This window comes from Bacteroides caecimuris (genome assembly GCF_001688725.2).
Lineage (GTDB): Bacteria > Bacteroidota > Bacteroidia > Bacteroidales > Bacteroidaceae > Bacteroides > Bacteroides caecimuris.
Genome location: NZ_CP015401.2, coordinates 1,557,128 through 1,614,798 on the forward strand (window position 1 = coordinate 1,557,128; position 57,671 = coordinate 1,614,798).

The following is a 57,671-nucleotide window of genomic DNA, read 5'->3' on the forward strand; positions in this document are numbered from 1 at the left end:
AATATGTAAATAGTGTTCACTCGCTCCCTTTTTCTTTTTTCCCGTATTGTGTTCTGTCTTCCGCTGCCATCTGCATCCTCTCCTCGGTAGGTTGTGAGCGGAAAGCTACCGTCTTTGGAACAGGGGCGGGTGGAGCAAGCCGTTTTTTTAACTGTGTGTTGCGCCGGAGCACCTTCATGTTTTGTATGGCGTATGCAAGCGCTTTGGCTTGCCCCACAAGTACACATATCTTCTTGGCTCTGGTGATGCCTGTATATATGAGGTTGCGCTGAAGCATCACATAATGTGTCATCAATACCGGCATGACCACGATGGGGTATTCCGAGCCCTGCGACTTATGGATGGTAGTGGCGTATGCAAGTGTCAGCTCATCCAGTTCCGATGCTTCGTATTCTGTTATCTGTCCGTCGAAGTCGACAGTCAATGTGCGCTCTTCTGTGTCCACAGCAAGCACATACCCCAAGTCACCGTTATATACATCTTTGTCGTAGTTGTTGCGCAGTTGCATCACCCGGTCGCCTTGTTTGTAGGTATATCCGCCCCGGTTCAGGAAGGCGGTGTTGTTGTTTAAAGTCTGTTGCAAGACCATATTCAGGTTGGCAGCACCTACAACACCGCGTTGCATGGGAGTGAGCACCTGTATGTTGGCGGTGTCTTGATGGTAAGCCTTGGGCAGTCGGTCGCGCACTAACGAGACGATGGTCTGCGCCACCAGCTCGGGGTCCTCTTGTTTGATGAAGAAGAAGTCAGTTTGCTGTCCGTTGCTTAGGTCCGGAAAACGTCCTTGGTTGATGGCATGTGCGCTCATAACGATACGGCTCGATTGTGCCTGACGGAAGATGCGTGTCAATCTCACTACCGGGATGGCCCCCGAATCAATGATGTCGCGTAACACATTGCCTGCCCCGACACTGGGCAACTGGTCGATGTCTCCCACCAGTACCAGGCGCATGGTGGTGGGCAGTGCCTTTGTGAGGTTATTCATCAGTATGATGTCAATCATCGAACACTCGTCCACTATCAGTGCATCGCCTTCCAAAGGATTCTCATCGTTGCGCTTGTAGCCGTCCTGCGGGTTGTACTCCAACAGTCGGTGGATGGTCTTCGCTTGCATTCCCGTGGCTTCGCTCATTCGCTTGGCGGCACGCCCTGTGGGAGCGGCAAGGAGGATGCGCATACCCGCCGATTGCAGGGCGGCTATGATGGCTTTGGTCGTAGTGGTTTTACCTGTACCGGGACCGCCTGTGAGCACCATCACCTTCGAAGCGATTGCCTGGCGGATGGCTTCCACTTGTACTTCGTCATATTCGATGCCGGTTTCCTTTTGGAGCTTGTCAAGATTGAAACGTGCGCTGAAAAGAGTATTGCCTTCCTCGGCATGGACCAATGCATTCAGACGATTGGCTGTTCCGCACTCGGCATAGTAGAAGGGTGGCAGATAGATAGCCGTGTCGTCAAGCATCAAATCTTCAGTTTCTATGGCTTCGTTCATAGCCGTGCGTATACATTCCTCGTCTGCCTCAAGCATTTGTTTGGCAGTGCCGATGAGTTGTTGCTCTTCCGCATAACAGTGCCCCTCGTCGGCAAGTTGGTTGAGTGCGTAGATGAGTCCGCTGCGCAGCCGCCGTTTGTCATTTATCTCATAACCCATCTTCCGGGCAATGCTGTCGGCAGTTTTGAAGCCGATGCCCCAAATGTCGTCAGCCAGCCGATAAGGATTGTCTTTCACCTTGTTGATACTTTCCTTACCATACTGTCGGTAGATTTTTGCCGCGTATGCCGTACTCACTCCAAAGCCTTGCAGAAAGAGCATCACATTCTTGATGTCCTTTTGCTTCTCCCAACTCTCACGTATTTTCTCCACTCTTTTCTTGCCGATGCCGGGCACCTCGAAGAGTCGTTCGATGTCGGTCTCAATCACTTCAATGGTGTCTGTGCCAAACTGGTTTACGATGAGCTTGGCAAACTTCGGACCGATGCCTTTCACCAGTCCGCTCCCTAAGTATTTCTCTATGCCATAGGCGGTGGCGGGCATCACCTCCTTCCAAGTCTTGCATTGAAACTGTTGTCCGTAGCGTTTGTCCACCTTCCATTCACCCTCGCACAGCAACACCGAGCCTGCCGGTACTTCCAGCAGGTTGCCAACCAAAGTGACAAGGTCGTTATATCCTTTTACCTTGACTTTCATTACCGAATATCCGTTTTCGGCATTCTGATATGTGATGCGTTCTACCACGCAACGAAGTTTGGTCACTGACCCGTCGTTGATGCCTTGCTTGGTCATACTTTTGTACAGTTTTGGGAAATCAGCTGCAAAGGTATTCTATTTTCCTGAGAAATACTTATGCTTGAGTGAGAAAACAAATGAACCATGTGTCTGAGTATCGGCTTTCAAAAGAATGCGTATTGGGGATTCGGATAAAGAAAAGTTCACTGCCTTCTTTCATAATTCGGAAAAAAGTGCGAAATTTGCAACGCTTTTCAAGTTTGACAAGAAACTTACTAACACCTTTAAATAAAAAATTAAAGAAAATGACTAAAAGTGCATTGCAAATCGCAAGGGCTGCTTACCAGCCCAAACTTCCGAAAGCATTGGCATCAGGAGCTGTTAAGGTTGTAGCAGGTGCTGCTACTCAGTCTGTAGCCGATCAGGAAGCTATCAAAGCATTATTCCCGAACACGTATGGAATGCCGTTGATTACATTCGAAGCTGGTGAAGCTGTTGCTCTTCCTGCTATGAACGTTGGTGTAATTCTTTCCGGTGGTCAGGCTCCGGGCGGACACAACGTAATTTCCGGTTTGTTCGACGGTATCAAGAAATTGAACCCGGAAAACAAATTATATGGTTTTATCCTGGGTCCTGGTGGTCTGGTAGATCACGACTATATGGAACTGACTGCTGATATTATCGACGAATACCGTAACACGGGTGGTTTCGATATCATCGGTTCCGGACGTACGAAACTGGAAGCAGAAAGCCAATTCGAAAAGGGATATGAAATCATCAAAGAACTTGGCATCAAAGCATTGGTTATCATTGGTGGTGACGACTCTAACACAAACGCTTGTGTATTGGCTGAATACTATGCAGCTAAGAACTACGGTGTACAGGTAATCGGTTGTCCGAAAACAATTGATGGTGACTTGAAGAACGATATGATTGAAACTTCTTTCGGTTTCGATACAGCATGTAAAACTTATGCAGAAGTAATCGGTAACATCCAACGTGACTGTAACTCTGCACGTAAATACTGGCACTTCATCAAATTGATGGGTCGTTCGGCTTCTCACATCGCACTGGAATGTGCTTTGCAGGTACAGCCTAACGTATGTATCGTGTCTGAAGAAGTAGAAGCTAAAGATATGTCTTTGGACGATGTAGTGACTTACATCGCTAAAGTGGTAGCTGATCGTGCTGCACAAGGCAACAACTTCGGTACTGTATTGATTCCGGAAGGATTGGTAGAATTTATTCCTGCCATGAAACGTCTGATTGCTGAATTGAACGACTTTTTGGCGGCTAATGCTGAAGAATTCGGTCAGATTAAGAAATCTCACCAACGTGATTATATCATCCGCAAACTTTCTCCGGAAAACTCTGCTATCTATGCAAGTCTGCCGGAAGGCGTTGCCCGCCAGCTGACATTGGACCGCGACCCGCACGGAAACGTACAGGTATCACTGATTGAAACTGAAAAGCTGTTGTCTGAAATGGTAGCTACTAAGTTGGCTGCATGGAAGGAAGAAGGCAAGTATGTAGGTAAGTTTGCTGCTCAACACCACTTCTTCGGTTACGAAGGACGTTGTGCTGCTCCGTCAAACTTCGACGCTGACTACTGCTACTCTTTGGGTTACACAGCTTCTATGTTGATTGCTAACGGCAAGACTGGTTATATGTCTTCTGTACGCAACACAACTGCTCCTGCTGCCGAATGGATTGCGGGTGGTGTGCCTATCACTATGATGATGAACATGGAACGTCGTCACGGTGAAATGAAACCGGTTATCCAGAAAGCATTGGTGAAACTGGACGGTGCTCCTTTCAAGGCATTTGCTGCACAACGTGACCGCTGGGCTATCGAAACGGATTATGTATATCCGGGTCCGATCCAGTACTTCGGTCCTACAGAGGTGTGCGATCAGGCAACTAAGACTTTGCAACTGGAACAAGCTAAATAAAACATACTTCAAGGAGTTGTGTACAAAGCCGGCTCTCATGAAGGATTTTTTAGACGCGGATGACGCAGATAAACGCGGATTTATTTTATCAAAGAATCCGCGTCATCCGCGTAAATCCGCGTCTAAAGTATACTGCATGGCTACTCATATTATTTATTCAATCATTTGCTCTGCTGATCAATGACGTCACGTAATACTAATCCGATGGCTGCTGTCCAAAAGAAAAGGGCTGTTTCCACTGCTACTAGAAAAAGGGGAACATCTTCTTCCAAATCTCCCCGTGCTCCGAAAAAGAAACAGGAGCAACCCGGACGAGCTATGCCTATTTGGGTTCGTAACATTTTGGCAGTGACGATTGTCGGTTGTTTTTCCATTGCTTTCTATTATTTCTGTATCCGTCCTTATGCTTATCGATGGAAGCCTTGTCATGGCTTAAAGGAATACGGAGTCTGTATCCCTAACGGGTATGATATTCATGGTATTGATATCTCTCACTACCAGGGAAAGATTGATTGGAATAGACTGTTGCAGAATAAAGAGACAGCTAGTCCCTTGCATTTCATTTTTATGAAAGCAACCGAAGGGGGAGATCATAACGACACCACCTTTGAGGCGAACTTCGCCAATGCCCGTAATCATGGATTTATTCGTGGTGCTTATCATTTTTATATTCCCAGTACGGATGCTTTGAAACAGGCGGATTTCTTTATTCGTACGGTGAAACTGACTTCTGGTGATTTACCGCCTGTACTTGATGTGGAAGTGACCGGCCGGAAGGAAAAAAAGGAATTGCAGCAAGGTATTAAACGTTGGCTGGACCGGGTAGAATCTCACTATGGAGTGAAACCTATTCTTTATACTTCTTATAAATTTAAAACCCGTTATCTGGACGATTCCATCTTCAATACATACCCTTACTGGATCGCCCATTATTATGTTGACTCTGTAAAGTATCAGGGGAAATGGGACTTTTGGCAACATACTGATGTAGGGAGTGTTCCAGGCATCAAAGAAGACGTCGACCTGAACGTGTTCAATGGCTCGTTAGAGGAACTTAAAAAGCTGACTATTAGGTAACAGGTATTTCTTTTCCCAACAACTTATTTCTTCTCTCATTTGTTATAATCGTATTATTATTAAAGAAGATATGATTATGAACTTTGATATAGCTATTATTGGTGGTGGTCCTGCTGGGTACGCAGCTGCCAAACGGGTAGGATAGTGACGCTATCCGATGCAAATAGTGACGGTATATGCTATGGATAGCGTCACTATCCCACGCGTATACCGTCACTATTAAAGATAATTTTTGGCTATTATCCTTTATAAATAAACTTCACCTCTGCCCAGCGATTCTTCTCTTTATAATGAACGAAAGTCAGTCCGTTCTTCTCCGCTTCTTCGCGGATGGCGGCGATGTCGTCTACATAAAAGCCACTCATATAGAGTTCGGAATTCGTGTGCATACAGGCAACATATTTCTTCATGTCATTTAGTAATATGTTCCGGTTGATGTTGGCGATGATAACGTCGAAAGGTCCTTTTCCTGTAAGCGACGAAGCATCTCCTTCTGATACGGCAATATCGTCTACGTGGTTCAATTCGATATTTTCGATGGAGTTTCGTACGCACCATTCGTCAATGTCGATGGCTGTACAGGGGCGTGCGCCTCGCATACGTGCGAGGATGGCAAGAATCGAAGTTCCGCAGCCCATATCGAGCAGGGATTTGTCTTTCAGTTCACTATCCAACAATTCTTCAATGATGAGGCTGGTAGTCTCGTGATGTCCTGTTCCGAAAGCCATTTGAGGATTGATGATGATGTCATATTCCGCTTTGGGGACATCTTGGTGGAAAGTGCTGTGGATCACACATCGGTTTCCGATAATGATGGGTTGGAAGAAATTCTTTTCCCATTCCTCGTTCCAGTCCTTGTCTTCCGCTTCGGTATATGTATAAGTAATATCCGTATCGGGTAGGGGAAACTCGGCGATGGCAATCTTGATGGCGTTTTCATCACATAATGTCTGTTGGATGTATGCGGTCAGCCCGCTTTCACACTCAACAAAACTTTCAAATCCGACTTCACCCAGTATGGCAGCCAGTACGTCATTGACGGTTTCGGTACAAGGTTGGGTGCGGAATGTGAACTCAAAATACTTCATAGTTGTTTTTAATTCTGGTGAATAATGGGCAAAGATAGTTAGAAATAGGGATTTCCCTATTATCCTTTGGGGAAAATCTTCCCCGGGCGAAAAATCTCTTTCTTATCTTTGTAACGTGAATAAGTTTAAGTAATTACATAAACCGAGATGATATGAAAAAGATTGTTTATTTCTTGCTATTTGCCTTGTGCCTTCCGATAGGTATTTTTGCGCAAAGCGTTGATGACGACCTTTACTTCGTGCCTTCCAAAAACAAACAGGAGAAGAAAGAAACTCCGGTTAAGAAGGAACCGAAGAAACAGGTGACGACTAACATCTATACTTCACCGGGTACTACAGTAGTGGTTCAGGACCGTAAGGGAAGAACACGGGATGTGGATGAATATAACCGCCGTTACGATGCACGTGAAAATGAATTCGTAATGGATAATGATACCTTATATATAAAAGAAAAATCTAATCCGGATCTGGACGGAGAATGGGTGACGGGCGAATTCAATGGTACAAAAGACGACTATGAATACGCTGAACGTATCATCCGTTTCCGCAATCCGCGTTTCGCTATCAGTATCAGCAGTCCGTTGTACTGGGATGTAGTTTACGGTCCGAACTCGTGGGATTGGAACGTATATACCGATGGTATGTATGCTTATGCATTCCCGACGTTCAGTAACCCGCTTTGGTGGGATTGGCGTTATGGCTCTTACGGCTGGGGATGGAACTATGGCTGGGGATGGAATCGTCCTTACTATGCTTGGGGATATTACCCCGGTTATTGGGGCGGCGGCTACTGGGGTGGCTGGTATGGCGGTGGATATTGGGGACATCATCACCATTGGCATGGTGGTCCTAGCTGGGGCTGGGGCGGAGGTGGAAACCATTGGGCTCGTAACACTTATTACAATGATCGTCGTTCTAATTTTGGAAATAGCGGAGGAAGCGCTCGACGTTCTTCTTATATATCAAGCGGAGATCGTAGAATAGGTACAACTGTTGGCACGCGTCGTACTAACACAGGAAGTGTTGGTCAGTCAGCTCGTCGGGGTGGTACAACAACCTATAACTCTTCTAGAAGAACTGTAGGTACCCGTACTACAGATACGAGAGTAGGAGCTGGTAACAATTCAAGTTCTTCTCGCCAGAATACTACATATACTCGTCCGAGTAGTACACGTAGCAGTTCATCATATGATAGCAATCGTTCCAGTTCTTCTTCCCGTCGGACTTATGGAACAACGGAAAACAGCAGCAGACGTTCTTCTTCTACTTATAATCGTGGAAGTTCAACTACACGTAGCTATTCACCGTCGAGCAGCAGTCGCTCTTCTTCTAATTCCAATTATTCTCCAAGTCGTTCTTCCTCTGGTTCCAGCTATTCACCGAGTCAGTCTTCATCCTCTCGTTCGAGTGGTTACTCAAGTGGTGGTGGAAGTTCCCGTTCCAGTTCCGGTTCGTCAGGTGGAGGTGGTAGTCGAAGAAGATAAAATGATTGGTTTTATTAAAAAGACATATTTATGAAAAATATAAGATTTGCAATAGTGATATTGTGTACTTTAGTTGGTACTACTGCCGTAAGTGCACAAAACTTATACGATGCTGCCCGGTTAATGGGAAATGACTTGAATGGAACCGCCCGGTTTGTCGGCATGGGAGGAGCCATGGGAGCATTGGGAGGTGATATCTCGACGATGGGCACCAATCCGGCAGGTATGGGTATTTATAGAAGCAATGATGTGATGACCACATTTGGCTTTAGTAATATTGGGTTAAAGTCTAATACGAATGGTAGTAAGAATGAACTAGATAAGTTTAGAGGTTCATTTGATAATGTGGGATTTGTTATATCAAGTCGTATTGGACATGAAACAGCTCTACGGTTTGTGAACTTTGGTTTTAATTACCGCAAGGTGAAGGCTTTTGATAAAAATATGGCAATGAATGGTTTGATGGAAGATATGGAAGGACCACTGTCACAAAGTGATTTATTTGCTTCTTTGTCATACGGGCTTTCTGAGGACTATTTGAGTTCTAATGCTGCTTTTACTGACGGAGGGATAGATGCTGCACCATGGTTGGGAGCTATGGCTTTACGAACCAGAGTGATTGAATTGAATGATAGTGAGAATAATCAGTATGCTAGTAATGTAGTCGATTCTGAAGGCAATATTATTCATTTGCCTGTAATGGGAGAATATACTTCTAGAGAAAAAGGCGGATTGCACTCTTATGACTTCAATGTTGCGTTCAATATTTGTGACAGAGTTTATTTCGGTGCTACCATTGGAGCTTATAGCGTCGATTATTCTAGAAATTCTATTTATAGAGAAAGTTACCAGGGAGATGTTTCTAACTATTCTTTAGAGAATTGGTTTGATACAAGTGGTACTGGATTTGATTTTAAGCTGGGAGTAATTGTACGTCCATTTGAGTCATCATCTTTTCGTATTGGGGCTGCGATACATACGCCTACTTGGTTTAATTTGGAAGACCGTACATCTGCTCTCTTAATTTCCGATATTGATATGAATAGTGATGGGACGATTGGTAAGGATGAACTGTATGAATATGACACAATGGAATTCCCTGGTGAATCGAAAACAAAGTATCAGTTGGTGACTCCTTGGAAATACAATTTGAGTTTAGGATATACGATTGGTCGTTCTGTTGCATTAGGGGCAGAATATGAGTATAGTGATTATTCTTCGGCTAAGTTGAAATATGACGATGGTATGCGGATGGAGGATGAAACATCGCAGATAAAAACAGGATTGAAAGGGGTACATACACTTCGTGTTGGAGCAGAGTTTAAACTGGCACCGGAGTTTGCTTTTCGTGTAGGTTATAATTATAGGACAGCTGCCATGTATGATGATACATTTAAGAGAATAGCACTTAATAGTATTAGTACAAGTACTGAGTTTTCTAATCTGAAAGCAACTAATAATTATACTTTGGGATTTGGTTATAAAGGATCTGCTTTTTATGCAGATTTAGCCTATCAATTGAATACTTATAAAGAAGATTTCTATCCATTCTATAATGAAGTAGGAGAACACTTTGAAACAATATTTGTGCCAAATGCTACCAAAGTAACTAATACCCGTCATCAGGTACTGCTAACTTTAGGTATGCGCTTCTAATCTAATAAAGAGACAGTTTTCAATTTCAATAATAACTTTTGTGTGTAAAAAATCCCTGGAATGCTGAGTGTCTACAGCAATTCCGGGGATTTTAATAGTATCACTTTTTATTCTTTAGTCTTTTCTGAATAGTGGAGTTCGTTCGTCAATGATCCCGCGACCGGTGTACATGTTTACCGTCGGTCAATATTCTACTCTGTCTTCTTTGGCCACCCAGGCTTTGAAGGCGGTAAGGGCTTCATTATGTAGTAAGATTTCGGAAGGCAGTTTTCTGTCTTCAGGTTTCAGTTCCAGTTCATCATAGATAAAAGAGTCGTCAAAACCGATATTTTTGGCATCGGTCTTGTTGTTTCCATAATACATCTTATCCAGTCGTGCCCAATAGATAGCACCCAGGCACATCGGGCAAGGTTCGCAGGAAGTATAGATCTCGTATCCGCTAAGATTAAACGTTCCGAGTTTGGCAGCTGCGGCACGTATGGCGCTTACCTCGGCGTGAGCCGTAGGATCGCATGATGCAGTGACACGGTTAACTCCTGTTGCAACAATTTCTCCGTCTTTCGTGGCAATCACAGCACCGAAAGGACCTCCACCATTTTCAACATTCTCTTTTGAAAGCTCGATCGCTTTTCTCATTAAAGCTTCTTTAGTCATGGTATAAAAAATATATTGTTAGTTTTATTTTCTCTTTGCTTTTTTAGGGTTATAGCTTGCCTAAGATCTTATCCATTACCCAGTTAGTCAACGTTGCGCTTTCGCCATCGCAAGAGCAAACTGACTTACCCAATAAGTGGTCTACTACTGCTTGGATAAGAGGTTGTTGCACGTGTTCCGGGTTGCCGATACAGATTTCTTCCCGTCCTTTCTCGGTATGCAGTCCGATAGGTTCGTATGTAAAGACAGAGAAGCAAATCATTCCTTTGTCACCGATAATCTCTATGCGGTCTTCGCGGGCAGAATCATGGGCTACGAAGCACCAGGAACCACTACCCACCAATCCGTTGTCAAATTGGAAACAGGCGCTTAATGTATCTTCGGCAGGATAAAGCCCGCCGCGATTACTCTTGTAGCCGCTTGCTTCGAGGATGCAACCGAACATATCTTGCAACAAATCAATTTGATGCGGAGCAAGGTCGTAGAAGTAACCGCCTCCGGCAATATCAGCCTGCACACGCCAGGGAAGATTTTCGCGATTGTAATCCAGATCGCGTGGCGGCTGGGCAAAACGAATCTGTACATTGATAACGTTGCCGATCGTCCCGTTCTCTACTAATTCCTTTACTTTCTGGAAATAGGGAAGATAACGTCGGTAGTATGCTACGAAACAGGGAACCCCCGTTTCATTGGATATGCGGTTGATTCGGGTACATTCTTCATACGTCACCGCCATTGGCTTCTCAATATAGGCCGGTTTGCCCGCTTTCATGGACATAATGGCATACGTAGCGTGTGAAGAAGGAGGAGTGGCGATATAGACAGCGTTTACTTCCGGATCATCTATCAGTTCCTGTGCATCGTCATACCATTTCTTGATTCCTCTCTCTTTGGCATACGCTTTCGCTTTCGCACCGTCACGACTCATCACGGCTACGACTTCCGAATGTTCTACTTTCTGGAAAGCGGGACCGCTTTTCGTCTTGGTTACTTCTCCGCAACCAATGAAGCCCCATTTGATCATCTTTTCACTCATAATATAATATACCTATTGTGTCTGTTCTAACTACCCCCCAAAGATAAAGCTATTTTTTGTCAAGAGCAACTTTATTGATTATTAACTTAGCGGGGACAGTCGGAAAACAAACATGGTGTTTAGTTTCAATAGAAGCTCTGTTTTATCGGAATAGAGGCTCTGTTTCAGGCAAACCGAATGTCTGTTTGAGGCGGATGTGTGCTTTATTTCGGAAGAAGCAAGGTGAACACTGCTGATCCTCCGGCTGAAGGACCATAACCACTGGGCAAAGCGCAAGGAAAAGCCAGGGCGGGGAGAGGTTTTTTCCAGCTGGATAAAAAGAAAGGAGAGAATCGCGATTCCCTCCTTTGCGTGTAGTTTAATTGAAACTACTTTTTTGGAAATAGACATGAATATATCTATCTTACATGCTGTTTTTTGATTGTTTTCTTCTGATCTGTAAAATGGGCTATTTTTTATCATAGTATTTTTTATAAATCCTCCGGTATTCTTTTCCCTTTTGGAATTTATCCAGCCATGTATTCAAACTATCGAGTAAAGCAGGTGATTGTTTGCTGACTGCCCATGAGTAGAATTGTGTAAAGCTGATCGCTGTATTTATATCTATTTGCGGGATGGAATCAGCGGCCGTGCGTGCGATACTTTCATCACAAACGGCATAATCGATGTCTCCATGTGCTACCATCGAAATCAATTGTTCGGGACCGTATTTAGCTATTTCTTTGATATAAATGGTATCTCCGATTTCATTGCCTAGATTCTGGATACGCAGAATAGAAGGAGAGCCTTTTACGACGTGAAGTGTCCGCCCGGCCAAGTCCAACTGGTTACGGATATAGAGAGAGTCGTTTTCCCCGTTTTCTCCGCTTTCTTTCCGTTGCACAAGCACTTGCTTGTTGAGCGTGATAGGAGAGGTGAGGAGCAGAGAGTCTTTCAACTCGCTGGTAGCTAATAAGCCGCAGGCAATTACCTCGTAACGTCCTTCGCTTAATCCTTCCAGCCGTTCTTCAAAACTCATCAGGGGAGTTATTTCGGTTTTCAATCCCTTATCGCGGACAAAAGCCTGTATCAGCTCGTAATGGAAACCGGAAACGGTATCACCGTCCACGTAGAAACTGATCGAGTTATATTCAGTCGCTACACGCAATATACCTTCTTGGGCAATAGCTGCATAGTCGCGCGGGTGTCCTGAAGGCTTTTCCTGATTACCGCATTGGCGGATGGAAAAGATGATTGCCAATACAATGATTACGGGCACTAAATATCTGGCCAGTCTCAAATTGGGGCGTGTTACCATAAGCCGTATAGATTTTGTTAATCATAGAAATTCCATGAAAGACCGAATTTCAGTACACGCGGATTGATGGGATAGTGAGGAGCCAGGAAGTAATTCGGGCTGCTCATACCTTGATTCACGTGATACATCATTACATAGAAACGTGTACGCTTTAGGTGTAAGTTTGCATATACATTCACAATCGGATAACCTCCTATTTCTACCTGGTCATTCTCCGGTTGTAAATAGAAGTTCTGGATAGCCGGCATATAAGCGGGTGCATTGTATTTGCTGAAATAACGCACATCAGCACCCAATTGTACACTAAGCACTTTCTTTGCCAACTTGAATTGCATATAGAAATTGTGATACAGCGAGAGATCGGGCAAAGGCAATACGGTCTGTTCGCTGGACTTTTGCCAGGTTACTTCGTTATCTAAATGGAAGATTCCTAACTTGAAATCCTGATTAAGACTTGCTGACAACACCTGTACGCTTCCGCTTTTCTGTTCCGGCACTGCTTGTTGATTGAAGTAAGTGTAGTTCTTTATGTTTTCAACTCCTGCCTTCAAACGTGTTCTCCAACGTGCAATGCTTAATTCTCCTTCAATACGGGTACGAAATTCTTTGTCCATATCATTGTCCCACATGAAGTGTTTGGAATGATAATGACGCATATAGAAAGGTGCAAGCTTATTGCTGACTTCACCACGGGCTATAAGGCTCACAGTGTCTTTCCATAACGGAAAGTTAAGGTCGATATCTCCTTTCACATTGAATTGTCCGATTGCTTTTCCGGCAAGTCCCACTTCACCAATGGCATGGTAATGGAGTACATTTCCTTCACGTTTGGATAATTCGCCTCCAACAAATATTTCATTTTCATTGTATTTGTCGGGCAACGGATTCCCCACCATATTCATAAGTGTGTACTTGCTGATTTTATAGGAAGCAAATGCTGTCAGTCCGGCTTTGGCATATTTATTGAATCCTTCGAGTAGAGCAATGCCTATGGTATTCTTGACACCCATGTAGGTGGTACTGTCTCTGGTAATCGGATTATCCGGTTCCAGGTAGGTGTTTTGATAATAGTTCTTTTTACGCATGTCATCATCAGAGTTGAAACTATGACGTGCACGCTCTACCTGAATGGTATGTATAAAACTAGTGACCGGCACAAATTCTTGTTTGGCGGGAGTAGTGTCATTTTCGACCTGCGGTATGTCGCGGCTGAATCCTAGGTTGTAACGTTGGGTCAGGAATACGTAAAAGTCATGATTACGATTGGTCGTTGCACTTAATACAGTGGGAATATTAGTTGATTCATATTCTCTTTGCCCTTGTGCCATCTCTTCGGGCGCAGTGATGTATCGATCGTCCTCAATACCTCCGTTTTCGTTTGTCTTGAGGTAGTTATTGCTGTATATGGCTTGCATCTGATAGCGGTCGCCAATATAACTACCGAAAATTGCCGCATTGAAATAAGCCGTATTCTGGTTATTATAGTATCCACGTCCGTACAAGTAATCTATGTTAAAACCGAAAGCCAACTTCTTGTTTACGTTGACAGAGAAATAAGACTTAAAGCGTTCTTCTCCGTTTATTTTATTACCGGCTTTATGATACGTCAGATTGGTATAAGGTACGTTACTATTGGTGAATTTGAATTCCGTAGGACGAATAAAGAAACTGGAGAAAGGCTCCATAAAGATAGTCGGTTCCGGATCACGACGTTCAAAGAAGATGCGTGACATACGGGGAGAACCCATATTGGCCAGATAATTATAATGTCCGGTAAGTCCTTCGGTAAGATTTGAATTCTGGAAGTGGTGATAAGCAGTATCCGCCGGGATGATAGTCCGGTCGCCCAACTGATTATTAATACGCCACATATATAATTTCGGAGGTAACCCCTGTACTTCTACATTTGCACTATCCAGTCTGTCCGGAATCATGGCAGGGTCCACCTGGTTACCATATTGGTCGTATCCGTTTTCGTCCACTCTCTGGCGACCATTATCGAACTGTGCATGGACAGTTGTCAAACCTATAACGGAAAAGATTATATATAATAGTAAGATTCGTCTCATAATTGGAGGCAAAGATACTTACTTTAATTGATTTAATGATAATGGATAATTGAAAATTATGTTGCATACGTACTATACGTAGCTAATAATTATCAATTATCCATTGTACATTATCTGTTAATTAAACCTCACGGATTAACTCCATACCTTTCTTGATAGCTTCCTCGTTCATAGGAATCAAGTGATGGTGGCGTTCCGGCAGGGTTTTCTTAAGTCCTTTGATAACATTCTCCAATGTTACGATGGGGCGAAGCTTCAATAATCCGCCAAGTACGATCATGTTGAATGCTTTGGCATTGTTCATCTCATTGGCTGCATCCATTGCGTCGATACGATATACCTTGATATCCTTGCGGGTAGGAGGGTTGATAATTCCGTAACCGTCATAAATCAGGATACCGCCGGGTTTCACTTTGCTTTCAAACTTTTCGAGTGAAGGCTGATTCAGAATGATGGCAGCATCGTATTTACTAAGAATCGGTGAGGATATTTTGTCATCGCTTACAATAACTGTAACGTTGGCTGTTCCACCTCGTTGTTCGGGACCATAAGCGGGCATCCAGGTCACTTCTTTGCCTTCCATCAAACCGGAATATGCCAGAATCTTACCCATAGACAATACGCCTTGTCCACCGAATCCTGCTATAATTATTTCTTCTTTCATTGTTCTGTTGACTTTTAGCGTTATTCTTTATCTTTTAAATCACCTAGCGGATAGAATGGGAACATGTGTTCTTCCATCCATTTGTTCGCCTTCTCCGGAGTCATCTTCCAGCCTGAACTACAAGTGGAAACAATTTCTACCAAGTTGGAACCTTTTCCGTTCATGGAGTTTTCAAAAGCCTTGCGGATTGCCTTCTTTGCCTTACGGATAGCCGGTACGGATTGTACGGACTGACGGGTTACGTAAGCAGTTCCTTCCAGTTGGGCAGCGATTTCAGTAATCTTCAATGGGTAACCGTGAAGTTCGACATCACGTCCGTAAGGGCAAGTCGAGCTCTTCATGCCTACCAGTGTGGTCGGTGCCATCTGACCACCGGTCATACCGTAGATGGCATTGTTGATAAAGATAATCGTGATATTCTCGCCGCGGTTTAATGCGTGGATTGTTTCGGCTGTACCGATGCAAGCCAAGTCACCATCGCCCTGATAAGTGAAAACAAGACGGTCCGGCCACAGGCGTTTCACTGCAGTTGCCACAGCAGGAGCACGTCCGTGTGCTGCTTCTTGCCAGTCAATATCGAGATAGTTGTAGGCAAACACTGCACATCCCACCGGAGAGATTCCCACAGTTTTATCTTCCATACCCATTTCCTCAATGACTTCGGCAATGAGTTTGTGTACCACACCGTGACTGCAACCCGGACAGTAGTGCATGGCGTTATCGTTCATCAGAGTCGGTTTTTTGTAAACCAGATTCTCGGGTTTGATTATTTCTTCTTTAGTCATAACTTCATCTCTTTATCTGTTGGTGAACCGTATAAAAAACTCCATCAGCTTGACAAAGATTGCCGCGCCGCATACGTAGATAAACATTTTGAAATCATCTTTTGCTACAAAGTAGGTGATGATGGCTGCAACAGCCAATATCATAAATAGGATGTTCAGTACGTTTCTTATTTTATCGGGATTCATTGTTTCGTTATTTGATTATTTTTTCTTTCAAGGCAGCTACAATCTCATCCGGATCGGGAACGATGCCACCTAGACGTCCGAAATGTTCTACCTTTACTTTACCGTTAACAGCGAGACGGACATCTTCAATCATCTGTCCGGCATTTAGTTCCGTAACGAGCATGCCTTTTACTTTATCAGCGTATGCAGCAATCGCTTTGGTTGGGAACGGCCATAGTGTAATCGGGCGAAGGATACCTACTTTAATTCCTTTTTCACGGGCTAGTTCCATTGCTTTCTGACCAATACGTGCCATTGAACCGAAAGCGATAATCAAATACTCTGCATCTTCGCAGTTGATCTCTTCGAAGCGTACTTCGTTTTCTTCAATTTCACGATATTTAGCTTGAAAACGGAGGTTGTTGATTTCCATGGCTTCCGGTTTCAATTCAAGGGAAGTGATAATATTCGGTTTGCGGTCTTTTGCTTTTCCGGTAGCAGCCCATGGACATTGTTCAATTACTTCTGCTTCTGTGCGGCGTGGCTTTTGTGCAGGAAGAACAACCTTTTCCATCATCTGACCGATCACACCGTCGGCAAGGATAATAGCCGGATTACGGTATTTGAAGGCCAGTTCGAATCCTAATGCTACGAAATCCGCCATTTCTTGCACGGATGCCGGAGCGAGGGCAATCAGTTTGTAGTCTCCATGGCCACCACCTTTTACTGTCTGGAAGTAGTCAGCCTGGCTAGGTTGGATAGTTCCCAATCCGGGACCGCCACGCATTACATTCACAATCAGACAAGGAAGTTCGGCACCGGCCAAATAAGAGATTCCCTCTTGTTTCAAGCTCACACCCGGACTTGAAGAGGAGGTCATTACCTTCTTTCCGCTACCTGCACCTCCATATACCATATTGATAGCTGCCACTTCACTTTCCGCTTGGAGTACTACCATGCCGGTTGTTTCCCACGGTTTCAGTTCGGCAAGCGTTTCCAACACTTCCGATTGGGGAGTAATTGGATAACCGAAGTAACCGTCGGCACCGCAACGGATAGCTGCGTGGGCGATGGCTTCGTTTCCTTTCATTAATACAACTTCTTCTGCCATATTCTTTTCTTTTATTCTACTTTTACTTTATACACTGAGATACATCCGTCCGGACAAACCGTTGCACACGAGCTGCATCCGTTACAGGTATCTTCCTTCACTTGCCAGGCATAGTTATAGCCTTTCATGTTTACCTCTTTATTGAGGGCGATTACATCGAGCGGACACGCCACTACACACAGGTTGCATCCTTTGCAACGCTCCGTGTCGACTACGATTGCTCCTTTGATTTTTGCCATAATCTTTATTTTATTACGTTATCTTTGAGTACGGTTATTGATTATACATCTTTTTTATTGATTGAACATATCCTTGTTGTAGAAGTTGAGGATATCTATTGCCATCTTCCTGGCCTGAGCGGCAGGACTGTCCGGATTGATCTCGATGGCATACTGGTAGTTGTCCAGTGCCTGCTTCCAATCTCCTTTCTTTCGGTAGGCATTTCCCCGTAAATAGTAAAGAGTATCTTTTTCTTCTTTGACAGAAGTGTCCCGGAGAAGCTGGTCCAATTGCTTAATCGCTGTGTCCACGTCCCCCTGATTGATTAGCTCTTTTAGGTTGTCTATTTGCTCCATTTCTTTCGTCTTTCGGGATTCTGAAACGCAAAGATAGTTTTTATTTATGTAAACAGGGCAAATGAGGACGGAAATTTGCATCGTTTTGAGTTTATTGCATATTGGGTGAATAAATAGTACTATATGTCTCATTATCACAGGGACTGGCAGGAAGAAACCTATGTGAATATATTGGGATTAGTTTGTAAAATAGTCCGGCTATGTGGATTTGCTTTGCCAAGGAATCAGGCTTTTTACCCCAATCGGCATGCCAGAAAGCATTATTTCTTATGTCAAAAGCAATTCCTTCAAAGGCCCAGTAAAGTCTTGACTTTACATTTTTCGTTGAATACCAATTGACAAAGTCATTAGACATAGGCTCACTCTTTATTTATTGGAGTTATCAGCTAAATATCTTTATGAAGATATACCCTTCACCTCTTTTTTAATATCTTTTATATCACTTTGTTCATCAGTGATAGTGGGTAAGGGATGAGTGAAGGGGCGAAATAATTCTTGATGTTGGCTTGTATTTACTGAAAGATACTGTACTTTTGTGCAGATATTAAAATGTATAGACTATGTTGGATATTGTTTTGATTGTGATAAGTGCCCTTTGTCTGATAGCCGGATTGGCAGGTTGTATTCTTCCGTTTCTTCCGGGACCACCTATTGCTTATTTGGGATTGGTTTTTCTGCATTTGACGGATAAAGTACAATATAGTACGACGCAATTTATCGTATGGTTATTGATTGTAGCTGTATTGCAGGTATTGGATTATTTCACTCCGATGTTGGGAAGTAAATATAGCGGCGGCAGTAAATGGGGAAATTGGGGATGTATCATCGGAACGTTGGTCGGGCTTCTTTTCTTGCCTTGGGGAATTATTGTCGGTCCCTTTCTTGGTGCCGTGATTGGTGAATTATTGGGAAATAAGGAGTTTTCCCAGGCACTAAGATCAGGATTCGGTTCATTGCTCGGATTTATTCTCAGCACTTTGCTGAAGTTTGTTATCTGCGGTTATTTCTGTTATCAGTTTATAGTCGGGCTTGTCCGGTGAAGCAGGTATAAAAATAAAGCTGCCCTTCAAAAAGAAGAACAGCTTTATATCTGTTTGATTTATCTTCGAGCTTTATTTTGCCGGAATCTTATCAATACGGTTCTGATGACGACCGCCGTCAAATTTGGTAGAGAAGAACTCTGTCAAAATCATATTCGCTTCTTCAGTGCTGATGAAGCGTCCCGGCATAACCAGTACATTAGCGTCATTATGCTGACGAGCCAGGTGTGCGATCTCTGCATTCCAGCAGAGAGCGGCACGAACCCCTTGGTGCTTGTTCAGCGTCATATTGATTCCGTTTCCACTGCCGCAGATAGCGATACCGGGATAACATTCTCCCGATTCCACTGCAAGAGCCAGTGGGTGAGCATAATCCGGATAGTCTACGCTTGCGGTAGAGTTAGTTCCGAAATCCTTGTAAGCCCAGCCTTTTGCTTCCAACCAGCCGCGAACATATTCTTTCAGTTCAAAACCGGCATGGTCGCATGCTAATCCGATTGTTTTCATTAGAGCATTGCTTTTACTTGGTTATATACGTTTTCGGCAGTGAATCCAAGTTTCTCGTCCAACACTTTGTAAGGAGCGGAGAAACCGAAAGATTCCAATCCCCAAACTTTACCGTAGCAACCTACCAGACCTTGAAGAGTGACAGGCAGGCCGGCAGTCATACCGAAGATTTTTGCGTCTGACGGAAGAACAGCTTCCTGATATTCTTTCGGTTGGTTACGGAACAGACCTTCAGACGGAACAGATACAATGCGTACCTTCACGCCATCTTTACGAAGTAACTCTGTGCCAGCTACCAATGTAGATACTTCAGAACCTGAAGCTACCAGGATAACATCCGGATTTTCATCGGAACCTGCCACGATATAAGCACCCTTAGCTGCTTGTTCGTAATCTGTTCCTGCCGGTAAATTGGCAATATTCTGACGAGAGAAGATCAGGCCTGTCGGAGTAGACATATTTTCCATAGCAAGTTTCCATGCAATAGTTGTCTCTTCTGCATCAGCCGGGCGAAGTACCAGCATAGAGTTGTGTCCCTTATGGTTTTTCAGTTTCTCCATCAAGCGGATTTGTGCTTCCTGTTCTACCGGTTCGTGAGTAGGACCGTCTTCACCTACGCGGAATGCGTCGTGTGTCCAGATGAATTTCACCGGTTGTTCCATCAAGGCAGCCATACGTACGGCTGGTTTCATATAGTCGGAGAATACGAAGAATGTACCGCAAGCAGCGATAACACCACCGTGGAGAGACATACCGATACAGATACAAGCCATTGACAACTCGGATACACCAGCCTGGAAGAATGCTCCGCTGAAATCACCTTTCTTGAAAGAATGAGTCTTTTTCAGGAAACCGTCAGTCTTGTCAGAGTTAGAAAGGTCGGCTGAAGCAACGATCATGTTTTCTACCTGTGTGGCAAGTGCGCTCAGTACAGTTGCAGATGCAGCACGAGTAGCGCTACCTGCTTTCTGTTCGATAGCAGCCCAGTCTACTTTCGGAGCTTTGCCTGAGAAGAAGAGTTCCAGTTTTGCAGCCAGTTCCGGATTTGCTTTCGCCCATGCAGCTTTCTTTGCATATTTTTCAGCAACGATCTTTTTCAGTTCTTCTGTTCTTTTTGCATACAGTTCGGCTACTTCCGGGAATATAACGAACGGGTTAGTAGGATCACCACCCAGATTTTTGATTGTATTTACGTAAGCGTCGCCACCGAGCGGAGCACCGTGAGTAGCACAGTTGGCTTCATAGCTGCTGCCGTCTGCCTTGCGAGCGCCTTTACCCATTACAGTCTTACCGATAATTAGTGTCGGGCGTTCCTTTTCCGCCTGTGCTTCCTTGATTGCCGCACGGATTTCGTCAGGATCGTTACCGTTTATGCTGATTACTTTCCATCCCCATGCTTCATATTTCATGGCTGTGTCTTCAACGGTCACATCTTTTGTTTCAGTAGAAAGCTGAATGTCGTTGGAGTCATAGAACATAATCAGGTTGTCCAGTCCCAAAGCACCGGCAATACGTCCGGAACCTTGAGAAATTTCTTCCTGGATACCACCGTCGGAGATGTAAGCATAGATTGTCTGGTTCATCACCTCGTCGAAACGGGCTTTCAAGAATTTGGCAGCAATAGCAGCACCTACAGCGAAAGTATGTCCCTGTCCCAGCGGACCGGAAGTATTTTCGATGCCACGCATGATGTCCACTTCAGGGTGTCCCGGAGTAGGGCTTCCCCATTGACGGAATTCTTTCAGCTCGTCCAGCGTGAATTTTCCTGTCAATGCCAACGTAGAATAAAGCATTGGAGACATGTGCCCCGGGTCGAGGAAAAAGCGGTCACGTCCTTCCCAACGGGGATTCTCGGGGTCGTATACTAGAAACTCAGAAAAGAGTACATTTACAAAGTCAGCACCACCCATGGCGCCCCCCGGGTGACCGGAATTGGCTTTTTCAACCATTGAAGCAGCAAGAATACGGATATTATCCGCTGCACGATTCATAAGTTTGTTATCGTTCATATCATTAAAATTTAATTGATTTCTGTCAGATTGCTGGCAAAGATAACTCTTTATGTGGATTTAACAATCCAAAAGTGCCATCTTTTTTATTACCATTTTAACACTCTTCTTGTTTGTAATACAATAAGTAACAGCCCTTGAATTACTGTAACTCTAAAGTAACAATAGACTTAGCGGGAAGTTTTACCTTCATTGTACCTTTATTGATTTTTACCTCTTTGAAAGGTGCCGGTTTTACAATATCAGGATTCTCAAAAGAATTGTAATCGGTCAGTTTGGCTGAGGTCAGGATTTCTCCGACAGCTTTTTTCGATTTTGTATCCCCGAGGTTGACGGTTATTTCCTGTGCTTCGTCAGCGTTCACATTCGAGAGGGAAATATGGATAACTCCGTTTTTGTCTTTTGATGCGGTTGCGCTCACCATAGGCACAGTGCGGTTGTCGCGTACGTTCATCTTTTCACAGTTCAGCTCGATTGGGAGATAAGTGGCATCTTGGTGTACTTTGTACATTTTGAAGACGTAATAAGTAGGAGTGAGCACCATCTCTTTGTCTTTTGTCAGAATCATGGATTGGAGTACGTTGACTATCTGTGCGATGTTTGCCATCTTCAGGCGGTCAGTGTATTTGTGGAATACGTCAAGGCTCAGAGAGGCAACGAAAGCGTCACGTAGTGTGTTTTGCTGATAAAGGTGTCCGCGGATAGTTCCCGGTTCTTCATCCCACCAAGTTCCCCATTCGTCAAGCAAGAGGGCGATTTTCTTGTCCTTATCATATTTGTCCATGATGGCGCAATGTTTCTTTAGCACGTCTTCCACCTCAAGGCATTTGCCCATTGTCCAGTAATAATCGTCCTTATTGAACTGGGTTGCGGATGTTTTACTGCCGCTCCATCCCGTTACTGTATAGTAGTGCAGGGAAAGACCTTCCATACGATGTCCTATGCGGTTCATCAATACATCTGTCCAGTTGTAATCATAGTCACTGGCGCCACTGGCGATTTTGAACAGACGGTTGCCGTCATAGTTACGGCAATAGGTGGAATAACGACGGTATAAATCTGCGTAATATTCCGGACGCATGCTGCCACCGCATCCCCAGCTTTCATTACCTACACCGAGGTATTTTACTTTCCATGCTTTGTCGCGACCATTCTTACGGCGAAGGTTGGCCATAGGAGAGTCTCCGTCAGAAGTCATATATTCCACCCATTTGGCAAGCTCTTCCACTGTGCCGCTACCTACATTTCCACTCACGTATGGTTCGCATCCCAGCATTTCGCAAAGATTCAAAAACTCGTGCGTTCCGAAACTGTTGTCTTCAATGGTACCGCCCCAGTTGTTGTTCACCATCTTCGGACGGTTCTCTTTCGGACCAATGCCGTCCATCCAGTGGTATTCATCGGCAAAGCATCCGCCCGGCCAGCGAAGAACGGGAACGGACAAGTCTTTCAGTGCATTGAATACATCTGTGCGATATCCTTTGATATTAGGAATATCCGAGTTTTCGCCTACCCAAAGACCACCATAGATGCATGAACCTAGGTGTTCGGCAAACTGGCCGTAGATTTCTTTCGGGATGATTTCTTTGCCTTGATCGGCGTGTACGGTGATGGTAGCACTCTTCTGTGCGGAAAGAGATACCGATGCTGCCAGAAAGACCGTGCTGGCTAATAGTTTTGCTTTCATAAATGGTATTTGTTTAAATGATTATATAGATGTTTGATTTACAGTGATGATAAACGTTGATTATTTGAGCAGGCGTACCTCATAAATGGCAGGCGTCCACTCTGTTCCGTCAGGGGTGAAGCGTATCGGGCAACTTCCGGATTTCAGTTTTTGTGGCAGAAGCCAGGAGAGGGTAATAAATCCGTCTTTATCCGCTTCGCTTATGGTAGGATTGACTGCCAGTTTATTATTATTCAATAGAATGGCTACTTTGTTACGGTCATTCTTCTGTATGGTAATTCTAATCCGGCCTGCTTCTTCTTTTACTTTCAGGTTATAGCTGAACCAACCTTTGGCACGGCGGAAATGGCGGTCTTTATTTGTACCGGTTTCTGCCTGTTCGTATTGGATTCCGTGGTCGGATTCCGGTTGCTGTTCACCGGGAAAAATCAGGTCGACGGTTTGGTTTGCTAATTCTGTTGCTTTTCTTTCGGCTGTTGCCATTTCTTTCTGGATGATTTTGAATTGTTCTTCGTTTGCCTGACGGAAGTAAATAGCGTATCGGGCATTGTGCAAACGGAAGAACGGGATAAGTTCCAATGTTTTGTTTTGTGCAGGATATACGTTCCCGTCGAAGGTGAATATTAATTGGTTACCGTCCTTTTTGTGAAGGGAATTACGGATTGATTCGGGATTTCCAATCAACATCGGCACTTCCTGCAAAGGAATTTGTTTACCATGGGCGATATGTCCGCCACGGCTGTCGTCTGCGTACAAACCGTCGAGATGTCCGGTGCCCGTAGAAGCCGCAAGGACGATAGGACCGTATAAGAAAGCGCAATAGTCTTTCTTGTCAGGTATCTGCTCAAGGCTGACTTTCATTGGAAGATTAAAGGTAATTACATCTCCTTTTTTCCATTTACGGTGGAGAGTCAGATAATTGCTGTTTTCTTCGACGATAGACGCTTCGCTTTTACCATTGATTTTCACATTGTATTCTTTACTGTGTTCAGCCCATTGAGGTTGGCGTATTTTCAAAGTGACCCCTTTCTTCGGTGCTTTATCAATGCGTAATGTCACTTTTCCGTCATCGGGGAAATGGGTTTCTTGTGTCAAAGTAACTCCCTTTTCTTTCCAGGTCAGTTGTGACGGGATGAATAGGTTGACGTATAGCGTATCTTTTTGATGCGCATAAATAAATTCACCGTACTTGGTGTGATTTTCCAGTCCTGAACCGACGCAGCACCACATGGATGTCTCCGGTTGTGAGTAAACCCGGTAATGTCCGGGACGCATGGGAGTGAAATAGACAAAACCACCTTTCTCCGGTTCTTGTGACGCTAAAATATGATTATAGAGTGCACGCTCGTAATAGTCGGCGAAATTCGTTTCGGGAGAATCCTGATAAAGCATTTTGGTAAGCCGGAGCATATTATAGGTATTGCAAGTCTCCGGTCCTTGAACATCGTTCAGCATGGACGTGAAGTTATCCGACGGATGGAAGTGCTCGCGTACACTATTTCCACCGATACAGACAGAACGGTGATTGACTACCGTGTTCCAGAAAAAACGGGCGGCATGATCCCACTCTGCAGCATGATTCCAGTTCTTGTCGTCTTGTGAAAGTTCGGCTATCCGTTTGTACCCGATGACTTTCGGTATTTGTGTATTGGCGTGCATGCCTGTCAGTTTGTCTTCCTCTTTGATAAGCGGATCTAAGATAAACTTGTGAGAGAAACGGCGTGCTAGTTCCAGATACTTCTTGTCGCCTGTGATTTCGGCCACATCGGCGAAAGTCTCGTTTAATCCGCCATGTTCGCTACGAAGCATATCTTGTATTTGTTCATCGCTCAAGTCGGAAGTAATGTCAATCATCCAGTCGGTAAAATCAACCAGCATTTGTCGAGCGAGATCGCTTCCTGCATAAAGATAAGCGTCCCGCAGTCCGGCATAAGTCTTGTGTATGTTGTAGAGAGGTACCCATTTGCCGTTAAGGTCGAAACCACCGGCACGGATATTTCCTGCTTTAATATCTTTCCATAGTTGGAGACTGCCTGGAGTGCCGCCGATAAATCCTGTGCCGACAGCTTGCTGTGCGCGGTGAAGTTCGTTCAACATATAGTTGAGACGGTTGTAGACAGCAGTGTCTCCGGTCGCGGCATACATCATGGAGAGGGCGGATAAATAATGTCCGCCAATGTGCCCATCCAGTCCAGTGTTTTCCCAATTGGTGTAGCTCGGAACTTTGGAGGTCAATCCTGCTTCACGGAGGAAAGGGGCGAGCAGGCGGTCGGGATTCATTGACAATATATAATGTAAATCAGTCTGTTGGGCTTGCAGAAAAGGACTGTTCAGCAGTTTCACATCTTGTAGGGGAAAGTACGAAACTTGTTGCCGGTTTTGTGCTTTTCCCAATGAAACGGATAGAAGAAGGGCAAGTATGAACGAGGTGGTTTTCATGATGGTAGATTTCCCCTTATCCCTCTCCAAACGGAGAGGGGATAGGGATAGTTTATGTTAATACTTAAAATGATGATTGAGAAAGAAGCGAATAAGCCTCGTGATGTGGCTTATTTGAATTTAGCTGCCGCTTCCTCAATAGGCAATCCAGCCTTGTAGTTTTCAATGTATGCATTAAAACCGGCTACATCTTCGGGTACGGGAGATATTTCGACACCGGCGTCACCTACAAATACATTTTCGTCCAGGAAATCGGCAAGGGATTGTTTTTTTTCATTGTTCACGAGGTAAGAGCCTAACAGGGCAATCCCCCAGGCACCACCTTCACCGGCTGTTTCCATTACGGAAATAGGTGAGTTGATGGCTGCTGCAAGCACTCTCTGACCTACTCCTTTGGTCTTGAATAATCCGCCGTGTCCTGTAATTCTGTCAACTTTGACTTTCTCTTCGTTGAACAGAATGTCGTTGCCAATCTTGAGCACTCCTACAGAAGCATACAAGTGAGTCCGCATAAAGTTTGCCAGGCAGAACTTATCATTTGCCGAGCGTACGAATAGCGGTCTTCCGTCAGCAATACCCGTTACAGGTTCGCCGGAGATGTAATTGTAGGAGAGAAGACCACCGCAGTCGGCATCACCTGTGAGGGCAATATTGTAGAGCTTGCTGTAAATTTCATCCATATTTACAGGTATGCCCAGAAGCTCCTGATATTCTTTGAATAGGTTGACCCATGCGTTGAGATCAGAAGTACAGTTGTTGCAATGTACCATGGCTACCAGACTTCCGTCAGGAGTGGTCACCATGTCAATCATGTCGTATGGCTTTGACAAATCTTTCTCCAATACAATCATAGAGAATGAAGAAGTACCTGCCGACACATTTCCTGTACGTTGTTTGACTGCATTGGTTGCCACCATTCCGGTACCTGCGTCTCCTTCCGGCGGACAAACCGGTATTCCTGCCTTCAAATGACCCGATGCATCGAGCATTTTACTTCCTTCCGGAGTGAGGACACCGGCATTTTCACCTGCCGACAATACTTTAGGCAGAATATCTTCCAGCTTCCAGCTATATTCTTTCGGAGCAATCAGATTATCGAACTTAGCCACCATTTCAGCCGAATAGTTATGGGTTGTCGGATCGATAGGGAGCATACCCGATGCGTCACCGATACCCAATACCTTTTCGCCAGTTAGCTGCCAATGCACATAACCTGCAAGGGTTGTCAGGAATTTGATGTCTTTGACATGTGCTTCATTGTCCAGGATAGCCTGATACAAATGTGAAATGCTCCATCTCAGAGGAATGTTGTAGACAAATAGTTCGGACAAGGCTGCCGCTGCTCGACCTGTATTCGTGTTTCTCCAAGTACGGAATGGCACGAGTATTTCTTCTTTCTCATTGAACGGCATATAACCGTGCATCATGGCACTGACACCGATAGCTGCCAGGTTCTCGATTTCCACGTCACCGTATAAGTTCTTAATATTGGAACGAAGGTCGGCATAGCAATCTTGCAAACCTGACCAGATGGCTTCAATGCTATAAGTCCAAAGCCCGTCTACCAACTGGTTCTCCCATGTGTGGCTGCCTTGAGCGATTGGTTTGTTTTCCTGGTCAATCAAAACTGCTTTTATTCGTGTTGAACCGAGTTCTATACCCAGAATGGCTTTGCCTGTCTCGATTGTTGATTTTGCATCTAATTTCATGTTGAAATCAATATTTTAAGGTTTAGCAAAGCGCCTTATTCAGCATGTAATACACCTCGTTCATGCGCAGTTCTTTCTTGAAGCAACTGATAGTAGTATCTTTGTTGATATGTACCATTTCGATGCCTGCAATTTCCGCATAATCTTCCCAGTATTCGGCTGTCAGGTCGTAAGAGAAGCAAGAGTGGTGAGTACCACCTGCCAGAATCCATGCACCTGCACCTACTTCAAGGTTAGGCATCGGAATCCAAAGAGCGGAAGCAACCGGCAACTTAGGCAGCGGTTTCGGCTCAATACATTCTACGTCGTTTACAATCAGACGGAAACGGTTGCCCATATCTACTATCGTAGCGGTGCAGCCTGTACCTATTTTTGAGGTAAATACAAGACGTGCAGTCTGGCTCTTACGAATACCAATACCGAGGAAGTGTACTTCCAGACGAGGTTTGTTGGCAGCGATAAGCGGGCAGATTTCCAACATGTGTGATTGCAGGATAGAACTGTTGGCGCCGTCGAAGTTCAGTGTATAATCTTCAAGGAATGAGCAGCCTTTCGGAAGTCCTTGGTTCATTACCCATACAGTACGGTAAAGAGCGGCTGATTTCCAATCGCCTTCGGCACCGAATCCGTAGCCTTCCGCCATCAGGCGTTGGGAAGCTAATCCCGGAATCTGGTCAAAACCATTGTGTTCGATGTCGCCCAAATCGTCGAAGTTGGTAGTGAATCCTTTAGCGCCTTTAGCTTTCAGAATGGCACGGATGGCAAGTTCTGCTTTAGCGGCATTCCATACTTTCTGATAAGCTTCGGTCGATTTGTCTTCTAAAGAAGCATCGTGATCGTATTCCTGGAAGTAGGTAGCTACCAATGTATCTACATCTTCATTCTTGATTTCTTTGTGATATTCCATCAGTTCGCTTACCGGACAGTAGTCTACGTGATAACCCATGCGTTGTTCAGCTTCCACTTTGTCACCATCGGTTACGGCTACATTGTTCATCTGGTCACCAAAGCGGATAATCAGCATATCCTGAGAATCTGCCCAACCAGCGCAAACGCGCATCCAAACGGCAATCTTATGCTGTGTTTCTTCTTCTTTCCAGTAACCTACCACTACTTTGCGGCGGATACGCATACGGGTACAGATGTGTCCGAATTCACGGTCGCCGTGGGCAGACTGGTTAAGGTTCATGAAATCCATGTCCATTGTATCCCAGGGGATTTCCTTGTTGAACTGAGTGTGCAGGTGCAGCAACGGTTTCTTCAGTTGTTGCAAGCCATGAATCCACATTTTGGCAGGAGAGAAAGTATGCATCCAAGTGATGACACCGATACATTTATCATCGTTATTTGCAGCTTTGAAAACAGTTTCCACCTCTTTGGAAGAGTTTGCCGTTCCTTTATATACCACTTTTACAGGAAGTTTGCCGGATTCATTCAGTCCGTTTACCATTTCATTAGAGTGTGCGTCTACTGCGATTACTGCGTCACCTCCGTACAAGAGCTGTGCTCCTGTTACGAACCATACTTCATATTGGTCAAATGCGTTCATATCTTTATTCAATTTTAAGTTGTTAATCTTTCATTATTTATTGTCCGTAATAAGCGTTCGGACCATGTTTGCGGCTGAAATGTTTTTCCACCAGCAGCGGGTTCATTGTCAAGTTCGGATTGACGGCATAAGCAATGCTTGCCATCTTGGCTACCTGCTCCATCACTACAGCATTGTGCACTGCATCATGGGCGTCTTTCCCCCAGGAGAAAGGACCGTGGTTCTTCACCAGAACTCCCGGCGTATGTACGGGATTCAATCCTTCGAAACGTTTCACAATCACATTTCCGGTTTCTAGTTCGTAGGCACCTTTCACTTCCGCTTCCGTCATGTCTGCCGTGCAGGGGATGGCGTCATGGAAATAATCAGCATGGGTCGTTCCGATATTCGGAATGTCACAACCGGCCTGTGCCCAAGCTGTCGCATAAGTAGAGTGGGTGTGTACCACTCCGCCGATTTCCGGGAATGCTTTGTAGAGTACTACATGAGTGGGAGTATCTGAGGAAGGCTTCAGCCGTCCTTCGACGACTTTGCCTTCTAAATCCACTACTACCATATCTTCTGCTTTCATATCATCATAACTTACACCACTGGGCTTGATTACTACCAGCCCGCTTTCACGGTCGATGGCAGAAACATTTCCCCAGGTAAAGATGACTAATCCATGCTTTACCAATTCGAGGTTGGCATGAAACACTTTTTCTTTCAGTTCTTCCAGCATATTGATTATAATTTAAATTTCGGGTCTTTGTGGTAAACTTTGCTGTTAAACTTATACAAGGCTGCACCGCGCTTGGACCCCAGTTTATCTATTTTGTCCGTCTTTTCTACATAGTCCATTCCTGCAACACGCTTGCGGAAATTCCGCTTGTCCATTTCCTCACCGTAGATGGCTTCATATAGGCTTTGCAATTGGGACAAAGTGAAGAGCTTCGGCAATAAATTGAAACCGATTGGCTCGGAAGATGCTTTCTGTTTCATTAACTCCCGTGCTTGTGCCACCATTTCGGGATGGTCGAAAATCAGTTGGGGGAGTTCATTGATATTCACCCAGTAAGCATTGTGTTTCTTTACCAGTTTCCGGTCGTATTCATTGATGTTGATGAGCGCATAGTATGCAACGGAGATTACCCGTTCTCCCGGGTCGCGGTCAACTGCCCCGAAGGTTCCCACCTGTTCCATATACACGTTTTCCAATCCTGTAAGCTCCGCTAGTACACGTTTGGCAGCATCGTCCACGCTTTCATTGTTTTGCACGAACCCTCCCATCAATGACCATTCACCCATTGCCGGTTCAAAATTTCTTTTCAACAACAGCAGGTTTAATTCGCCTTCGTTAAAACCGAAGATAATACAGTCGATACCAAGATAGAAGGTAGGATTCGAGCTATAATAGCTATTCATTATTTTGTTAATATGAGTTTCTATTTAATTACCAGAAATACCAGTAGAATGCACCTGTGATAGCCAGGATAATAATTGTATGGATAATATCCCAGTAATTCCAGCTTGCACGTGTAGCCGCTTTTTGTTCTTTGGTAGCCGTACCGAATACCAGTCCTTGGATTTTTTCGGTCGTCGGGGCTTCTGTTGCCAAGCTGACTACAATTACTACGATGATACAGAACAGGAACATCCATCCGCAGAAGAACAACCAGTTCATATCGTAGAACAAATATTTGAATGTAGAGTCTGCTACTTCGCTGGCATTACTGTAATATACTTTAGCCCCCAAACGGGTTAAACCAATCACCATACCCGAAATCAATCCCCACATACCACCTTGGGCGGAAGTACGTTTCCAGCAGATACCCAATAAAAAAGCTGCGGCAATACCCGGAGCCAGTACAGACTGAACATCCTGCAAATATGTGTAAAGTACATCGCCAACGCTACGCATGATGGGAATCCAAAGAATACCCAAAATTACGATAACAACCGTTGCAATCTGACCGATACCTACCAGTTTCTTTTCTGGCGTTTCCGGTCTGAAACGCTTGTAGAAGTCGATTGTAAACAACATGGCAGATGAGTTAAACAAAGAAGCCAAAGAACTCATCAGAGCGGCAAGAATACCACATACTACCAAACCTTTCACACCGGCAGGAAGTAATTTAGCTACTAATGTCGGGAAAGCTGCATCGGCATTTGCATTGCCGTTCGCGAGCATCGGAAGGAAACCTTCACCACCGGCACCGATATATTTCTGATGTAAAGCAAAAGCAATCATACCCGGAATCAGGAACAGAAATACAGGCAACAGTTTCAGGTAAGCGCCGAAGATAGTACCGCGGCGTGCTTCTGTCTCATTCTTTCCGGAAAGTACACGTTGTACGATAAACTGGTCAGTACACCAGTACCAGAAACCGATAATAGCAGAACCGATCAAAGCACCCAGCCAGGGGAAGTTTGCATCATCATTACTGCGAATGAGGTTAGTCATTGTATCACCGTAATCATTTACGGTTACAGCACCACAAACTCTCATCATTTCGTTCCATCCACCGAGTTCTTTGAAACCAAGCACAAGGATGATTAATGAACCTAACAGAAGGATAGGAGTCTGTAGCACAGAAGTGTACAATACCGATTTCATACCACCGAAGATTGTATAAAGTGCAGTCAGGAGTACCAGACCGATTGCTGCAATCCAGAAGAAGTCGATTCCCCAAAGTTCTTTGATGCCGAATACCTGTTGGAATACCAGGCCACCGGCATATACGGTAACAGCCACTTTAGTCAATACGTAACTTACTAAAGAAATTACTGACAAGATGGTACGTGACTGAGGATTATAACGGCGTTCCAGGAATTCAGGCATCGTATATACCATGCTTCGTGTATAGAAAGGAACGAATACCCATCCCAAAATCAAAATCATCCATCCTTGGATTTCCCAGTGTGCCATAGCCATACCGCTGGATGCTCCGGCTCCCGCCAGTCCGATTAAATGTTCCGAACCGATGTTTGATGCAAAGATAGAGGCGCCGATTGCGATCCATGTCGCGTCGCGTCCGCCTAAGAAATAATCTGCCGAGTCATTTTGTTTTTGCTTGACTACCCAGACGATAATACCGATTAGAGCCAAAAAGAAGACTCCAATTACTACCCAATCTAATGCTTCCACAATAAATATGATTTATAAGTTAATATTATTTCTCTACTGAGAATTTAAAAATACATTCGCTGTTGTATGTTTGTCCCGGTTCCAAAACCACTGAAGGCCAGTCTGCCTTGTTGGGACTGTCAGGATAGTGCTGTGTTTCCAGACATACCGAAGCACGTTGGTTGTAGACGATACCTTTCTTGCCGGTTACGGTTCCGTCAAGGAAGTTGCCTGTATAAACCTGGATACCCGGTTCGTTGGTATAGATTTCCAGGGTAATGCCGCTTTCAGGAGAAGTCAGTCTGGCTGCTACCTGAGAAATGTCGCCTTTCGTGTTCAGTACCCAGTTATGGTCATATCCGTTTCCGTTCTTCAACTGGACGAAATCGTAGTTGTTGATTTCCTGTCCTACTGCTTTTGGAGTGGTGAAGTCCATAGGAGTGTCTTTTACCGGGGCTATTTCGCCTGTTGTCATAAAGGTACTGTCTACTGGAGTGTAGTAGTCTGCGTTTACATACATGATATTATCAGTTGAAGCTTTTGACGGATTACCTGCTAGGTTGAAGTAAGAGTGGTTGGTCATGTTGATAATCGTCTTTTTATCAGTAGTAGCGCTATATTTAATGTCGATAGCGTTGTCTTCGGTCAGTTGGTAAGTCACTTTAGCTGTAACATTGCCCGGGAAGTTTTCGTCACCATCGGGTGAAATACGGGTCAGTTCCAATGTCATAGGGTCAATAAGGTTGGCCTCATAAACCTGATATTGCCAGCCTTTCGGACCGCCGTGCAGACAGTGGCCGAAATTATTTTGCGGCAACTGGATAGTGTCACCGTCTAAGACAAAACGTCCCTGATTGATACGGTTGGCATAACGTCCGATAGAAGCGCCGAAATCGCTTGGTACATTAATATAATCAGCAATGCTGTCAAAACCTAAAACTACATCCTGCATCTTTCCGTTTTTGTCCGGCACCATGATAGACACGATGCGTCCCCCGAAGTTAGTGATGCATACTTCCATACCTGCCTTATTCTTTAATGTATAAAGATTCGTTTGGGCATTGTTCACTTCTGTTTGAAAATTTACCGGGTCAAGACCGGATAAAGTCAGCTCGGAAGCCGGCTTGTTGTTGCATGCTGACAGCATCAGCGCTACAATTCCTGCAAGTAGAAAATGTTTTTTCATGGCTTTATTTTTAATGTAAATGAGATTCTTATCTTAATTTGGGTGTAAAAGTAACACTTTAGTTTGGTGTGTCAAATACACTCTTATATGTTATGCAGCATAAAAGAGAAAAAACTGCTTCCGGTTATCAAAATTCCGGAAGCAGTTTCTTGAAGATTATCAATGAGCGTTTAGTGGATTTTCTTTCCCCAATAAGTCTTTTGTGTACCATGGGCAGCATAAACGATGGTATGTGTCCTGGGAGTTGTTTCCCAGTCTACTTCGCGTTGCAGGTAAAGTACGACTCCGGTGCTTGTGGTTATTGTTTGGGTAGCTTCATCAAATGTCCATGTGGCACTTTTCCAGCTACCGGAAGTTATTTTATGAGTACTGAGGTTATAAGTCATTGTCTCAGAAGTTTTTTGGTTGCCTGTATTGGTTGTTAATGCTAAATGTTCCCAATCTCCTGCTATTTCAGCTTCTGTGATAGGCACTTGTGGCACTGCTCCGTATCTTTCGGGCATAACGAGAGGCCAACCATTGGCATCCCAACGGATACTGCGGACATGTCCCATCATGATAGCGTTTGAGTATTCATTGCCACCTACATTCACAGGAAAACGCCCTTGAGAGGCATAATACCAGTTGTCTTCTCCATCATCGAATATACCACAGTGAGAGATACCTACCCAACCGTAGCTATTATTGAACTTGTAAGGGGCAGTCAGTATCGGATATAGTTCGCTGTTACCCATGGCAGAGTTTCCGTCTATATCTACATAAGGTCCGTCAATGTTGGCAGAACGGCAAACACGTGTGTTGTATTCTACTGATAATGTGCCATAAGCCAGGAAAAGATAATAATAACCGTTGCGATAAATAATTTCCGGTCCTTCAGATGCTTGCCAGCGGCTGCTACCACGTTTGGCTATGATTTTTCCATAGCCGGAGTTATCATCTCCCGTAATATTCCAAGGTTTGCCTAAAGCATTTAGTGGCTTGCCATCTTCCGGATTTAGTTGCAAAGCAGCGATACCACTATGCCATGAACCATAGATCAACCAATGTTCATTATTGGTAGTTATAATATAGGTAGGGTCGATTGCATTGATTTTAAAATATGCATTCCAATCGCCCGTACTGCTACGTCCGTAGTCCGTCATTCCTTTGTCACTGGCTGAACATACTACATAACCTTTATCTTCCCATATATTGCTTGCCGGATCGGAAGTTTCCATTAATCCGATAAAGGCACGTTCTGTCCATGAATTGTCGAAGTTTCCATTGTTTTCAATTTCCGGCTTACCGGTTTTGATATAGTTGGTTATAACGATAGAGTAATACATACGATACTTGTCTGTGGATACTTTTCGTGCCACCGGTGCCCAATATCCGTAAGAAGGATTGTCAATTGGCTCTAAACCCATTTCCTGTCGATATGCGTTTAGTTTTTCTTTAATCCATGCCGGGGGAGTTTCGCTCATGGTTGCTCCGAGGTATTCCCAGTTGACCAGGTCCTTGGAACGACGTGCATGGAAGTGTCCGTTTCCACTGTGTGCATTTCCATAGGAGGCGTCTGTTTGATACATATAATAATATCCGTCATCCGCTTTCATCACTGTGGGGTCATGAACGTTGGCTAGGTTCCATTGATTGCGGTTGCTCCAGGCAGCTATGTCCACGTAGTTGTCCTCATAGGCGGGTGCTACGTAGTTTTGGAGCTGTTCGTCAAGACTTTGGCTTTCTGTGGTTGCAGTGAACGCATCCGAGTAGGTATAACGGCTGTTACCGTAGACATAAGCACGGATATAGTAAGAGGTATTGCCTGTCAAGCCGGAAATCGTGGCACTGAAATTCTCGTCGGCCTCTACTATGTTATCTTTGATGGTTGGATTCTGAGCATTGACGCTGTAGCAAAAGCCTTTCTTGACTATCTGGTCGATATTGCCGGTGGCCGATGCAGTGACAGTCAGCGAGGTACCTGTGGTTGCAGTGACTTGGGCGGTGGCTATGGTTATACCGCTGTTTCTATCGTATTCGATATTGTCCAACCCGTCGGAGCAAGCTGCAAAAGCAAGGACAGTCAGCAGGGACATGAAGAATAATGTTATTTTTTTCATTTGATATGGATGATAAAATGATTTAATTGTGAACCTCTCTTATTCTTATTCATTGAAGACGAGATGACAGCCGTCAACGGTCAGTGCGAAGTGCAGGTCGTCGGGGTTGACTGTATTGATACCTAAATAATATTGAGTGGAAGTTGTACCTGTAGTACCCTCCATCACTGCCTGAACGTCGGCGGTGCCATTACCGCAGTTGGTTACGTAGACCGTGACTTTGGCTCCATTCATGCCGGCAAGCCAAGTGTTCCAGTCGCCTTGTGTTCCGTTGTGAACGCAGGCGCCATATCCCTTGCCCTCTCCCCAGTTGTCGGCACGAACATATGCGTATTCGTCAATATGATTGGCTTTACGGAGAACTACAACGAAGTTGTTCCAGTTGCTAGCCTGATTGCTGTAGTTGGTGAAGGCGATGGATTTTGTCTCACCCACAGGTATGTTGAAGTAGTCTGAGAAAGCTGCCTTGAAGCCCGTTGAGTTGTTTTCGGTTCCTACCATGTTGGCTGTGTTCCTCACTTCAGAAGTTGTAGATTTGGAGACGGTAACCTCTACCGTTGCGGTGATTCCTTCTCCAGCCGTAATGGTAACAGTCTGAGAACCGGCCTTGGCAGGAACGGCGGAGAAGCTGAGCTTTGCGTTGTCAATGGTTCTTGTACTTTGGTCGGTGTAAGTTGCCGTAACCACCATACCTGTCGGGTCGAAGGCCATCGTCCGGTTCGCCAGACTCTCAGTAGCTGCCGAACTGTGATAATAGTATTGCGTGTGCGAGGGTGGGGTAGTCACCTCGATGGATGCAATCTTTTCCACGGCTTCAAAAGTAGTACTAGCCATAATCGGCTTATCACAATTCTCACCCTTAAAGGTCTTATTGTAGATGGCCACAAGAGTTTTCACACCCGGTTGTTCCATATCGGGGATGGCAGAGAATGTGAGTTCGGCAGCCGGTACGGTTTTGGTCACTCCCTCTTCAAAGGTAATGATGGCCGAGACATCAGCCATTGCCTCTTCAAGCGGAGTACCTACGTTGACTTGATCGGGTATGTCTTGCAGTACCATCGATACAGGATTCTTGTCTTCGACAGACGTAAGGCCGCCAATAGGGACGATGTTGGTTTGCAAGAAGTCGATGTAAGAGCCTTCGGTAACCAAGAAGCAGCGGATATTGGCGTTGTTTGCATTGGTGTTAAGATTTTCTTCCTTGTATGGTTGCTTGTAAATTTTAGTCACCTCGCTGTTGGTTATCTTTACAGTGAAAGCATTTTCGCTGGTGCGATCTACGGTAAGTGTCACCTTACCGCCCAGTTTCTGTACATTGGCATCTATGTTGCTTTCGTCGGGACTGAAAATCAACGTGCTCGAGATGTATTGCCTATCGATATAATCGCCCCACTCGGAATTGAGGGCGGCTGCGAAGTCAAAGCGGATAGCTCCGTATTCAGTGTATCCTGTACCTCCACGATCTGCATCGTTGGTGATTACAAGGACAAAGTTCTTGTAATACGTGTTATCGGTCGGGTTGATGTGGAGGTTGAACACCGCATTCCACTTTTCGCCATCGGGTACTACGTAATACTTGGAGAAAGCAGCCCACCAACTGGAGGTGAAATCTGTATTTCCGATGGTGTACACATCTTCTTGCATGCCTTCAAGCACCTCCTCTTCCGGTTGTTTCTTCGAATCTTCAATTTCCTGTATCTTATCGGAAATCCAGTCGGGGGCGTTTACGTCATAAAGTTCGCCATCCGTACAGCTTGTCAATGCCAGTAACCCAAAGGTTAAGGAATAGCAAGCGTATGCTATTTTCTTTACTAATCTCATTGTCTTAATTTTTAATAGGTAATGGGTTGAACCCTCTTCTAAGTTTATTTACTTGTTTAAATTTACAACCGGACGCACTTTACACCCGCTTTCCCGGAAGTAAGTGGAGTTATCTGTACTATAGTTGGCAGAGTTGCCTTTCAGATTCGGATTGTTGTTCATCAACTGCTGCACGATAGGCAGGAATTCGTGTCCAGATATGTAGGTGTCGAAAGTGCTCTTCAGTTCAGGGTCGTTTGCTATATCGCTGTAGTTCACAGGCTCCTTTACTCCCACTGTAGAGCGGCGTACCGTGCCGTGTTCCTTGAGTTGCTGCAAACGGTCGCTGTCATAGAAGAAGCCCCAACGGATAAGGTCGAAGCCTCGGCCAAATTCGCAGCCGAACTCCTTAGGACGTTCCACATTGGCTATCTGTTCAAAGAGTTTGTCAGCCGTGTCGAAGTCTTTGAGTTTTAAGTCTGCCAGACCGACACGTCCACGCACCTCGTTGATCCAGTCGATAGCTTGCTGTGTGGGACCATTGACCTCGTTCTCGCATTCGGCAGCACGTAGCAGCACATCAGAATAGCGCATCAGGCGGAGGTTGATGCCATCGTGCAATCCTGTAATGATAGTGCTGTACAGACCGGTACGGAGATTTGTGAATTTGGCAATCGGCAGACCACCGTAAGTGTTGTTGGTCACGATATTGTCGGTGGATGTAAGTTTTTGATTATAAGCTACATTGCCAAATTCGAAATCCGCCCAATCGTTTTCGTAGGTTCCAATGGTCCAATAGAGTCTAGGATCGAGTCTGCCATTGGTAGTACGTTCACTTTTGAAGAGCTGATAGAGCCAGGGCGAAGCCGAGATGTCGGCCCAACCGCCATAGTTACCGGGACCAAAGTTGCTCTCAATGGCCGATCCTTGTGTGGCGTTGGGGCTTGTATTTACCGGAGTCCACTCGTCGTCGGTGCCTTGCGATCCATAGTCGAGATACTGCACTTCGAAAAGGCTTTCCGCATTGTTCTCGTATGCCGTACCTTCGCGGAAGTTGTCACCATAGTTGTCCATCAGCCGATAGGTGCCGTATTTCTTGTCAATGATGTCTTTCAGCACCGGAAGTGCATCGCTGTATTTTTGGCGCATCATGAGGGCACGGGCATAATAGCCCGCCGCAGCACCGCAGGTGGCGCGTCCGCCAGCCCATTCACCGCCTTCGTCACGGGAAGGAAGCAATGTCATCGCCTCACGGAAATCTTTTTCCACCTGATCGAGTACGTCGTTGTATGTACTGTTGGTGGTATAAAGTCCGTCCAATGATGAATAGGTGGCATAATCTGTGATGAGAGGTGGATTCTGATAATAACCGACCAAGTTGTAGTATGATAGGCCGCGTAGGAAAAGCACTTGTCCTTTGATGCGTTTCATTTTATCAGAAAGTAGGCTGTTATCCTCACCGCAACGCGAAATGGCGAAGTTGCATACGTTGATGGTATAGTACCATTCCCGCCAAGGCCACCATGTGATGTCTGAGGTGACTTCTGCGTTAAGGTCATCGAAAGGGAGATACCACACTTGTGAAGAGTTCCAGGCTTCATCGCCACGACACACGTCGATGGTGTAGCCTACACGGGCATAGGAGCCCTCCATACGGATGTGGTTGTAGGCAGCAATCACGCTTTCCTCCAAATCATTGGCATTGAAGCCGAAAGTACTTGAGGTTTGCTGGTTGGGATTCAACAAATCCATTCTGTCACTGCAAGAAAACAGCGTGCTAAATCCCAAAATGAGAGCAAGTGAATATTTATTTAGTTTCATAAGAAATGTTTTTAGTGTTTGGTACTAGATAGTAACGATTAGAATGTAAAGTGAACGCCACACATGAAAGTGCGTGCAGTAGGATAAGAACAGAAGTTGTATCCCGGGGTGAACGTTCCTCCCGCATAGTCTACATTATAACCGTGATAGCCGGTGAATGTGTGAAGATTCTGTGCTGATACGTATAAGCGTACATCAGATACATATTTGCCGAACCACTCGTTGGGGAGGTTGTAGCCCAATTCTACATTGGCAATCTTCCAATAGGCTGCGTTCTGAATCTTGCGTGAGCTGAAGAGGTCGTTCCAACCCAAGCTGGCACTGTTGGTGACATAGGTGCGTGGCACGTTGGAAAGGTAAGTGCTGCCGTCTTCGCTAAAGCGGTTGGCATCGAGCATACCTACCTCTTTGTTTCCCCATCCGTAGCAAGAGTTAAGCGAGTTGTAGATGTCGTCGCTGACGTGATAGTTCAGCGCACCGAAGGTAGCAATGCTCAAGTCGAAACGCTTGTATTCAAAACGGGCATTAAGACCGAAATGAATCTTAGGCATACCGCTGCCCAGCACCACTTGGTCGTTGGCGTCTATTTTGCCGTCAGGTTTACCGTCCGGTCCGCTTACGTCCTTATAGAGGCAGTCACCAATCTGGGCACCCTCTTGAGTGGCGTGGTTGTCCAAGTCTTCCTGTGTGCGGGCAATGCCCTCATAAGCCCAGCCGTAGAACTGGCCTATTTCTTGACCCACATTGGTAATGTATGCTCCGGAGATGTAAGAGTCGGTACCAAAGCCTAGTGAAGTTACGCGGTTGCGCAATGTGCTGAGGTTGGCCGAAATTTCATACTTGAAGTCACGATCACGGTTACGGTAGGTAGCCGAGAACTCAAAACCGGAGTTGTTCATCGAGGCGGCATTCATCGTAACGGTGGTATTGGATACACCAGCCTGTTCGGGAACAGGGACAGCATATAGCAGGTCTTCGCTGGTATTCTTGTACCATTCGGCTGTGAATTCCAAGCGATTGTTAAACAAGGCAAGGTCGACACCCACGTTGTAGGTCTTCTTTTTCTCCCATGCCAAGTTACTGTCCACGAAAGTGGAAACGGCAGAACCGGTCACTACGTTACCGTTGAAATTGTAAGTCATGTTGTTGCGCGACATGACAGCCTGATACATATACTCGCCGATATTCTCGTTACCGAGTTCACCATAACTGGCACGCACCTTGAACAGGTTTACAACATTTTGGTCGAAGGGGAAGAATTTTTCTTTGTCGAAACGCCAACCCACAGAGACGGAAGGGAAAGTTCCCCAACGGATATTTCTGGTCAGGCGGGAACTGCCATCCCGGCGCACTGTTGCTGAGAATAAGTATCTGTCATCGTAATTGTAATTGATACGACCGATGTAAGAAAGGATTGAATGCTTGTATTCGTAGCTGTTAGAATACGTATCGGAAGCATTCTGGAGCTGTAGGAAATAAGGCTCGGTGAAGTTGATTCCCCATCCGGTCAGCAGGTCGGTATCTTCTTCTTCGTAAGTCTGGCCTGCCAATACGTTAATGTGATGCTTGCCTATCGTGCCATCGTAAGTAATCACGTTCTCTATTAAAGCATCCGAATAGTCGCGCGACCCTTTGGTGAGTCGTTCGTTGCTCTTGGCCAAGTACACACGGTTGCTTTGCACCCATGCAGGAATCCAAGTAAAGTCCTTGCAATGGGTTTTGCTGTAAGAGAGGTTGACTTTATAGTTGAGCTTATGATTTTTGTTGTCAACGCCAATCATTTTGAGGACATCCACATCAGCAGATCCGGTTCCCACGAAACGATCCACGCGAGTGTTGCGTTTCAGCAGGTTATTTACCAGCAATGGGTTGGAAGCGGAGATGTCACCATGCACGGTATCGTAGTATACGCCGTAGCCGTAAGCGTCATAATTGAAGTTGTTGGCGATTCCCACCAAGTTGTCAAGTACCCATGTAGAAGAATCGTATGCCTTGATGGTGGGTTGCATCAGTAAAGTGCCACGCAGCACATTGGTAACATCACCATACAAGCCTTGAACGTATTCGGAAGCATTCGACAAGCCCATGTTGTCTTGGTCGGAGTGGGAGTAAACAAGGCTGGTCTGGAATTTTATGAACTTAGTCTCCATGATGTTGTTGACACGTGCCGTATAACGTTCGTAGTTAGGGCCGGCACCTTCGAGAGTCCCTTTCTGGTTGAAATAGTCTAATGCTATATTATAGGTGTTATGAGCGCCACCTCCGGAGAGGTTCACATTGTGGTTTTGACGGATACCCGTTTTGAATACTTCGTCAAACCAGTTAGTATTGGTGTCATCTTGGAAATGGTATTTTCCGGTTTCGCTGTCAAACTTGTATCCTGTTGGCAACGGAGTGTTGGAGTTTGCGGCCGCCTGACCGATGTACTGGCTGTATTGGTCAGCATTCATTACATCATAGACATCCTTAGGGATATTATCCACACCGAAGTATCCATTGTAATCCACTTTCAGCGGTTGGTCTTTTTGTCCGCGTTTGGTAGTGATGATAATCACACCATTGGCAGCGCGCGAACCGTAGATGGCAGCAGCCGAAGCATCCTTCAGTACTTGGATGGTTTCAATATCGTTTGAGGAGAAATCGCGAATGGAAGTTCCCATGGGAACACCGTCGATAACATAAAGAGGAGAGGTGTCACCGAAAGACCCGACACCACGTATGCGAACGGTAGGATCGGCACCAGGCTGTCCGTCGGAGGTGATTTGCACACCGGAAACCTTACCTTCGAGCATGGTGGAGATGTTGGAGTTTGATGTCTGTTTCAAGGCTTCCGCATCTACCACGGCAACAGAACCGGTTAAGTCGGACTTCTTTTGTGTACCGTAACCTACGACAACCACTTGTTCAAGCATCTTATTATCGGCTTGCAACTGGATGCCTTCAATAATAGCACGATTGCGAACAGCTACTTCACGTTCCTTGAAGCCCACATAGCTTATCAAAAGGGTAGAGTTTCCGGGAACCTCCAGTTGGAAGTTTCCGTTTAAGTCGGTGATGGTTCCGCCTTGTCCATTTTTAACCCTGACAGTAGCCCCTGGCATGGGTTCACCTTGTTCGTCGATAACTTGACCACGAACCTTGATAGTCGGAGACTGTGCCACGGTAGCCATTGCAGGTGTAGGATACACCGATATGCCACCAAAGGTGCACAGACTAAGCATTACGGAAAAAAATAAATGTTTCCTCATTTTTAAAAGTATTAAGGTTGTAAATTTGATGGATTAGATTGTTGTGCAATAGGGGAAAGGTTGAATTCAGCCGATGCTATGCACGATGCGACAGCCATTTTCTTGTCATTCTTCATAATATTAATATTAGATAAACTTAAAAGATGCATGGTTCTTTCCCAAAGGATTGAGCACCAATTGCATGGCAAAAATATGACATTGATTATAAATGAGGGTGGACAAACGTGTTTTAGAGGTGGATAAAAGCATTTTAAGTGTAAAAGGAGACAGCTTATTATGTGAAATTATTGTTTTAGGTAAAACTATTCTTCCTTATTAAGTAGTGAACTTGGTGTCGTATTGAAGTATTTGGTGAAGCACCTTGTAAAATATTTCGGATCATTGAACCCGACTTCATAAGATATTTCCGCAATATTCATATTCTTTGTTTCCCGATTCTTCAGAATCAGTTCGCGTGCTATATTCAACCGATAATTTCTGATAAACTGTCCGGCAGATTGTCCGATGAGGCTTTGCAGCTTTTTATTCAGCAGACTTTTGCTCACTCCGACCGCTTCGCTAAAATCACTTACCTCAAAATAAGAATTCTTATAATTCTCCTTGATGACCTCCATTACATGATTCAGAAACTTCTTATCTCCGGATTCCTCTTCTATATTTAGTACATCCACATCCATGTTGAGTGTGAATTTTCGCTGATACCGCTTCCTGTTTTCCAAGATATTCTGAATACGTGTCAAGAGCAAAGTCTCATCAAATGGCTTCAGCAGATACTCATCCACTCCCATACGATAACTTTCCAAGCGTGTTTCTTGCGAGGTCTTGGCAGTCAGCATCAAGAAAGGTATGTGTGAAATGGCAAAAGTATCCTTCACACGGCGGGAGAGCTCAATGCCATCCATTACAGGCATCATCAAGTCACTGATGATAAAGTCCACCGGGTTGCTGTAAAGAATATTTATTGCCTCTTCGCCGTTTGATGCCTCTAGCACATTGTACTGTTCACGGAGAATGGAACGGATGTATCCCCGCATATCTACATTGTCTTCTACCACTAGAATCGTTAAAGCTTCTTTCTCTTTGGAGGGCTCAGAAGCCGGGACAGGATTGGATGAAGAACCGTTAGAATCAATGATTATTAACTTATCATTCTTTTCTTCTTCCTGTTGCAAGGGGAGGAGAAGGCGGAAAGAACAGCCCGCAAGACGATTGTTACGCACTTTGATTTCTCCACCGTGCATCTGCACGATTCGTTTGCAGAGATAAAGGCCTATACCTGTTCCCGCCTGTCCGTAAACCGGATACTTCACTTGGTTCTGCGATTGATAGAAACGATTGAAAATCCTGTTCAGGTCTTCTTCCGGAATGCCCGGTCCCGTATCTCCGACACATATATATAAAGATTCTTTTCCACTCTTGCCAGATGGTAGTGAAGATATATACAGTGAGACTGTACCTCCATTCGGTGTAAACTTAATTGCATTACTCAACAGATTAGTCACCACTTTACGCATTGCCTCTTCATCATACAGAATCTCCGGTGTTTCCATCCGATAATATCGTTTCAGCACGACATTCCTTTCCCCTGCAAACACTTCGAAAGGAGTGATTAGCGAATCAATGAATTTCAGAAAATTCCCCCGCGTCTTGACAATTTCCAGTTTGCCGGATTCCACTTTGCGAAAGTCCATCAACTGATTGACCAGAGACAACAGATATTTCGAATTGCGCTCTACGAAATGAAGTTGTTCAATCACCTGTGGATTATAACTCAACTTCAATGCACGTTCAATAGGTCCGATAATCAACGTAATCGGCGTTCGGAACTCATGTGTGATATTCGTAAAGAAAGAAATCTTATCAAGCGTCAGCTCCTGCACTTTGCGCGACATTCGGACCAACTGTGCTTTCTGCTTCGTAATTTTCTCGTTCTGTTGGGTCAGCATCCGGTTCTGCCGTGATAGTTCTTCAGTCTGATTTTCCAACAAATGTTTTTGTTGCTCCAGTTCGTGCGTGCGTTCTTCCACCGTGCGATGCAAATACTCCTTCTGCCGTTTCAGCGTACGAATTCTCCATTGGTAAAATTGCCATATAATCACAAGCACGAGAATGATGATCAATAGAATGAACCATACAGTCTTATAAAAGTAAGGGACAATTGTGATGTTCAACTCTGTTACATTTTCTCCTTCATTTTCCCTGTCAGGGGTATATCTTACCTGCAGTGTATAATTTCCCGGAGGCAAATTTGTATAACTGGCAAAACGGCGATTGCCGGGCACATGCACCCATTTATCATCAAATCCGAGCAGCCGGTAGCTGTAAATGGCCGTATTGCTCGCTTCAAAATTGAGTGCTGAAAATTCTAAAGAGAACGATTTCTCCTTCTCGTGCAGCCGTAACTCATTAGTGATAGCAATATCTTCCGGCAAATATTCGTTTCCCGGAAAAATCTCTTCATTGCCAATTCTCAAGCGTGTGAAACGAACTTTGGCGGCAGGAAGAGAAATGGCGGGATGATTGCTCTCGATGGCCACCAATCCGCCTACGCTGCCGAAATAAAGTAAATCTTGTCCCGAACGTGCCGAACGGCAAGAGGCGTTCCAGTAAAACTGAGTGTCAATCAACCCATCCTGAGAAGTATAATTGATAAAGCGATTCTCTTCCGGATGATAGCAGGAAAGGCCATTATTTGTCCCAATCCAAAGATGACCTTCGCTGTCCTCCAATATACCGCGTACACTACTGTTGGGTAACCCTTGAGAAGTACTGTAAGATACGAATATTTCCTTACCCTGTTTGTCTATTGTCCGTTTGTAAATACCGTATCCGTTACTTCCCAGCCACAGAGTACCATCTTTGGTTTCAAAGAAACAGGTGATTTTTTCAATCAGACGTGAGTCGGGATCATCCAGTTTAAATTTCAGATGCCTGTGCTGAAACTCCCCTGTGGATGTGCGTGAGTGGAGATCGATGATGTACACACCTTCCATGCATCCTATCCAGAGTTTCCCGTGTTTATCAATGATAGAACCGATGCAGCCATGAATGTTCTCTGCCACTTTGTTTGCCAGGGGAGCACAGATTTTTCCGGTAGCTATCTCGTAAAAATAAAGTCCTTGATTGGCTCCTATCCATATACCATTATTTATAGGGTCGTATGTCAGCGAACCGATAAAGTCGATTGGAAATCCTTCGTTTGTCTGAGAAGAAATAACTTTCAGCACTTGTCGGGGAGCTTTCAAGTCAAGCAAATTGATACCTCCGCCCCAGGTTCCTATCCATAGATGGTCGTCTTGATCGGCTGTCAATGCACTGACAGAATTATGGCTCAGTCCCTCGCCTTCACGGGTGAAATGAGTAAATTGCTCGTTGTCATGTTCTTTCCGGTTCAGTCCGCCTTCTACGGTGCCTACCCATAATGTGCCGTAAATATCTTCATATACGGCATTCACCGGATTGTAGGACAAACTTGACGGGTTTTCTTTGTCGTGTTTATAGTTACGTATTGATAACCGTCTTGGACTCAGCATATTGATGCCGCCGGTTTCTGTTCCGAACCAGATATGATCCTCTTCAGATAGTATGTCATTGATAAAGTTACTGTTCAGCAGATTGGAACTTCCATTTTGAAGGCCATAGGATGCGATGCGCTCAAAGTCATCGGTCATTGGGTTATAGATGTTCACACCGCACAAAGTGGCAATAATCAATTGTTTATCATTTGTGATAGCCAGGTCGGTCAGATAGTTTTGTGAAAGCGAACGGGGATTAATCGGATCGTGTTCATACCGTTTGACGATGTTCCCGTTTTTATTATATCGGAACAGCCCCCGGTCAGTAGAAACCCATACCTCGTTTTCCTTCATTAGAAAATCGGATATATAGGTCCCAGGCTCGAATTTCAGGCATTCGGCGATGGGGATGGCTGTCAGTTTTCCTCGTGGGTCCCAATCCACTTTAAGTATTTCACCATTGATTCCCGCCCATATTTTACCGTCCTCGTCAATATCCTGAAGAGCGATATTCGGTCCGTTCAAGGCAACGGAAACGAGGGTGGAAACAGATTTTACTTCTCCTTTTTCGTTAAATTCAATACGATTGAGCTTATTGGCGCAGTGTAACCAGATGCAACCTTTAGAATCTTTCATGACGTGTGTAGCCGGCTGGTTCAAGATGTTTTTCAATACCCCTTTGGCATCTCGCGGCAAGGTCGGTCTCAGGTTGGTGAGGTCAATGATGTCCGTTCCTCCTTCCGACACCATCCAAAGTCTTTGAAATGAATCTTCGCATACATTAATAATAAAGTTGCTTTTCAGCCTGCAATGAGGGGTATTGGGATTGTAATTCACAAACTCATAGCCATCGTAGCGCGAAACTCCGCCTCCGGCAGTTGAAATCCATAGAAATCCACGGCTGTCCTTATATAAGTCATCTATGAAATTGTGGGGCAATCCGTTGTTCATTGTCACGTATGTGATGTTGTAGCGGTCGGCGAACCGTTCTTGTGCATGTACGTTCTTCCGGCCGGCAAAAAACAGAATATTATAGATTATAAGGAGTACGAATAGGTGTTTTTTCATGCGAGTACGTATTAATAAGAGCAAAGTTAAAAGATAATCTCAAATCGCAAAAGCGAAACGGGCTTCTTTTCGGCAGAATACAGGATTGTCCACCAATCGTGTTCGTATGTCCACCTTCAATAGGTGAAACAGGCCGTATTTTTGTAACATAATTGATGAACGAAAACACTGATGTTATGAAAAACTTGTTCTTGCCCGTCTTTTTAATTGCAGGCAGCTTGTTCGCAAGCTGCACTTCTGCTGTGTTTAAACCGATTCCTTCTGCGAATCCTTGGGATGACAATTATTTATCCGTAGCTAAAATGGAAAATTACCGCCAGTGGGGAACATATAATGTGCACGACCCGTCCTGCCGCAAGCTGGGCGACTATTATTATATGTATTCTACTGACGCTATTTTCGGTGAAAACCAGAAGGAAGCCAAAGAAAAAGAAGTTCCCTTGGGATATATCCAGATGCGCCGTTCCAAAGATCTGGTACATTGGGAATTTCTGGGATGGGCTTTTCCCGAGATACCCGAAGAAGCTGTCCGGTGGGTACAGGCTCACGCGGGCGGACATGGAGCTACAAATATCTGGGCTCCCTATATCATCCCCTACAAGGACAAATATCGTCTGTACTATTGCGTATCCGCATTCGGGCGTAAGACTTCCTATATCGGGCTTGCTGAATCCGTTTCTCCCGAAGGGCCGTGGACGCAAGTGGGTTGTACCGTAAAGACAGATGACTCCACTGCTATGAATGCCATCGACCCAAGTGTCATAGTAGACGAGGTCACCGGAAAATGGTGGATGCATTATGGCTCTTTCTTCGGCGGATTATACTGTGTAGAATTGAACCCTGAAACTGGATTGCCTCTGAAAAACGGAGACTTGGGGCATCTTGTAGCACGTCGTGCCAATTACAGGAAAGACAACCTCGAAGCACCGGAAATAATTTACAACCCTGATTTGAAACAATACTATCTGTTCACTTCTTATGACCCGTTGATGACAACCTATAATGTACGTGTCAGCCGTTCGGACGCCGCTGAGGGGCCGTTTGTCGATTATTCGGGAAAGGCGGTGAAAGATACGACCAATAATTTCCCGATATTGACCGCTCCCTATCGTTTTGAGAATCATCAAGGATGGGCTGGTACAGCGCATTGCGGAGTTTTCTCCGATGGTGAAGGAAACTATTTCATGGCTCACCAAGGGCGTCTTTCTCCGCAAAACCAGTTGATGGTATTGCATATTCGCCAGTTGTTCTTTACACCGGACGGATGGCCGGTCGTTTCTCCCGAAAGATATGCAGGGACAGTTCCCCGTAAATTCACCGAAGCGGACTTGGCAGGAGAGTGGGAGATCATCCGTGTGCAGGAACCAAAGTACGAACGCCAGTTGGAAGCCGGACAAATCCTTTGGGGCGAAGGTGAATTGAAAGACGGTGAGTGGAATCTCTCAACCCGTATCAGTTTATTAAAGGATGGAACCTGCAAAGGGGAGATGACGGATGATGAATGGAAAATTGTGCAAATGAATGGAAACTGGTCCTTTTTGACCGAAAAACACCTGTTAATGGTAAAATTTGGCAAAGAGGAAATTAATAATCTGATTATCTTTGCAGGACATGATTGGGAGAATGAAACAGAAACCATTCTCTTTACCGGGCTCGATAGTCAGGGACGTTCTGTCTGGGGAAAAAGAATCAAATAAACCATATATAATTTTTTATTGAAAACCATGAGAAGATACACAGAAATCTTGGCTGCATTAGCCATCTCTGCCGGAATGGCACTTCATGCGCAAACCAATGAAATGGTGATACAAACCAAGAAGTTGGGAGCTGAAATTCAACCTACCATGTACGGACTCTTTTTTGAGGACATCAACTATGCTGCCGACGGGGGGCTTTATGCTGAATTGGTCAAGAACCGTTCATTCGAGTTTCCCCAACACTTGATGGGCTGGAATACTTACGGAAAAGTGTCATTGATGGACGACGGCCCTTTCGAACGCAATCCTCATTATGTACGCCTTTCCGACCCGGGACACGCGCATAAGCATACCGGACTTGATAACGAAGGCTTTTTCGGTATCGGTGTTAAGAAAGGAGAGGAGTATCGTTTTTCCGTTTGGGCACGCCTGCCACAGGGAAGTGCGAAAGAAACATTGCGGATTGAACTCGTAGATACCAAATCAATGGGCGAACGTCAGGCTTTTGCCACACAGAATCTTACCATTGATTCAAAAGAATGGAAAAAATATCAGGTTATCCTGAAACCGGGAGTAACCAATCCTAAATCTACGCTTCGCATTTTTCTTACTTCCAAAGGAACTGTAGATTTGGAACACATTTCTCTTTTCCCGGTAGATACTTGGAAAGGACATGAAAACGGACTCCGTAAAGACCTTGCACAGGCTTTGGCGGATATTCATCCGGGAGTCTTCCGTTTTCCCGGCGGCTGTATTGTAGAAGGTACCGACCTGGAAACCCGCTATGACTGGAAGAAGTCAGTGGGTCCCGTGGAAAACCGTCCTTTGAACGAAAACCGTTGGCAATATACTTTTACCCACCGTTTCTTCCCGGATTATTATCAAAGCTACGGGCTTGGATTCTATGAATACTTTCTTTTGTCGGAAGAAATGGGTGCAGAACCTCTTCCAATTCTGAATTGCGGTTTGTCTTGCCAATATCAGAATGACGACCTGAAAGCTCACGTAGCAGTCTGCGATTTGGACAGCTATATTCAGGACGCACTTGACCTGATTGAATTTGCCAATGGCGATGTTAATACGACTTGGGGAAAAGTGCGTGCAGATATGGGGCATCCTGCTCCTTTCAATCTGAAATTTATCGGTATTGGTAACGAACAATGGGGTAAAGAATATCCCGAACGTCTTGAGCCGTTTATCAAAGCTATCCGTAAGGTATATCCCGATGTGAAGATTGTAGGCAGCTCCGGCCCTAATTCCGAAGGTAAGGAATTCGATTACCTGTGGCCCGAAATGAAACGCCTGAAAGCCGATTTGGTGGACGAACACTTCTATCGTCCCGAAAGCTGGTTCTTAGCCCAAGGTGCACGTTATGACAACTACGACCGTAAAGGTCCGAAAGTCTTTGCCGGTGAATATGCCTGCCACGGAAAAGGAAAGAAATGGAACCATTTCAATGCCGCTTTGCTCGAAGCTGCTTTCATGACTGGATTGGAACGTAATGCTGACATCGTTCACATGGCCACTTATGCTCCGCTTTTCGCTCATGTGGAAGGATGGCAATGGCGTCCTGATATGATTTGGTTCGATAACCTGAACTCTGTGCGTACCACTAGCTATTATGTACAACAACTGTATGCGCAAAACAAAGGAACAAATGTACTTCCCCTTACCATGAACAAGAAAAATGTAACGGGAGCCGAAGGACAGAACGGGCTCTTTGCCAGTGCTGTTTACGATAAGGATAAGAATGAACTGATTGTAAAGGTTGCCAATACTTCCGCCACAATACAGCCAATTTCCTTGAGTTTTGAAGGATTGAAGAAACAAGATGTATTGTCTAATGGTCGTTGTATTAAACTTCGTTCGCTTGATTTGGATAAGGATAATACACTTGAGCAACCTTTTGCCATTACTCCGCAAGAGACTCCGGTATCTATTGAAGGGCATGTGTTTACAGCCGAGTTGGAACCGAATACATTTACTGTTTATAAATTCACGAAGAAATGATAAATAAGAGTAAATTCATAGTTCTCTCATTTGCACTGACAGCCTTTTCCGGACTGTCAGCGCAGAATGATACTACTTTTATTGCCAATGGCAATCCCATCATTCAATATAAATATACGGCGGATCCGGGAGCCATGGTACATGATGGGAAAGTATATATCTACGCCGGACACGATGAATGTCCGCCCCCCAAAGAACATTATTTGATGAATGAATGGTGTGTCTTTTCCTCTCCCGACATGAAAACATGGACGGAACATCCCGTTCCTTTAAAAGCCAAGGATTTCAGTTGGGCAAAAGGTGAGGCGTGGGCAAGCCAGGTGATTGAGCGTGACGGCAAGTTTTATTGGTATGTAACGGTAGAACACAATACGATTCCCGGTAAATCTATCGGTGTAGCCGTTTCTGATTCTCCGACAGGTCCTTTTGCAGATGCCCGCGGTTCGGCATTGATCACCAATGACATGACCACCGAATATACCAAAATTCGGTGGGATGATATTGATCCGACAGTTTTTATTGACGATGACGGTCAGGCGTATCTTTATTGGGGAAACACCCAATGCTACTATGCCAGACTGAAAAAGAACATGATCGAATTGGACGGTCCGATTATCCCGGTTAGTCTTCCTCGTTTTACGGAAGCTCCTTGGATTCATAAACGTGGAGACTGGTATTATCTCTCGTATGCTTCCGGATTTCCAGAAAAGATTTGCTATGCAATGAGCCGTAGCATTACAGGATCTTGGGAATATAAAGGTATCCTGAATGAAATTGCGGGTAACTCCAATACTAACCACCAGGCCATCATCGAATTTAAGGGAGACTGGTATTTCATTTATCACAATGGCGGCATTAATACGGCCGGTGGCAGTTTCCGTCGCTCCGTTTGCATCGACCGTTTGTATTACAATGAAGACGGCACAATGAAGAGAATACAGATGACGACAGAAGGCGTACAGTAAAAGAATAATAAGATTGGAGTTAGTTAAATCAGTAGATAATAGGTTTTAGGTTTTGTTAATTGAGAAGAAGGGCGGCTACCGTGATGGGAAGCCGCCCTTCTTAGTTATTTAATCTTGAATAATTTCTTATTCCAATCTACGAGAACCGTCGCCGATTACTACATCATATACTTTCGGGCTTCTGCCGAATTTAGCTTTGAAAGCAGCTTTTGTCTTTTCAACGAAGTTATCGTACAATTCGTCTTTAACAAGGTTGATAGTACAACCACCGAAGCCACCACCCATTACACGTGAACCGGTTACACCGTATTCTTTAGCGCAGTCATTCAGGAAGTCGAGTTCTTCGCAGCTTACTTCGTACAGCTTGCTCATGCCGTGATGAGTTTCGTACATCTTCTGACCGACAGTTTCGTAATCATCCTTTTCCAATGCCTCGCAAACATCGAGTACACGTTGGATTTCTTCGATTACATATTCTGCACGCATATAGTCTTCAGCGCTGATATCAGCTTTCGCTTCTTCCAGCATAGCCATTGTACAGTCGCGCAGGAATTCTACGTGCGGATGTTTTTTCTGGATAGCGGCAACAGCAGCTTCACAGCTTTGGCGACGCTTGTTGTAAGCGGAAGAAGCCAATTCGTGTTTCACAACAGAATCCATCAGCACCAGGCGATAGCCTTCCGGATGGAAGGGGAAATACTGATACTCCAGTGAACGGCAATCCAAACGGATCAAGCTGCCTGCTTTACCGAACACAGAAGCAAACTGGTCCATGATACCGCAGTTCACGCCGCAGTAGTTGTGTTCTGTTGCCTGGCCCACTTTAGCCAATTCGAATTTATCTATTTTGTTTTCACCGAACAGTTCGTTCAATGCGAAAGCATACGTACTTTCCAAAGCAGCAGAAGAAGACATACCTGCACCCAGAGGTACATCACCTGCAAAAGCAGTATTGAATCCCTTTACGTCAACGCCACGTTTAATCATTTCACGGCATACGCCGAAAATATATCTTGCCCAGCTGGCACGTGGAGCATCCTCTTCGTTCAGGCCAAATTCTACATAGTCTTTCAAGTCGATAGAGTAAGCTCTCACTTTGTCAGTACCGTTCGGTTTGATTTCAGCAATCATGCCTTTGTCCACTGCTCCCGGAAATACGAATCCACCGTTGTAGTCAGTGTGTTCGCCGATCAGGTTGATACGACCCGGAGAAGCATATAAAAATCCGGTAGTTCCGTCAAAGTGTTTAATGAATCGACTTCTTACGTATTCTGTATCCATGATATTAATAGTTTAAAGGTGAATAATTTATATATGATTATTCCACAGGAATATCTTTGTTGACATTTTTGCAACCGATTTTGCTATAATATAAAATATAGACCAACATAGCGATAATCAGCCAGTAGCTTGTGATCGGGTTGGTTGCTTTTGCTATGAAGTCTTGAATCAATGGCATGATACCACCACCGACTACCATCATCATGAATAAGCCGGACGCAGCAGCCGTATACTTGCCCAGTCCTTCTACAGCAAGGTTGAAGATACCGCCCCACATAACAGAAGTGGAAAGTCCGCATACTGCAATAAGGAAACATTTCATTGGAATTTCATTTCCTTTGAATTCTACAGTGACTGTTTCAGGCATCAGGATAGCAATCAGCAACATGATAATGGCAAACAAGGAAACGGCAGTCATTTGTGCAGTAGTTGAAATTTTTCCGCTGATGATACTGCTGGAAGCACGTCCGATAAGCATCAGGAACCAGTAACTGGCAGCCAATGTACCACCTATGGCTGCTGAGCCTTCGAATCCTAGGTTCGTGATATAGAAGTTTAGCTGTGCCGGTATACCGATTTCTACGCCCACATAGAAGAAAATAGCAATAACGCCCAGCAGACAGTGACGGAAAGCCAATGGACTGTGTTCGAACTTCTTGTTTCCTGTGTTAGCTTGCGGTTCGGGGATGGCAACAAATGAAATGATGACGAATGACAGAATGAATATACCGATACCGATAAACAAAAGAGGAGCTACATTGCTCATGCTTGTTTCAGCGGTAACTTGCCCAATCAATACACCTACCAATAGCGGCGTCAATGTTCCGGTCAGTGAGTTCAAGGTACCCCCGATTTGAATCAACTGGTTTCCTTTGTTTCCACCGCCGCCTAAAAGGTTCAACATCGGGTTTACTACGGTGTTCAACATACATACACAGAAACCGCAGATGAATGCCCCAAACAGATAGATAATAAGGTTCAGAGCAACGATTTGACCATCATAAGTGAAAGTTTCGATGTCTGCGCCGAAAATACTGGAAAGATATTGTACAATCAATCCGATAGCACCTACTGCCAAGGCGCTCAAAGCAGTCTTCTTATACCCGTATTTAACGAGCATTTTACCTGCGGGAATACCCATAAACAGGTAAGCCGCAAAGTTCATCATGTTTCCCATCATGGCAGCCCAACTATATTGGAATCCCCAGATATTACCGAATGGAGCGGCCATGTTAGTAACAAATGAAATCATCGCAAAAATAAAGCACATTGTGATAATAGCGATGAGATTACCACTCTTTTTTTCTTGTGTCATGGTTCAAAAAAAATGTTAGTTTATAAAATTAGGTTAGTTGTTTTTCAAATCTTATTCTTCCACAGTAAACTTGTAAACAGTGATCTGTTGGTATTCATCACCCGGCAGCAAAGTAGCCGATGGGAAATGTGGCTTGTTCGGAGTATCCGGGAAACACTGTGCTTCAAAGCAGATAGCGCTTCTTGCAGGGAATGTAGCCCCATGTGCGCCTTCAAATCCATTCAGCCAGTTGCCTGTATAGAGTTGCACGCCGGCTTCGGTGGTATACACTTCCATGATACGGCCGCTTTTCGGGTCTTTGCAAGTAGCAGCCAGGTCGAGTGAGCCGCTCTCTATCTTGTTCAATACATAGCAGTGGTCGTAGCCGGCACCAAAAATCAGTTGCTGGAATTTGTCATTGATACGTTCGCCTACGGTGTGCGGAGTACGGAAATCCATCGGAGTACCCTCTACTTTGGCAATTTCGCCTGTTGGAATAGAAACTTCATCGATAGGCGTATAGAAATCAGCGTTGATAGTAACGATGTGGTCGTTGACGGTAGGAGTAGGAGTGGAGATACCAGCGAGGTTGAAGAAACCGTGGTTAGTCAGATTAACGACTGTGGCTTTGTCGGTTGTTGCGCGGTATTCGATAGTCAGTGCGTTTACTTCGTTTTCCAGGTGGTAGGTCATTTCTACTTCCAGTTTGCCGGGGAATCCTTCTTCGCCATCGGCAGAAACATAGTTGAATTGCACTGTGCTCTCGTCAAGTTGTATAGCGTCCCATACACGAGCGTGGAAACCGGTAGGTCCTCCATGCAAGGAATTAGGACCGTTGTTGATGGTGAGTTCATGTTCTTCGCCGAACAATGTGAATTTTCCTTTGGCGATACGGTTGCCGTAGCGTCCGATAGTAGTGCTTAGGAAAGGTTCCGGGCTGTTGATGACGTGGTCGATGCTGTCGTGTCCGAGGATTACATTGGCATACTTACCGTTTTTGTCCGGTACCATGATAGAAAGAATGGCGCATCCGTAATTGGTTACAGCTACTTCCATTCCCTTTGTGTTTTTGAGGATAAATAAATCGGTTTTCTTATCATTTATATCCTTTTGGAAATCTTTCCGGCTGAGCCCTGATAGATTCCCTTCTGTTGGGAATGTGTTATTCATGTTTGGTATTATTAAAAATTTCCTGCAAATAAAGGGAAATTCTTTCTTTCTCACAAATTATTCCGACTAAATATAACAGGTGCTTTAGGAAAGTTTAGCTTTATTACTTCATCTTCTTTCGGATACAAAAGCAAAAGATGATTTCTTAAATGAATTTTCATCCTCCTTTTCTTTAAAACTAAACTATTTTTTGTATGTTTGCTCCCGGATTGTAACAATCCGAGCGAATTTAATCTAAGTTTATAACAAGAAAAACTAAAATGTATCCATTAAAATTCGAACCTATTCTGAAGCAGACGCTTTGGGGGGGCGACAAAATTATTCCATTCAAGCATTTGAACGCAGACTTGAAAGGAGTAGGAGAAAGCTGGGAGATTTCCGGTGTTGAGGACAATGAATCCGTAGTGGCTAATGGCCCGGATAAAGGTTTAACCTTAGCCGATATGGTAAGAAAGTATCGTGAGGAACTGGTTGGTGAAGCGAATTATGCCCGTTTCGGCAACAAATTTCCGTTGCTCATTAAGTTCATCGATGCCAAACAGGATTTGTCAATCCAGGTACACCCAACAGATGAGTTGGCGAAGAAACGCCATAATTCGATGGGAAAAACCGAGATGTGGTATGTGGTAGATGCCGACCAAGGAGCTAAATTGCGTTCAGGATTCTCTGAACAGATTACCCCGAAAGAATATAAAGAACGCGTGTTGAACAATACGATTACCGACGTATTGCAAGAGTATGAAATCCATCCGGGTGATGTGTTTTTCCTTCCTGCCGGACGTGTGCATAGTATCGGAGCCGGGGCGTTCATTGCCGAGATTCAACAGACTTCTGACATAACGTACCGTATCTACGACTTCAACCGCAAGGACGCGAACGGCAAAACCCGTGAACTTCACACCGATTTAGCTCGTGAAGCCATCAATTACGAAGTATTGGATGACTACCGCACTAAATACGATGCAGTGAAGGATGAACCGGTAGAATTGGTGGCATGTCCTTATTTCACGACTTCTCTGTATGACATGACTGAAGAAATCAGTTGTGATTACTCGGAACTTGACTCGTTTGTGATTTTTATCTGCATGGAAGGTACATGCAAAATGAGAGACAATGAAGGCAATGAACTGACTGTTAGTGCCGGAGAATCTATTTTGTTGCCTGCAACTACGCAAGACATCACAATCACTCCTGAAGGAGGAAATGTGAAATTGTTGGAGACATACGTGTAAAATTTAATATGCATATAGTTAAGGTCATTCGACTTTGTTCCGTTATGGCGGGCAAAGCCGGATGACCTTTTTCTGTAAAGCTATGCTTTAGCAATCGTAAAGCATAGCTTTATGGTCTCTAAAGCGGTGCTTTAGGTTGTATAAAACATAGCTATTATTAATGGGGAGGGTACAGAAGGTACAGAAATTCACCCCTCCCTATCACACACGCACACGTATACGTATACGCGCGCGTTTATTTATGTATGCGAGAAATGCATATAATATATTAAGGATATGTGGAAATAGAATTATGGATAAGAGGCATTGGGAGGATATCCGTTTCTGTCCATATTCTATTTCTCACCTATATTATACGCGTGCGTGTGCGTGTGTGATAGGGAGGGGTGAATTTCTGTACCTTCTGTACCCGTCTTGCGATGAAAAGAAGTAATTGTAAGCTACCTTGGTTGTTTGATAAATCGGTTGGCGTTGAAAAATTAATTATCTCAATTTCCTAAAATACGTCCGCATCTTCCGCATAATCTTGATTCCTATCATTACTCCGTCAAAGATAGCCATCCCGGTATTGAACGAACGCATGATAGCATCCGCCTTATTGGTTGCCGGAGCAATCGGGGCAAATATCTCGCGTGTTGTAGCGGTCATGGCTCTTTTTTGGGCATGAATCTCATCCAAGAGTTTCTTTTTACGTTCGGCAATCTCTTCTAACGTGAATTTCTTTGGTGGTGTCTGCGCATTCATAATTTATTTATTTGAATCAGTTAAAAATAAATTAGCTAGGAAGTTCACCATCGGAGAAATGATGAGCTGCTTGCGGAAAATAATAACCAAGGCGATGAGAGCCATGTTGATACCCGCAATAATGGCGAAACTCGACATCAGTCCGCCCACGAAAGGCTCTAATATATAAGCAAGAGCAAAAAATAAATAAAACAGGGCAACCATGCCCAAGATAATAAGTATTAGTATCATTATTAACGTGGAAAAAAGTATGGTTAACTTCTCCGTCAATTCTAATATGGTATATTCTTTTTGAAGCTTCAGATATTTCTTAAACTCAAAAAATAACTGCTGAAAATTTTCAATACTTTTATCGTCTCCCAACATAGTCACTCTGTTTTTAATCTTTGGTTACTTACTTATTCTGCTATTTCTCCTTTCATCTCCGCAGCAATCTCGTCAACAAGAGTTTCCATTTCGCTACGGTTTAGTTTGATTCCTTTTTTACGAAGAATTTCTGCAATTTTGTGACGAGTGTCTTCTCCTTTTTCAGGAGCAAATAAAATACCAAGGGCTGCGCCTACGGCTGCACCACCCAGAAAAGCTGCTAAAACATTCAATCCTTTCATAATGTATAATGTTTAAAATGATTATAATACAACAAATATAACATTTT

Annotated in this window: 42 protein-coding genes; 9 read left to right on the plus strand and 33 right to left on the minus strand. The window is 44.5% G+C overall.

The window, feature by feature from the left end:
* Positions 1-16 precede the first annotated feature (16 nt).
* Positions 17-2,254, minus strand: coding sequence for an SF1B family DNA helicase RecD2 (gene recD2 / locus A4V03_RS06565; protein WP_065540321.1), 2,238 nt, complete (start codon positions 2,252-2,254; stop codon positions 17-19).
* Between the two features lie 278 nt (positions 2,255-2,532).
* On the opposite strand from recD2, the gene A4V03_RS06570 reads away from it, so the two are divergent.
* Positions 2,533-4,179 carry a diphosphate--fructose-6-phosphate 1-phosphotransferase gene (locus tag A4V03_RS06570; protein WP_065538337.1) on the plus strand — a complete coding sequence of 549 codons (1,647 nt, stop codon included), beginning with the start codon at positions 2,533-2,535 and terminating at the stop codon, positions 4,177-4,179.
* A 180-nt stretch (positions 4,180-4,359) separates the two neighbouring features.
* A complete protein-coding gene (locus A4V03_RS06575) occupies positions 4,360-5,256 on the plus strand; it encodes a glycoside hydrolase family 25 protein (RefSeq protein ID WP_065538338.1) in 897 nt (298 codons plus the stop codon).
* 239 nt (positions 5,257-5,495) lie between these two features.
* Here the strand turns inward: A4V03_RS06575 and prmA are convergent, their stop codons facing one another.
* Positions 5,496-6,344 carry a 50S ribosomal protein L11 methyltransferase gene (gene prmA / locus A4V03_RS06580; RefSeq protein ID WP_065538339.1) on the minus strand — a complete coding sequence of 283 codons (849 nt, stop codon included), beginning with the start codon at positions 6,342-6,344 and terminating at the stop codon, positions 5,496-5,498.
* Positions 6,345-6,496: 152 nt separating this feature from the next.
* On the opposite strand from prmA, the gene A4V03_RS06585 reads away from it, so the two are divergent.
* Both A4V03_RS06585 and A4V03_RS06590 read left to right on the plus strand, forming a co-directional pair.
* A complete protein-coding gene (locus A4V03_RS06585) occupies positions 6,497-7,828 on the plus strand; it encodes a hypothetical protein (RefSeq protein WP_065538340.1) in 1,332 nt (443 codons plus the stop codon).
* A gap of 30 nt (positions 7,829-7,858) precedes the next feature.
* Positions 7,859-9,484 (plus strand): OmpP1/FadL family transporter, encoded by a 1,626-nt coding sequence (locus A4V03_RS06590; protein ID WP_065538341.1) that lies wholly within the window; start codon positions 7,859-7,861, stop codon positions 9,482-9,484.
* A 183-nt stretch (positions 9,485-9,667) separates the two neighbouring features.
* On the opposite strand, the gene A4V03_RS06595 is transcribed toward A4V03_RS06590, so the two are convergent.
* The 10 genes from A4V03_RS06595 to A4V03_RS06640 all read right to left on the minus strand — a co-directional run bounded on the left by A4V03_RS06595 (position 9,668) and on the right by A4V03_RS06640 (position 17,840).
* Positions 9,668-10,138 carry a nucleoside deaminase gene (locus tag A4V03_RS06595; RefSeq protein ID WP_065538342.1) on the minus strand — a complete coding sequence of 157 codons (471 nt, stop codon included), beginning with the start codon at positions 10,136-10,138 and terminating at the stop codon, positions 9,668-9,670.
* Positions 10,139-10,187: 49 nt separating this feature from the next.
* Entirely contained in the window at positions 10,188-11,174 is a 987-nt protein-coding gene (locus A4V03_RS06600; protein ID WP_065538343.1) for a Gfo/Idh/MocA family protein, read from the minus strand.
* A 448-nt stretch (positions 11,175-11,622) separates the two neighbouring features.
* On the minus strand, positions 11,623-12,471 hold the full coding sequence (locus A4V03_RS06610; RefSeq protein WP_065538344.1) for a transporter substrate-binding domain-containing protein: 849 nt from the start codon (positions 12,469-12,471) through the stop codon (positions 11,623-11,625).
* A 17-nt stretch (positions 12,472-12,488) separates the two neighbouring features.
* Positions 12,489-14,540 carry a putative porin gene (locus A4V03_RS06615; protein ID WP_065538345.1) on the minus strand — a complete coding sequence of 684 codons (2,052 nt, stop codon included), beginning with the start codon at positions 14,538-14,540 and terminating at the stop codon, positions 12,489-12,491.
* Between the two features lie 121 nt (positions 14,541-14,661).
* Positions 14,662-15,204, minus strand: coding sequence for a 2-oxoacid:acceptor oxidoreductase family protein (locus A4V03_RS06620; RefSeq protein ID WP_004297415.1), 543 nt, complete (start codon positions 15,202-15,204; stop codon positions 14,662-14,664).
* A gap of 20 nt (positions 15,205-15,224) precedes the next feature.
* A complete protein-coding gene (locus A4V03_RS06625; protein ID WP_004297416.1) occupies positions 15,225-15,989 on the minus strand; it encodes a thiamine pyrophosphate-dependent enzyme in 765 nt (254 codons plus the stop codon).
* A gap of 12 nt (positions 15,990-16,001) precedes the next feature.
* On the minus strand, positions 16,002-16,175 hold the full coding sequence (locus A4V03_RS20690) for a hypothetical protein (protein ID WP_004297417.1): 174 nt from the start codon (positions 16,173-16,175) through the stop codon (positions 16,002-16,004).
* A 7-nt stretch (positions 16,176-16,182) separates the two neighbouring features.
* Complete coding sequence (locus A4V03_RS06630; RefSeq protein WP_024986640.1) at positions 16,183-17,265, minus strand: 3-methyl-2-oxobutanoate dehydrogenase subunit VorB; 1,083 nt, start codon at positions 17,263-17,265, stop codon at positions 16,183-16,185.
* An 11-nt stretch (positions 17,266-17,276) separates the two neighbouring features.
* Positions 17,277-17,504, minus strand: coding sequence for a 4Fe-4S dicluster domain-containing protein (locus tag A4V03_RS06635; RefSeq protein WP_004297419.1), 228 nt, complete (start codon positions 17,502-17,504; stop codon positions 17,277-17,279).
* Positions 17,505-17,558: 54 nt separating this feature from the next.
* Positions 17,559-17,840, minus strand: coding sequence for a tetratricopeptide repeat protein (locus A4V03_RS06640; RefSeq protein WP_065538346.1), 282 nt, complete (start codon positions 17,838-17,840; stop codon positions 17,559-17,561).
* Positions 17,841-18,400: 560 nt separating this feature from the next.
* Between A4V03_RS06640 and A4V03_RS06650 the strand changes: the two genes are divergently transcribed.
* Positions 18,401-18,880: a DUF456 domain-containing protein gene (locus tag A4V03_RS06650; RefSeq protein ID WP_065538348.1), complete on the plus strand. Its 480-nt coding sequence runs from the start codon at positions 18,401-18,403 to the stop codon at positions 18,878-18,880.
* A gap of 72 nt (positions 18,881-18,952) precedes the next feature.
* Here A4V03_RS06650 and rpiB read toward each other — a convergent pair whose 3' ends face one another.
* The 15 genes from rpiB to A4V03_RS06725 all read right to left on the minus strand — a co-directional run bounded on the left by rpiB (position 18,953) and on the right by A4V03_RS06725 (position 46,623).
* Entirely contained in the window at positions 18,953-19,387 is a 435-nt protein-coding gene (gene rpiB / locus A4V03_RS06655; RefSeq protein WP_065538349.1) for a ribose 5-phosphate isomerase B, read from the minus strand.
* Positions 19,387-21,396: a transketolase family protein gene (locus tag A4V03_RS06660; RefSeq protein WP_065538350.1), complete on the minus strand. Its 2,010-nt coding sequence runs from the start codon at positions 21,394-21,396 to the stop codon at positions 19,387-19,389. Before A4V03_RS06660 ends, rpiB begins: the two co-directional genes overlap by 1 nt.
* Positions 21,397-21,538: 142 nt before the next feature.
* A complete protein-coding gene (locus tag A4V03_RS06665; RefSeq protein ID WP_065538351.1) occupies positions 21,539-23,083 on the minus strand; it encodes an alpha-N-arabinofuranosidase in 1,545 nt (514 codons plus the stop codon).
* Positions 23,084-23,143: 60 nt separating this feature from the next.
* Entirely contained in the window at positions 23,144-25,522 is a 2,379-nt protein-coding gene (locus tag A4V03_RS06670; protein ID WP_065538352.1) for a beta-L-arabinofuranosidase, read from the minus strand.
* Positions 25,523-25,632: 110 nt separating this feature from the next.
* The gene (locus A4V03_RS06675; RefSeq protein ID WP_065538353.1) at positions 25,633-27,231 is read right to left on the minus strand and encodes a xylulokinase; all 1,599 of its coding nucleotides are present in this window, start codon (positions 27,229-27,231) and stop codon (positions 25,633-25,635) included.
* Between the two features lie 22 nt (positions 27,232-27,253).
* Positions 27,254-28,780 carry an L-arabinose isomerase gene (araA, locus tag A4V03_RS06680; RefSeq protein ID WP_065538354.1) on the minus strand — a complete coding sequence of 509 codons (1,527 nt, stop codon included), beginning with the start codon at positions 28,778-28,780 and terminating at the stop codon, positions 27,254-27,256.
* A 37-nt stretch (positions 28,781-28,817) separates the two neighbouring features.
* Positions 28,818-29,501 carry an L-ribulose-5-phosphate 4-epimerase gene (locus A4V03_RS06685; protein ID WP_024986648.1) on the minus strand — a complete coding sequence of 228 codons (684 nt, stop codon included), beginning with the start codon at positions 29,499-29,501 and terminating at the stop codon, positions 28,818-28,820.
* 5 nt (positions 29,502-29,506) lie between these two features.
* Complete coding sequence (locus tag A4V03_RS06690) at positions 29,507-30,184, minus strand: NUDIX hydrolase (protein ID WP_065538355.1); 678 nt, start codon at positions 30,182-30,184, stop codon at positions 29,507-29,509.
* A 28-nt stretch (positions 30,185-30,212) separates the two neighbouring features.
* Positions 30,213-31,907 (minus strand): sodium:solute symporter, encoded by a 1,695-nt coding sequence (locus A4V03_RS06695; protein WP_065538356.1) that lies wholly within the window; start codon positions 31,905-31,907, stop codon positions 30,213-30,215.
* Between the two features lie 25 nt (positions 31,908-31,932).
* Complete coding sequence (locus A4V03_RS06700) at positions 31,933-33,072, minus strand: aldose epimerase family protein (protein WP_024986649.1); 1,140 nt, start codon at positions 33,070-33,072, stop codon at positions 31,933-31,935.
* A 170-nt stretch (positions 33,073-33,242) separates the two neighbouring features.
* A complete protein-coding gene (locus A4V03_RS06705) occupies positions 33,243-35,171 on the minus strand; it encodes an arabinan endo-1,5-alpha-L-arabinosidase (protein ID WP_065538357.1) in 1,929 nt (642 codons plus the stop codon).
* Between the two features lie 45 nt (positions 35,172-35,216).
* Complete coding sequence (locus tag A4V03_RS06710; protein WP_065538358.1) at positions 35,217-36,992, minus strand: bacterial Ig-like domain-containing protein; 1,776 nt, start codon at positions 36,990-36,992, stop codon at positions 35,217-35,219.
* Positions 36,993-37,040: 48 nt separating this feature from the next.
* A complete protein-coding gene (locus A4V03_RS06715; RefSeq protein ID WP_065538359.1) occupies positions 37,041-38,792 on the minus strand; it encodes a RagB/SusD family nutrient uptake outer membrane protein in 1,752 nt (583 codons plus the stop codon).
* 38 nt (positions 38,793-38,830) lie between these two features.
* Complete coding sequence (locus A4V03_RS06720; protein ID WP_065538360.1) at positions 38,831-42,040, minus strand: SusC/RagA family TonB-linked outer membrane protein; 3,210 nt, start codon at positions 42,038-42,040, stop codon at positions 38,831-38,833.
* 302 nt (positions 42,041-42,342) lie between these two features.
* A complete protein-coding gene (locus tag A4V03_RS06725) occupies positions 42,343-46,623 on the minus strand; it encodes a hybrid sensor histidine kinase/response regulator transcription factor (RefSeq protein ID WP_065538361.1) in 4,281 nt (1,426 codons plus the stop codon).
* Between the two features lie 155 nt (positions 46,624-46,778).
* Here A4V03_RS06725 and A4V03_RS06730 point away from each other — a divergent pair, with 155 nt between their 5' ends.
* From A4V03_RS06730 to A4V03_RS06740, 3 genes are read left to right on the plus strand one after another with little or no spacing between them, the layout of a single operon-like run.
* Positions 46,779-48,320 (plus strand): arabinan endo-1,5-alpha-L-arabinosidase, encoded by a 1,542-nt coding sequence (locus A4V03_RS06730; RefSeq protein ID WP_065538362.1) that lies wholly within the window; start codon positions 46,779-46,781, stop codon positions 48,318-48,320.
* Between the two features lie 27 nt (positions 48,321-48,347).
* Complete coding sequence (locus tag A4V03_RS06735; RefSeq protein WP_065538363.1) at positions 48,348-50,330, plus strand: alpha-L-arabinofuranosidase C-terminal domain-containing protein; 1,983 nt, start codon at positions 48,348-48,350, stop codon at positions 50,328-50,330.
* A complete protein-coding gene (locus A4V03_RS06740; RefSeq protein WP_065538364.1) occupies positions 50,327-51,295 on the plus strand; it encodes a glycoside hydrolase family 43 protein in 969 nt (322 codons plus the stop codon). Before A4V03_RS06735 ends, A4V03_RS06740 begins: the two co-directional genes overlap by 4 nt.
* A 126-nt stretch (positions 51,296-51,421) precedes the next feature.
* On the opposite strand, the gene galK is transcribed toward A4V03_RS06740, so the two are convergent.
* The 3 genes from galK to A4V03_RS06755 are packed head-to-tail and all read right to left on the minus strand — an operon-like array spanning position 51,422 to position 55,040.
* The gene (gene galK, locus A4V03_RS06745; RefSeq protein WP_024986655.1) at positions 51,422-52,576 is read right to left on the minus strand and encodes a galactokinase; all 1,155 of its coding nucleotides are present in this window, start codon (positions 52,574-52,576) and stop codon (positions 51,422-51,424) included.
* 37 nt (positions 52,577-52,613) lie between these two features.
* Entirely contained in the window at positions 52,614-53,891 is a 1,278-nt protein-coding gene (locus tag A4V03_RS06750) for an MFS transporter (RefSeq protein ID WP_065538365.1), read from the minus strand.
* A 51-nt stretch (positions 53,892-53,942) separates the two neighbouring features.
* Positions 53,943-55,040 carry an aldose epimerase family protein gene (locus tag A4V03_RS06755; protein WP_065538366.1) on the minus strand — a complete coding sequence of 366 codons (1,098 nt, stop codon included), beginning with the start codon at positions 55,038-55,040 and terminating at the stop codon, positions 53,943-53,945.
* A 260-nt stretch (positions 55,041-55,300) separates the two neighbouring features.
* On the opposite strand from A4V03_RS06755, the gene A4V03_RS06760 reads away from it, so the two are divergent.
* Positions 55,301-56,272 carry a type I phosphomannose isomerase catalytic subunit gene (locus A4V03_RS06760; RefSeq protein ID WP_065538367.1) on the plus strand — a complete coding sequence of 324 codons (972 nt, stop codon included), beginning with the start codon at positions 55,301-55,303 and terminating at the stop codon, positions 56,270-56,272.
* Positions 56,273-56,755: 483 nt separating this feature from the next.
* Here A4V03_RS06760 and A4V03_RS06765 read toward each other — a convergent pair whose 3' ends face one another.
* From A4V03_RS06765 to A4V03_RS06775, 3 genes are read right to left on the minus strand one after another with little or no spacing between them, the layout of a single operon-like run.
* Positions 56,756-57,016 (minus strand): hypothetical protein, encoded by a 261-nt coding sequence (locus tag A4V03_RS06765; protein WP_065538368.1) that lies wholly within the window; start codon positions 57,014-57,016, stop codon positions 56,756-56,758.
* A 3-nt stretch (positions 57,017-57,019) separates the two neighbouring features.
* Positions 57,020-57,382, minus strand: a complete 363-nt coding sequence (locus A4V03_RS06770; RefSeq protein WP_065540322.1) for a hypothetical protein — start codon at positions 57,380-57,382, stop codon at positions 57,020-57,022.
* A gap of 32 nt (positions 57,383-57,414) precedes the next feature.
* Positions 57,415-57,624, minus strand: a complete 210-nt coding sequence (locus tag A4V03_RS06775; protein WP_004297513.1) for a YtxH domain-containing protein — start codon at positions 57,622-57,624, stop codon at positions 57,415-57,417.
* Between the last annotated feature and the right edge of the window lie 47 nt (positions 57,625-57,671).

What these genes read in the sequence shown, in the direction of transcription:
- rpiB (WP_065538349.1), bottom strand. Translation starts at nt 19,387, where the DNA reads ATGAAAACAATCGGATTAGCATGCGACCATGCCGGTTTTGAACTGAAA.
- A4V03_RS06700 (WP_024986649.1), bottom strand. Translation starts at nt 33,072, where the DNA reads ATGAAAAAACATTTTCTACTTGCAGGAATTGTAGCGCTGATGCTGTCA.
- A4V03_RS06755 (WP_065538366.1), bottom strand. Translation starts at nt 55,040, where the DNA reads ATGAATAACACATTCCCAACAGAAGGGAATCTATCAGGGCTCAGCCGG.
- galK (WP_024986655.1), bottom strand. Translation starts at nt 52,576, where the DNA reads ATGGATACAGAATACGTAAGAAGTCGATTCATTAAACACTTTGACGGA.
- A4V03_RS06585 (WP_065538340.1), top strand. Translation starts at nt 6,497, where the DNA reads ATGAAAAAGATTGTTTATTTCTTGCTATTTGCCTTGTGCCTTCCGATA.
- A4V03_RS06760 (WP_065538367.1), top strand. Translation starts at nt 55,301, where the DNA reads ATGTATCCATTAAAATTCGAACCTATTCTGAAGCAGACGCTTTGGGGG.
- A4V03_RS06705 (WP_065538357.1), bottom strand. Translation starts at nt 35,171, where the DNA reads ATGAAAAAAATAACATTATTCTTCATGTCCCTGCTGACTGTCCTTGCT.
- A4V03_RS06775 (WP_004297513.1), bottom strand. Translation starts at nt 57,624, where the DNA reads ATGAAAGGATTGAATGTTTTAGCAGCTTTTCTGGGTGGTGCAGCCGTA.
- A4V03_RS06650 (WP_065538348.1), top strand. Translation starts at nt 18,401, where the DNA reads ATGTTGGATATTGTTTTGATTGTGATAAGTGCCCTTTGTCTGATAGCC.
- A4V03_RS20690 (WP_004297417.1), bottom strand. Translation starts at nt 16,175, where the DNA reads ATGAATCCCGATAAAATAAGAAACGTACTGAACATCCTATTTATGATA.
- A4V03_RS06620 (WP_004297415.1), bottom strand. Translation starts at nt 15,204, where the DNA reads ATGAAAGAAGAAATAATTATAGCAGGATTCGGTGGACAAGGCGTATTG.
- A4V03_RS06610 (WP_065538344.1), bottom strand. Translation starts at nt 12,471, where the DNA reads ATGGTAACACGCCCCAATTTGAGACTGGCCAGATATTTAGTGCCCGTA.
- A4V03_RS06595 (WP_065538342.1), bottom strand. Translation starts at nt 10,138, where the DNA reads ATGACTAAAGAAGCTTTAATGAGAAAAGCGATCGAGCTTTCAAAAGAG.
- A4V03_RS06725 (WP_065538361.1), bottom strand. Translation starts at nt 46,623, where the DNA reads ATGAAAAAACACCTATTCGTACTCCTTATAATCTATAATATTCTGTTT.
- prmA (WP_065538339.1), bottom strand. Translation starts at nt 6,344, where the DNA reads ATGAAGTATTTTGAGTTCACATTCCGCACCCAACCTTGTACCGAAACC.
- A4V03_RS06600 (WP_065538343.1), bottom strand. Translation starts at nt 11,174, where the DNA reads ATGAGTGAAAAGATGATCAAATGGGGCTTCATTGGTTGCGGAGAAGTA.
- A4V03_RS06635 (WP_004297419.1), bottom strand. Translation starts at nt 17,504, where the DNA reads ATGGCAAAAATCAAAGGAGCAATCGTAGTCGACACGGAGCGTTGCAAA.
- A4V03_RS06765 (WP_065538368.1), bottom strand. Translation starts at nt 57,016, where the DNA reads ATGAATGCGCAGACACCACCAAAGAAATTCACGTTAGAAGAGATTGCC.
- A4V03_RS06685 (WP_024986648.1), bottom strand. Translation starts at nt 29,501, where the DNA reads ATGCTGGAAGAACTGAAAGAAAAAGTGTTTCATGCCAACCTCGAATTG.
- A4V03_RS06730 (WP_065538362.1), top strand. Translation starts at nt 46,779, where the DNA reads ATGAACGAAAACACTGATGTTATGAAAAACTTGTTCTTGCCCGTCTTT.
- A4V03_RS06750 (WP_065538365.1), bottom strand. Translation starts at nt 53,891, where the DNA reads ATGACACAAGAAAAAAAGAGTGGTAATCTCATCGCTATTATCACAATG.
- A4V03_RS06665 (WP_065538351.1), bottom strand. Translation starts at nt 23,083, where the DNA reads ATGAAAGCAAAACTATTAGCCAGCACGGTCTTTCTGGCAGCATCGGTA.
- A4V03_RS06690 (WP_065538355.1), bottom strand. Translation starts at nt 30,184, where the DNA reads ATGAATAGCTATTATAGCTCGAATCCTACCTTCTATCTTGGTATCGAC.
- A4V03_RS06625 (WP_004297416.1), bottom strand. Translation starts at nt 15,989, where the DNA reads ATGACTAAAGAAGAAATAATCAAACCCGAGAATCTGGTTTACAAAAAA.
- A4V03_RS06615 (WP_065538345.1), bottom strand. Translation starts at nt 14,540, where the DNA reads ATGAGACGAATCTTACTATTATATATAATCTTTTCCGTTATAGGTTTG.
- A4V03_RS06710 (WP_065538358.1), bottom strand. Translation starts at nt 36,992, where the DNA reads ATGAGATTAGTAAAGAAAATAGCATACGCTTGCTATTCCTTAACCTTT.
- A4V03_RS06770 (WP_065540322.1), bottom strand. Translation starts at nt 57,382, where the DNA reads ATGTTGGGAGACGATAAAAGTATTGAAAATTTTCAGCAGTTATTTTTT.
- A4V03_RS06640 (WP_065538346.1), bottom strand. Translation starts at nt 17,840, where the DNA reads ATGGAGCAAATAGACAACCTAAAAGAGCTAATCAATCAGGGGGACGTG.
- A4V03_RS06575 (WP_065538338.1), top strand. Translation starts at nt 4,360, where the DNA reads ATGACGTCACGTAATACTAATCCGATGGCTGCTGTCCAAAAGAAAAGG.
- A4V03_RS06670 (WP_065538352.1), bottom strand. Translation starts at nt 25,522, where the DNA reads ATGAAAACCACCTCGTTCATACTTGCCCTTCTTCTATCCGTTTCATTG.
- A4V03_RS06630 (WP_024986640.1), bottom strand. Translation starts at nt 17,265, where the DNA reads ATGGCAGAAGAAGTTGTATTAATGAAAGGAAACGAAGCCATCGCCCAC.
- A4V03_RS06570 (WP_065538337.1), top strand. Translation starts at nt 2,533, where the DNA reads ATGACTAAAAGTGCATTGCAAATCGCAAGGGCTGCTTACCAGCCCAAA.
- A4V03_RS06740 (WP_065538364.1), top strand. Translation starts at nt 50,327, where the DNA reads ATGATAAATAAGAGTAAATTCATAGTTCTCTCATTTGCACTGACAGCC.
- A4V03_RS06735 (WP_065538363.1), top strand. Translation starts at nt 48,348, where the DNA reads ATGAGAAGATACACAGAAATCTTGGCTGCATTAGCCATCTCTGCCGGA.
- A4V03_RS06675 (WP_065538353.1), bottom strand. Translation starts at nt 27,231, where the DNA reads ATGAAATTAGATGCAAAATCAACAATCGAGACAGGCAAAGCCATTCTG.
- A4V03_RS06660 (WP_065538350.1), bottom strand. Translation starts at nt 21,396, where the DNA reads ATGAACGATAACAAACTTATGAATCGTGCAGCGGATAATATCCGTATT.
- A4V03_RS06715 (WP_065538359.1), bottom strand. Translation starts at nt 38,792, where the DNA reads ATGAAACTAAATAAATATTCACTTGCTCTCATTTTGGGATTTAGCACG.
- A4V03_RS06590 (WP_065538341.1), top strand. Translation starts at nt 7,859, where the DNA reads ATGAAAAATATAAGATTTGCAATAGTGATATTGTGTACTTTAGTTGGT.
- A4V03_RS06720 (WP_065538360.1), bottom strand. Translation starts at nt 42,040, where the DNA reads ATGAGGAAACATTTATTTTTTTCCGTAATGCTTAGTCTGTGCACCTTT.
- araA (WP_065538354.1), bottom strand. Translation starts at nt 28,780, where the DNA reads ATGAACGCATTTGACCAATATGAAGTATGGTTCGTAACAGGAGCACAG.